General features: G+C 73.3%; 53 protein-coding genes and 1 pseudogene (1 of these 54 cut by a window edge). 34 read left to right on the top strand and 20 right to left on the bottom strand.

Features of this window, described 5'->3' with window-relative positions:
• A protein-coding gene (locus BMX97_RS02800; RefSeq protein WP_091745235.1) for a methyl-accepting chemotaxis protein crosses the window boundary here: on the top strand, window positions 1–924 show its 3' portion. It extends 753 nt beyond the left edge of the window; only the last 924 of its 1,677 coding nucleotides appear in the window; its start codon lies beyond the left edge, outside the window; the stop codon is at window positions 922–924.
• Between the two features lie 82 nt (window positions 925–1,006).
• Here BMX97_RS02800 and BMX97_RS02795 read toward each other — a convergent pair whose 3' ends face one another.
• Window positions 1,007–2,194 (bottom strand): phenylacetate--CoA ligase family protein, encoded by a 1,188-nt coding sequence (locus BMX97_RS02795; protein ID WP_091745233.1) that lies wholly within the window; start codon window positions 2,192–2,194, stop codon window positions 1,007–1,009.
• Window positions 2,195–2,617: 423 nt separating this feature from the next.
• Between BMX97_RS02795 and BMX97_RS33495 the strand changes: the two genes are divergently transcribed.
• Entirely contained in the window at window positions 2,618–2,782 is a 165-nt protein-coding gene (locus BMX97_RS33495) for a hypothetical protein (protein WP_244538251.1), read from the top strand.
• A 181-nt stretch (window positions 2,783–2,963) separates the two neighbouring features.
• Complete coding sequence (gene ycaC / locus BMX97_RS02785) at window positions 2,964–3,599, top strand: isochorismate family cysteine hydrolase YcaC (RefSeq protein WP_091745231.1); 636 nt, start codon at window positions 2,964–2,966, stop codon at window positions 3,597–3,599.
• A 58-nt stretch (window positions 3,600–3,657) separates the two neighbouring features.
• Here the strand turns inward: ycaC and BMX97_RS02780 are convergent, their stop codons facing one another.
• Window positions 3,658–4,596 (bottom strand): DMT family transporter, encoded by a 939-nt coding sequence (locus tag BMX97_RS02780; protein ID WP_091745229.1) that lies wholly within the window; start codon window positions 4,594–4,596, stop codon window positions 3,658–3,660.
• An 85-nt stretch (window positions 4,597–4,681) separates the two neighbouring features.
• Window positions 4,682–4,912: a DUF1127 domain-containing protein gene (locus tag BMX97_RS02775; protein ID WP_091745226.1), complete on the bottom strand. Its 231-nt coding sequence runs from the start codon at window positions 4,910–4,912 to the stop codon at window positions 4,682–4,684.
• Between the two features lie 123 nt (window positions 4,913–5,035).
• On the opposite strand from BMX97_RS02775, the gene gcvA reads away from it, so the two are divergent.
• Complete coding sequence (gene gcvA / locus BMX97_RS02770) at window positions 5,036–5,977, top strand: transcriptional regulator GcvA (protein ID WP_091745224.1); 942 nt, start codon at window positions 5,036–5,038, stop codon at window positions 5,975–5,977.
• Here gcvA and BMX97_RS32670 read toward each other — a convergent pair.
• Complete coding sequence (locus tag BMX97_RS32670; RefSeq protein WP_177202106.1) at window positions 5,946–6,119, bottom strand: hypothetical protein; 174 nt, start codon at window positions 6,117–6,119, stop codon at window positions 5,946–5,948. The two genes, gcvA and BMX97_RS32670, sit on opposite strands and share 32 nt — an antisense overlap.
• 141 nt (window positions 6,120–6,260) lie before the next feature.
• Window positions 6,261–7,157 (bottom strand): LysR substrate-binding domain-containing protein, encoded by an 897-nt coding sequence (locus BMX97_RS02765; protein WP_091745222.1) that lies wholly within the window; start codon window positions 7,155–7,157, stop codon window positions 6,261–6,263.
• Window positions 7,158–7,289: 132 nt separating this feature from the next.
• On the opposite strand from BMX97_RS02765, the gene BMX97_RS02760 reads away from it, so the two are divergent.
• The 3 genes from BMX97_RS02760 to BMX97_RS02750 all read left to right on the top strand — a co-directional run bounded on the left by BMX97_RS02760 (window position 7,290) and on the right by BMX97_RS02750 (window position 9,958).
• A complete protein-coding gene (locus tag BMX97_RS02760; protein WP_091745220.1) occupies window positions 7,290–8,084 on the top strand; it encodes an SDR family NAD(P)-dependent oxidoreductase in 795 nt (264 codons plus the stop codon).
• A 93-nt stretch (window positions 8,085–8,177) separates the two neighbouring features.
• Complete coding sequence (locus BMX97_RS02755; protein ID WP_091745218.1) at window positions 8,178–8,945, top strand: endonuclease/exonuclease/phosphatase family protein; 768 nt, start codon at window positions 8,178–8,180, stop codon at window positions 8,943–8,945.
• Window positions 8,942–9,958 (top strand): lysylphosphatidylglycerol synthase transmembrane domain-containing protein, encoded by a 1,017-nt coding sequence (locus BMX97_RS02750; RefSeq protein ID WP_091745217.1) that lies wholly within the window; start codon window positions 8,942–8,944, stop codon window positions 9,956–9,958. The genes BMX97_RS02755 and BMX97_RS02750 overlap by 4 nt, the downstream gene beginning before the upstream one ends.
• Here BMX97_RS02750 and BMX97_RS02745 read toward each other — a convergent pair.
• Window positions 9,912–11,381: a phospholipase D-like domain-containing protein gene (locus tag BMX97_RS02745; protein WP_091745215.1), complete on the bottom strand. Its 1,470-nt coding sequence runs from the start codon at window positions 11,379–11,381 to the stop codon at window positions 9,912–9,914. The genes BMX97_RS02750 and BMX97_RS02745 overlap by 47 nt on opposite strands.
• Before the next feature lie 188 nt (window positions 11,382–11,569).
• On the opposite strand from BMX97_RS02745, the gene BMX97_RS02740 reads away from it, so the two are divergent.
• Window positions 11,570–15,016, top strand: coding sequence for a DEAD/DEAH box helicase (locus tag BMX97_RS02740; RefSeq protein WP_091745213.1), 3,447 nt, complete (start codon window positions 11,570–11,572; stop codon window positions 15,014–15,016).
• Between the two features lie 3 nt (window positions 15,017–15,019).
• Here BMX97_RS02740 and BMX97_RS02735 read toward each other — a convergent pair whose 3' ends face one another.
• On the bottom strand, window positions 15,020–15,787 hold the full coding sequence (locus BMX97_RS02735) for an EAL domain-containing protein (RefSeq protein WP_091745210.1): 768 nt from the start codon (window positions 15,785–15,787) through the stop codon (window positions 15,020–15,022).
• A 373-nt stretch (window positions 15,788–16,160) separates the two neighbouring features.
• Window positions 16,161–16,685 carry a DedA family protein gene (locus BMX97_RS02730; RefSeq protein WP_091745208.1) on the bottom strand — a complete coding sequence of 175 codons (525 nt, stop codon included), beginning with the start codon at window positions 16,683–16,685 and terminating at the stop codon, window positions 16,161–16,163.
• A gap of 212 nt (window positions 16,686–16,897) precedes the next feature.
• Here BMX97_RS02730 and pdxY point away from each other — a divergent pair, with 212 nt between their 5' ends.
• Window positions 16,898–17,746: a pyridoxal kinase PdxY gene (gene pdxY / locus BMX97_RS02725; protein WP_091745206.1), complete on the top strand. Its 849-nt coding sequence runs from the start codon at window positions 16,898–16,900 to the stop codon at window positions 17,744–17,746.
• A gap of 4 nt (window positions 17,747–17,750) precedes the next feature.
• On the opposite strand, the gene BMX97_RS02720 is transcribed toward pdxY, so the two are convergent.
• Window positions 17,751–18,755, bottom strand: coding sequence for a DUF2891 domain-containing protein (locus BMX97_RS02720; protein WP_091745204.1), 1,005 nt, complete (start codon window positions 18,753–18,755; stop codon window positions 17,751–17,753).
• Window positions 18,756–18,856: 101 nt separating this feature from the next.
• Here BMX97_RS02720 and BMX97_RS02715 point away from each other — a divergent pair, with 101 nt between their 5' ends.
• The 12 genes from BMX97_RS02715 (at window position 18,857) to fhuF (ending at window position 31,885) form a co-directional block, all read left to right on the top strand.
• On the top strand, window positions 18,857–19,141 hold the full coding sequence (locus tag BMX97_RS02715) for a BrnT family toxin (RefSeq protein ID WP_091745202.1): 285 nt from the start codon (window positions 18,857–18,859) through the stop codon (window positions 19,139–19,141).
• Window positions 19,142–19,154: 13 nt separating this feature from the next.
• The gene (locus BMX97_RS02710; RefSeq protein WP_244538250.1) at window positions 19,155–19,469 is read left to right on the top strand and encodes a BrnA antitoxin family protein; all 315 of its coding nucleotides are present in this window, start codon (window positions 19,155–19,157) and stop codon (window positions 19,467–19,469) included.
• Window positions 19,470–19,668: 199 nt separating this feature from the next.
• Window positions 19,669–20,571, top strand: a complete 903-nt coding sequence (locus BMX97_RS02705) for a PhzF family phenazine biosynthesis protein (protein WP_091745198.1) — start codon at window positions 19,669–19,671, stop codon at window positions 20,569–20,571.
• Window positions 20,568–21,278, top strand: a complete 711-nt coding sequence (locus BMX97_RS02700; RefSeq protein WP_091745196.1) for an NUDIX hydrolase — start codon at window positions 20,568–20,570, stop codon at window positions 21,276–21,278. Before BMX97_RS02705 ends, BMX97_RS02700 begins: the two co-directional genes overlap by 4 nt.
• Window positions 21,279–21,382: 104 nt before the next feature.
• Window positions 21,383–23,350: an alpha/beta hydrolase domain-containing protein gene (locus BMX97_RS02695; RefSeq protein WP_091745194.1), complete on the top strand. Its 1,968-nt coding sequence runs from the start codon at window positions 21,383–21,385 to the stop codon at window positions 23,348–23,350.
• 61 nt (window positions 23,351–23,411) lie between these two features.
• Window positions 23,412–23,792, top strand: coding sequence for a hypothetical protein (locus BMX97_RS02690; RefSeq protein ID WP_091745193.1), 381 nt, complete (start codon window positions 23,412–23,414; stop codon window positions 23,790–23,792).
• 91 nt (window positions 23,793–23,883) lie between these two features.
• On the top strand, window positions 23,884–24,999 hold the full coding sequence (locus BMX97_RS02685; RefSeq protein WP_244538249.1) for a sensor histidine kinase: 1,116 nt from the start codon (window positions 23,884–23,886) through the stop codon (window positions 24,997–24,999).
• Entirely contained in the window at window positions 24,996–25,451 is a 456-nt protein-coding gene (locus BMX97_RS02680) for a response regulator (protein WP_091745189.1), read from the top strand. The genes BMX97_RS02685 and BMX97_RS02680 overlap by 4 nt, the downstream gene beginning before the upstream one ends.
• 618 nt (window positions 25,452–26,069) lie before the next feature.
• Complete coding sequence (locus BMX97_RS02675; protein WP_143074547.1) at window positions 26,070–27,065, top strand: TRAP transporter substrate-binding protein; 996 nt, start codon at window positions 26,070–26,072, stop codon at window positions 27,063–27,065.
• Window positions 27,066–27,283: 218 nt separating this feature from the next.
• The gene (locus tag BMX97_RS02670) at window positions 27,284–29,287 is read left to right on the top strand and encodes a methyl-accepting chemotaxis protein (RefSeq protein WP_244538248.1); all 2,004 of its coding nucleotides are present in this window, start codon (window positions 27,284–27,286) and stop codon (window positions 29,285–29,287) included.
• Between the two features lie 655 nt (window positions 29,288–29,942).
• Window positions 29,943–31,181, top strand: a complete 1,239-nt coding sequence (locus tag BMX97_RS02665; protein ID WP_091745185.1) for an MFS transporter — start codon at window positions 29,943–29,945, stop codon at window positions 31,179–31,181.
• The gene (fhuF, locus tag BMX97_RS02660; protein ID WP_091745183.1) at window positions 31,178–31,885 is read left to right on the top strand and encodes a siderophore-iron reductase FhuF; all 708 of its coding nucleotides are present in this window, start codon (window positions 31,178–31,180) and stop codon (window positions 31,883–31,885) included. Before BMX97_RS02665 ends, fhuF begins: the two co-directional genes overlap by 4 nt.
• Before the next feature lie 345 nt (window positions 31,886–32,230).
• On the opposite strand, the gene BMX97_RS02655 is transcribed toward fhuF, so the two are convergent.
• The 5 genes and pseudogenes from BMX97_RS02655 to BMX97_RS02635 form a co-directional block, all read right to left on the bottom strand.
• Window positions 32,231–33,397: a glutathionylspermidine synthase family protein gene (locus BMX97_RS02655; RefSeq protein ID WP_091745181.1), complete on the bottom strand. Its 1,167-nt coding sequence runs from the start codon at window positions 33,395–33,397 to the stop codon at window positions 32,231–32,233.
• Window positions 33,397–34,080 (bottom strand): DUF1190 domain-containing protein, encoded by a 684-nt coding sequence (locus BMX97_RS02650; RefSeq protein WP_091745179.1) that lies wholly within the window; start codon window positions 34,078–34,080, stop codon window positions 33,397–33,399. Before BMX97_RS02650 ends, BMX97_RS02655 begins: the two co-directional genes overlap by 1 nt.
• 8 nt (window positions 34,081–34,088) lie before the next feature.
• Window positions 34,089–34,487: a DUF350 domain-containing protein gene (locus BMX97_RS02645; protein WP_060850759.1), complete on the bottom strand. Its 399-nt coding sequence runs from the start codon at window positions 34,485–34,487 to the stop codon at window positions 34,089–34,091.
• A 313-nt stretch (window positions 34,488–34,800) separates the two neighbouring features.
• Window positions 34,801–35,133 (bottom strand): annotated as a pseudogene (locus tag BMX97_RS02640) (chemotaxis protein); the annotation flags it as partial.
• 61 nt (window positions 35,134–35,194) lie between these two features.
• Complete coding sequence (locus BMX97_RS02635; RefSeq protein WP_348273111.1) at window positions 35,195–36,100, bottom strand: LysR family transcriptional regulator; 906 nt, start codon at window positions 36,098–36,100, stop codon at window positions 35,195–35,197.
• Window positions 36,101–36,375: 275 nt separating this feature from the next.
• Between BMX97_RS02635 and BMX97_RS02630 the strand changes: the two genes are divergently transcribed.
• The 6 genes from BMX97_RS02630 to rlmJ all read left to right on the top strand — a co-directional run bounded on the left by BMX97_RS02630 (window position 36,376) and on the right by rlmJ (window position 44,045).
• Window positions 36,376–37,896, top strand: a complete 1,521-nt coding sequence (locus BMX97_RS02630) for an ABC transporter substrate-binding protein (RefSeq protein WP_244538276.1) — start codon at window positions 36,376–36,378, stop codon at window positions 37,894–37,896.
• A gap of 13 nt (window positions 37,897–37,909) precedes the next feature.
• Window positions 37,910–38,824, top strand: a complete 915-nt coding sequence (locus BMX97_RS02625) for an ABC transporter permease (RefSeq protein ID WP_091745177.1) — start codon at window positions 37,910–37,912, stop codon at window positions 38,822–38,824.
• The gene (locus BMX97_RS02620) at window positions 38,821–39,738 is read left to right on the top strand and encodes an ABC transporter permease (RefSeq protein WP_091745175.1); all 918 of its coding nucleotides are present in this window, start codon (window positions 38,821–38,823) and stop codon (window positions 39,736–39,738) included. The genes BMX97_RS02625 and BMX97_RS02620 overlap by 4 nt, the downstream gene beginning before the upstream one ends.
• A 262-nt stretch (window positions 39,739–40,000) precedes the next feature.
• Window positions 40,001–41,416 carry a M20 family metallopeptidase gene (locus BMX97_RS02615; protein ID WP_091745173.1) on the top strand — a complete coding sequence of 472 codons (1,416 nt, stop codon included), beginning with the start codon at window positions 40,001–40,003 and terminating at the stop codon, window positions 41,414–41,416.
• Between the two features lie 86 nt (window positions 41,417–41,502).
• On the top strand, window positions 41,503–43,116 hold the full coding sequence (locus BMX97_RS02610; protein ID WP_091745171.1) for an ABC transporter ATP-binding protein: 1,614 nt from the start codon (window positions 41,503–41,505) through the stop codon (window positions 43,114–43,116).
• Between the two features lie 83 nt (window positions 43,117–43,199).
• Window positions 43,200–44,045, top strand: a complete 846-nt coding sequence (gene rlmJ, locus BMX97_RS02605; protein WP_091745169.1) for a 23S rRNA (adenine(2030)-N(6))-methyltransferase RlmJ — start codon at window positions 43,200–43,202, stop codon at window positions 44,043–44,045.
• Window positions 44,046–44,058: 13 nt separating this feature from the next.
• Here rlmJ and BMX97_RS02600 read toward each other — a convergent pair whose 3' ends face one another.
• Window positions 44,059–45,492 (bottom strand): FAD-linked oxidase C-terminal domain-containing protein, encoded by a 1,434-nt coding sequence (locus tag BMX97_RS02600; RefSeq protein ID WP_091745167.1) that lies wholly within the window; start codon window positions 45,490–45,492, stop codon window positions 44,059–44,061.
• Window positions 45,493–45,744: 252 nt separating this feature from the next.
• Here BMX97_RS02600 and BMX97_RS02595 point away from each other — a divergent pair, with 252 nt between their 5' ends.
• Entirely contained in the window at window positions 45,745–46,101 is a 357-nt protein-coding gene (locus tag BMX97_RS02595; protein WP_060850765.1) for a c-type cytochrome, read from the top strand.
• Between the two features lie 42 nt (window positions 46,102–46,143).
• On the opposite strand, the gene BMX97_RS02590 is transcribed toward BMX97_RS02595, so the two are convergent.
• Complete coding sequence (locus tag BMX97_RS02590; RefSeq protein WP_348273110.1) at window positions 46,144–46,617, bottom strand: PaaI family thioesterase; 474 nt, start codon at window positions 46,615–46,617, stop codon at window positions 46,144–46,146.
• 91 nt (window positions 46,618–46,708) lie between these two features.
• Between BMX97_RS02590 and BMX97_RS02585 the strand changes: the two genes are divergently transcribed.
• Window positions 46,709–47,140: a PaaI family thioesterase gene (locus BMX97_RS02585; protein WP_091745165.1), complete on the top strand. Its 432-nt coding sequence runs from the start codon at window positions 46,709–46,711 to the stop codon at window positions 47,138–47,140.
• 24 nt (window positions 47,141–47,164) lie between these two features.
• Here BMX97_RS02585 and BMX97_RS02580 read toward each other — a convergent pair whose 3' ends face one another.
• Window positions 47,165–48,571 (bottom strand): pilus assembly protein TadG-related protein, encoded by a 1,407-nt coding sequence (locus tag BMX97_RS02580; protein WP_244538247.1) that lies wholly within the window; start codon window positions 48,569–48,571, stop codon window positions 47,165–47,167.
• Between the two features lie 342 nt (window positions 48,572–48,913).
• Here BMX97_RS02580 and BMX97_RS02575 point away from each other — a divergent pair, with 342 nt between their 5' ends.
• From BMX97_RS02575 to BMX97_RS02555, 5 genes are all read left to right on the top strand, one after another.
• Window positions 48,914–49,513, top strand: a complete 600-nt coding sequence (locus BMX97_RS02575) for a DUF1285 domain-containing protein (RefSeq protein WP_091745161.1) — start codon at window positions 48,914–48,916, stop codon at window positions 49,511–49,513.
• Window positions 49,510–50,169, top strand: a complete 660-nt coding sequence (locus tag BMX97_RS02570) for a CoA pyrophosphatase (RefSeq protein WP_091745159.1) — start codon at window positions 49,510–49,512, stop codon at window positions 50,167–50,169. Before BMX97_RS02575 ends, BMX97_RS02570 begins: the two co-directional genes overlap by 4 nt.
• 118 nt (window positions 50,170–50,287) lie before the next feature.
• On the top strand, window positions 50,288–50,545 hold the full coding sequence (locus BMX97_RS02565) for a DUF6111 family protein (protein WP_091745157.1): 258 nt from the start codon (window positions 50,288–50,290) through the stop codon (window positions 50,543–50,545).
• Window positions 50,542–51,846: a CCA tRNA nucleotidyltransferase gene (locus BMX97_RS02560; protein WP_091745155.1), complete on the top strand. Its 1,305-nt coding sequence runs from the start codon at window positions 50,542–50,544 to the stop codon at window positions 51,844–51,846. The genes BMX97_RS02565 and BMX97_RS02560 overlap by 4 nt, the downstream gene beginning before the upstream one ends.
• Window positions 51,847–52,307: 461 nt before the next feature.
• The gene (locus BMX97_RS02555) at window positions 52,308–53,081 is read left to right on the top strand and encodes a DUF4198 domain-containing protein (RefSeq protein ID WP_060850771.1); all 774 of its coding nucleotides are present in this window, start codon (window positions 52,308–52,310) and stop codon (window positions 53,079–53,081) included.
• 4 nt (window positions 53,082–53,085) lie between these two features.
• Here BMX97_RS02555 and BMX97_RS02550 read toward each other — a convergent pair whose 3' ends face one another.
• From BMX97_RS02550 to BMX97_RS02540, 3 genes are all read right to left on the bottom strand, one after another.
• Complete coding sequence (locus BMX97_RS02550) at window positions 53,086–53,562, bottom strand: ureidoglycolate lyase (protein ID WP_091745153.1); 477 nt, start codon at window positions 53,560–53,562, stop codon at window positions 53,086–53,088.
• Between the two features lie 43 nt (window positions 53,563–53,605).
• Window positions 53,606–55,201: a GMC family oxidoreductase gene (locus BMX97_RS02545; RefSeq protein ID WP_091745152.1), complete on the bottom strand. Its 1,596-nt coding sequence runs from the start codon at window positions 55,199–55,201 to the stop codon at window positions 53,606–53,608.
• A 108-nt stretch (window positions 55,202–55,309) separates the two neighbouring features.
• Window positions 55,310–55,639, bottom strand: a 330-nt coding sequence (locus tag BMX97_RS02540) for an ISAs1 family transposase (protein WP_143074546.1), incomplete at its 5' end; no start/stop codon positions are given.

Here is a 55,639-nt window from a genome sequence, read left to right as displayed (position 1 = left end):
GTCTTCCGCGACAACGCGATCGAGCGCGAGCGGCTGCGGGGCGAGAGCGACGCCGAGGAACTGCGGCGGATGCGCCGCGCCGCCGCGCTCGACGCGCTGATCCGGGGCTTCGAGGCCGCGATCACCGGCGTGGTCGGAACCGTGGCGACCGCCGTGCGGGACCTGCGCGGCACCGCCGAGACCATGACGGCGACCGCCCGCGAGACCGCCGTGCAATCCACCACCGCGGCGACCGCCGCCGAGCAGGCCTCGTCGAATGTCGGCACCGTGGCGGTGGCGGCCGAGGAACTCGGCGCCTCGGTTCAGGAGATCGGCCGCCAGGTCGACAGCTCGGCCCGGCTGGCGCAGTCGGCCGTCGCGGAGGCCGGGCAGACCGCCCACCAGGTCCGGGCGCTGACCGAGGCCACCGCCCGCATCGGCGACGTGGTCGGGCTGATCTCGTCGATCGCGGCGCAGACCAACCTGCTCGCGCTCAACGCCACCATCGAGGCCGCCCGCGCAGGGGCCGCCGGCCGCGGCTTTGCCGTGGTGGCGGCCGAGGTGAAGGAACTCGCCGGCCAGACGGCGCGCGCCACCGAGGAGATCACCTCGCAGATCGCCGCGATCCAGGCCTCGACCGGGCAGGCGGCCGGCGCGATCGGCACGATCACCGCGCGGATCGAGGAGATCTCCGGCGTCGCGACCTCGATCGCCGCGGCGGTCGAGGAGCAGGGCGCGGCGACCCAGGAGATCGTCCGCAACATCGCGCAGGCGGCGGACGGCACCGGCGAGGTCACCGGCAACATCGCCGGGGTGGCGGGCGCCGCCGAGGCGACGGGGGCGGCCGCCGCCCGGGTCCTCGCCTCGGCCTCCGATCTGTCGCGCCAGTCCGAGGCCATCTCGGCGGAGGTCGATCGCTTCCTGGCTCAGGTCCGGGCGGCCTGACGCCCCGGGCGAGCGGACGCCCGCCCAAGACCGGCGGACGCCCAAGCCCGGCGTCTGCCCAACCCCGGCGGCCGCCCCTCCCTCAGCCCACCGGCCGCTCGTCGGCGATGACCTTGCCGTCGTTCGGCAGGCTGCCGGGGGCCACGACCTCGACGGTGCCGCGCAGCTTCGTCACCGCCCGCAGGGTCTCGGACACCGCCTCGGCCAGGGCGGTGTCCGCGCTCCCGGCCTCGGCCCGCAGCGTCATGGCGTCGGCCTCGCCGGCCCGGGTCACCACCAGGCGCAGGCGGCCGAGCTCGGGGTGGCGGCGGGCGATCTCGGCGACCTGCTCGGGGCGCACGAACATGCCCTTCACCTTGGCGGCCTGGTCGGCCCGGCCCATCCAGCCGCGGATGCGGGCGCCGCCCGGCAGGGTCGCCGTGAGGTCGCCGAGCGCGTAGCGGATCAGCGGCCGGTCGAGGTCGAGCACCGTGACGACGATCTCGCCGACCTCGCCCTCCGGCACCGGATCGCCGGTGCCCGGCCGCACGATCTCGAGGATCAGCCCGTCGGCGACGAGGAGGCCCGGCTCCCCCGGCGTCTCGTAGGCGATGAAGCCGACATCCGCCGTGGCGTAGGCTTGGGCGGCGGCGATGCCGCGCCCCTTGAGTTCGGCCTGCAGCGAGGCCGGGAAGGCGGCGCCCGAGACCAGCGCCTTGGTGAGCGACGACACGTCCCGCCCGGCCGTCCCGCCTGAATCGAGCAGCACCTTGAGGAAGTCCGGCGTGCCGACATAGCCCGCCGGCCGGTAGGCCTCGATCAGGTCGAGCTGCTGCTCGGTGTTGCCGGGCCCGGCCGGGATGACCGCGCAGCCGAGCGCCCGGGCGGCGGTGTCGAAGATGAAACCGCCCGGCGTGAGGTGGTAGCCGAAGGTGTTGAGGACGACCTCGCCGGCCCGGAAGCCGGCGGCCCTGAGCGCCGGCGCGCCGCCCCACGGATCCTCGCCCGATCGCTGCGGCTCGAAGATCGGCCCCGGCGAGGTGAACAGGCGGGCAAACCCGCCGGCCGGCCCCGGCACGAAGCCGCCGAAGGGCAGCGCCTCGCGCTGGCGCGCCGGCATCTCGCCCTTGCGCAGCACCGGCAGGCGGGCGAGCGCGGCGCGGTCGGTGACCGCGGCGGGATCGATCCCGGCGAGGTGCGCGGCGTAGGCCGGGGCCGCCATGGCGGCCGCGAGGGCGGCGGGAAGGCGCGCGAGCAGCGCGGCGGGGTCCCGGGTCTCGGTATCGGGCATGAAGGGGCGTCCTCCCGGAGATGAGCCCGCGCGTTGGCCGCGCGGTGCGTCAGGATCGATGGGGCCAGGCCGTTTCGTCGGAGCGCGGGCATTCGCGCCGGGCGGGCCGCCGCGACGCGCGCGACGACGGCCGTCCCGGCCGCATCCTACGACAGCGTGGGCGATCTCGACAGTCGGTCTCGGGGGAACGCCCGCCGGGGCGCCGCCCGCAAGACCGGTCAGGACGGACGGGGCTCGGCTCCGGCATGGTGACCGGCATGGACCGACCGCCCGCCCCCGACCTCGTCGCCGACACCCTCGCCTGGATCGAGGGCCGGCTCGACGAGCGCCTGACGCTCGCGCGCCTCGCCGACCGGGCGGGGCTCTCGCCCTACCACTTCTCGCGCCTGTTCACCGCCCGGATGGGTCTCGCGCCGATGGCGCATGTCCGCGCGCGCCGCCTGGTGCGGGCGGCCCGGCGCCTCGCCGCCGAGCCCGGCCTCGGGGCTCGCGGTGGCCGACAGCCCGGATTTCGAGCTCTACGACGGCCGCTTCGCCACCGACCGGCCGGGCACCGTCATCGACGTGCACGTGCTCGTCGTGGCGTGAGGCGGCACGCGACCGGCGCGGCGGCCCCTTCCAGCCCATGCCCTTCCCGCTATGCCCTTGCCGCCCATGGTCGATATCTTGGAAACGATCGGTTTCGATCGTTTCTATTTTCAAACAGAAACACCAGGGACACACTGCCTCCCTCGACACCGCGCCGCCGGGCGCCCCGATGGAGACGACCATGAGCAAGCCGTACAATCGCCTCGACCTCGACCAGGCCGTCGTCCTCCTGGTCGACCACCAGGCCGGCCTGATGTCGCTGGTGCGCGACATCGATCCCGACCGGTTCAAGAACAACGTGCTGGCGGTGGCCGACCTCGCCGCCTACTTCGAGCTCCCGACCATCCTCACCACCAGCTTCGAGGACGGCCCGAACGGCCCGATCATGCCGGAGCTGAAGGCGAAGTTCCCGGACGCGCCGTTCATCGCCCGCCCGGGCCAGATCAACGCCTGGGACAACCCCGATTTCGTCGCCGCCGTGAAGGCCACGGGGCGCAAGCAGCTCGTCATCGCGGGCGTCGTCACCGAGGTCTGCGTCGCCTTCGTGGCCCTGTCGGCGATCGCGGAGGGCTACGAGGTCTTCGCCGTCACGGATGCCTCCGGCACCTTCAACCCGCTGGTGCGCGACGGGGCGTGGAACCGGATGTCGGCGGCGGGCGTGCAGCTGGTGAACTGGTTCGCGGTCGCCTGCGAGCTGCACCGCGACTGGCGCCGGGACGTCGAGGGACTGGCGACGCTGCTCGGCGACCACATCCCGGACTACCGCAACCTGATGACGAGCTACGCCGCCCTGCGGCCGCAGGCCCCCGGCGCCTGATCCGACGCTCGGCCGGGCCCGCCCGCCGACGGCGGGCCCGCGTCCGGCGGAGCCGAGGTCACGACCTCCCGGGCACGGCCTCCGCCTTCCGCCGGTGCAGCAACCGCCCGTCGATCGCCACCAGCCCGGCGCCGATCAGCGCCATGCCGAGGAGCTGGCGTCCCACCACCGGCTCGCCCAGAACCAGGGCACCGAGGATGAGCGCCGAGACCGGGATCAGGAAGGTGACGAGCATCAGGTTCGTCGCCCCGGCGCTCGCCAGCAGGCGGAAGAAGATCACGTAGGCCAAGGCGGTCGAGAGCGCGGCGAGGCCGACGACCGCCGCGACCACCGGGACCGGGGGCAGCGACAGGGTCCAGGGCCGGTCGACCACGAGGGCGACGGGCAGCAGCAGGGCGGTCGCGGCCGTGACCTGGCCGGCGGCGGCCGCGAGCGGCGGGACGCCCATGCGCTTGAACCGCCGGCCGTAGATCCCCGCGAAGGCGTAGGAGAGGGCCGCGAGCAGGATCGCGCCCTGCGCCAGGAACTCCGCGCCGAGGCCGGCGAGCAGCGAGGGCCCGATCATCACGGCGACGCCCGCGAGACCTGCCAGCACGCCGGCGAGGCGGTGGGCCGTCAGGCGCTCGTCGGTGGTGAGGAGGTGCGCCACCACCACGCCGAAGAGCGGCGTCGTGGCGTTGAGGATCGCCGCGAGGCCCGAGGCGATGTGGGTCTGGCCCCAGGCGATGAGGCAGAACGGCACCGCGTTGTTGAGGAAGGCCGCCCCCAGGAAGGCGCGCCAGGTCGCAGCACCCCGCGGCATCGGCAGGCCCCGCAGCCGCAGCACCGCGGCGAGGATCGCGGCCGCGAGGCCGACGCGCAGGACCACCAGGGTGAGGGGCGGCAGCGCCGACAGGGCGACCCCGACGAAGAAGAACGAGCCGCCCCACAGGACCGAGAGGCAGAGGAGCAGGCCCCATTCGGCGGGGGTCATCGGGCGGTTGGCAGCGGGCTGCATCAGATTCTCCCGTGAGGACGCCGCAGCTTGGCGCACGGGATGCCCCCGCGGCATCCCGGTCCTTGCGGTGCAATCCGCCCGGCGCTCAATCGCGCCAGAACGGCTTGTCCGCCTCGCGCATCGCGTCGGCCCGCGACAGACCGACATCCTTGAGGAGCCCGTCGGGGCAGGTCATCAGGGCGCGCCGCTCCCGGCGGCGGTCGGCCCAGAGCTCGAGCCGCTCGAGAAGCGCGACGGGGTCGCGCCGGCGCGCGGGCGCGAGGCGGAGGGTAGGAACGAGGCGCAGGTTTCCTCGGCCAGCGACGAGGCTCGTCATGGCTCTCTCCAGGTCGGACGATCGGGTTCGTGAGGGAGAGATTGCCTTTCGGGCACCGCGCGCGCAAACCAGATCGCCTCGTCCTTCGCCTCAGGAAATCTGGGCCAGCGGGAGATCTGCACCATGGCTCTCGATCTCGGACCCCGCCGCCGCCTGCCGCCGCTCAACGCCGTGCGGGCCTTCGAGGCCGCCTCGCGCCACGCGACCTTCCACGAGGCCGGGGACGAGCTCGGGGTCAGCGCCGGCGCGGTGGCCCAGCAGGTGAAGATCCTGGAGGGCTGGTTCGGCCTTCCCCTGTTCCGCCGCCTGCCGAGCCGCGGCGTCGCCCTGACGCCGGCCGGCCAGCGCTTCGCGGCCGCCGCCGGCGAGGTTCTGGACCAGCTCGCCGAGGCGAGCGCCCGGCTGCAGCGCCTGGGCCGGGACCACGTGCTCACGGTGAGCACCACCCATTCCTTCGCCAGCCTGTGGCTGATCCCGCGCATCGGCAGCTTCCGCGCGCGGCATCCCGACCTCGACGTGCGGGTGGTCGCCAACAACCGCCTGGTCGATTTCGCCCGCGACGACGCGGACCTGGCGATCCGGCACGGGCGCGGCCGCTATCCGGGCCTGCGCTCCGACCTCCTGATGCACGACGTGGTGTTTCCGGTCTGCAGCCCGCATCTTCGCGACGGCACGCCGCCGCTGCGCACGCCCGGGGACCTGGCGCGCCACACCCTGCTGCACGACGACGACCCGATCGACCTCGAGGCGGTGGGCTGGCCGCAATGGCTCGCCGCCGCCGGGGTTCCCGGCATCGACGCCTCGCGCGGCCCCCGCTTCACCCACACCTTCATGGTGCTGCAATGCGCCACCGCTGGCGGCGGGGTCGGCCTCGCCACGCGGGTGCTCGGGGGCGACCTCGTCGCCGGCATCGGGCAGGGCGCGACCGGCCTGGTGCGGCCCTTCCCCGACGAGGTGGCGAGCCCCTACGGCTTCTTCCTCGTCACCCCGACCGAGACCGACGCCCCGAAGGTGGCCTCGTTCCGCGCATGGATCACCGCGCAGGCGGAGGAGTGGGGCCGGTGAGGGCGGGCGCCTCCGCGTCGCCCGACCACGAGACGCCGCGCCCGTCGCCGAGCAGGATCCAGGTGCCGGGATCGGGCTGCGGCCGGCCGGGCAGCAGGCCGCGCAGGGCGGCGGCGAGACGAGAGAACCAGAACGACATCATCGAACGCGACTCCGCAGCGGCAAGGCAGGAGCAGGGGGGCGGTCCCCCGGATGGAGCAAGCGTTGTGCCGCGCTAGCCCGAGCGGTTCCATGATCGGGCGTCCCGATTCCTTGACCCTGCGTCCGCGGCGGTCGCTGCCGGTCAGTCCCGCAGGGCCGCGTGCGCGGCGAGGAAATCGACGAAGCAGCGGATGCGCCGGGACAGCCGCTCCTGCCCGGCATAGAGCGCGTGGATGTCCTCGGCGTCGCCGGGGCTGAAGGCCTCCAGCACCGGCACGAGGCGGCCGGCCAGGAGATCGTCCTCGACGTGGAAGCGGGCGAGGCGGGCGAGCCCCGCCCCGCCGAGCGCCATCCGCCGCACCACCTCGCCGGAATTGCCCAGGAAGTTGCCGCGCACCGGCCGCTGCGACACCGCCCCGTCGACGAGGAACGGCCAGGTGTCGAGGGAGCGGCGGAAGCTGAAGGCGAGGCAGTTGTGGTCGGCGAGGGCGTCCGGGTGGGCGGGCGTGCCGGCCCGCGCGAGATAGGCCGGCGAGGCCACCACCGCGAGGCGGCTGCGGCCGAGGCGCCTGGCCCGCAGGCTCGTGTCGCGCAAGGGGCCGATGCGGATCGCCACGTCGGCCCGGGCCTCGACGAGATCGACCACGTCGTCGGTGAGGGCGAGGTCGACCCGCATCCTGGGATGCTCGGCGAGGAAGCGCGGCAGCACCGGCAGGATCACCTTCGTGCCGAACGGCACCGAGGCGTTGACCCGCAGGAGGCCGCTCGGCACCGCGGCCTCGCGGCCGAACCCGTCCTCGATCGCGGCGAACTCGGCGATCAGCTCGGCGGCCCGGCGCAGGTAGAGCTCGCCCTCCGGCGTCAGGGTCATCGACCGGGTGGTGCGCCGGATCAGGGCGACGCCGAGGCGCGCCTCCAGCCGCGCCACCGCCCGGCTCACCGCCGAGGGCGTGCGCCGCAGCGCCTTGGCGGCGGCCGCGAAGCTGGCGCGCCGCGCCACCTCGACGAAGGCTTCCATCTCGCCCAGGCGGTTGTCCATGGCCGGTCCATTGGTGCGTCCGATGCACGAGTATCGTGCCGGCCCGCGCGCTGGTCATCAATCGCCGGCATCGTCATCTCGGGGTCTCACGACCGGAGACCCCCGGGGTCTCCCTGCACGGAGAACACAGCCATGGACCTCAGGATCGGCGGCCGGACCGCCCTCGTCACCGGTGCCACCGCGGGCATCGGGCTCGCCATCGCCCGCCGCCTGGCGGCGGAGGGCGCCACGGTGGTGCTGCCCGGCCGCAACCGGGAGAAGCTCGACGCGGCGGCGCGATCGATCGCGGCCGAGCCCGGCGCGACGCCGCCCCGCACGGTGCTGGCCGACCCGGCGACCGCCGAGGGCGCGGCGGCGCTGATCGCGGCGGTGCCGGAGGTGGACATCCTCGTCAACAACCTCGGCATCTACGAATCGAAGGCCTTCGAGGCGATCACCGACGCGGACTGGCACCGCCTGTTCGAGGTCAACGTGGTCTCGGGGGCGCGGCTCGCCCAGGCCTACTTCCCCGGCATGCTGGCGCGGAACTCCGGGCGGATCGTGTTCGTGTCGAGCGAATCCGGCCTCGTGCCGCCGCCTGACATGCTGCACTACGCGGTGTCGAAGACCGCCCAGCTCACCATCGCGCGGGGCCTGGCGCAGCGCACCCGGGGCACCGGCGTGACGGTGAATTCCGTGCTGCCCGGCCCGACCCGCTCGGAGGGCATCGTCGACTTCTTGAAGAGCGTCGCCTCCGATCCGGACGCCCCGGCGGCGGCGCTCGAAGAGGAATTCTTCCGGGTCCACCGCCCGCTCTCGCTGCTCGCCCGGATGATCGAGCCCGACGAGATCGCCGGCCTCGTCGCCTATCTGGCGAGCCCGCTCGCCGCCGCCACCAACGGCGCGAGCCTCAGGGTCGAGGGCGGGATCGTGCCTACCATCGCCTGAGCGCGCCCGCAGCGTAAAGCGTGGCCGTACCGGCGAAACCGGGTGCAGGCTCGGCCGTTGAGGGGAATGCCCGCTACGGAAGGCCCCGCCCGGTTGCTCCGCGTCCTCACCTACAACGTCCGCCGCTGCCTGGGCGGCGACGGCCGCCTCGACCCGGCACGCATCGCCGCGGTGATCGCGGCCTGCCGGGCCGACGTGGTGGCGCTCCAGGAGCTCGATGTCGGGCGCGCCCGCTCCGGCGGGATCGACCAGGCGGAGGCGATCGCCGCCCGGCTCGGGATGCGCTCGCACTTCCACCCGGCGCTGCGGGTGATGGAGGAGCTCTACGGCGACGCGATCCTGACCGCCCTCCCCTGCCGGCTGGTGCGGGCGGAGGGGCTGCCGGAACGGGCCGGCCGCGAGCCGCGCGGCGCGCTCTGGGCGGCCATCACCGTCGGCGACGCCGAGGTCCAGGTCGTCACGACCCATCTCGGCCTCGGCCGGCACGAGCGGGCGGCGCAGGCTGAAGCGCTCCTCGGCCCCCGCTTCCTCGGCGATCCGGCCTGCCGCGATCCCGTGGTGCTGCTCGGCGACTTCAACGCCCTGCCGGGCTCCGCCGTCCACCGCCGCCTCTCGGCGCGCCTGCCGGACGCGGAGGGAAGCGCCCGCCGGGCCTGGGCCCGGCCGACCTTCCCGGCCCGCCTGCCGCTCCTGCGCATCGACCACGTCTTCGTCAGCCGCGGCGTCGCGGTGCGGGAGGTGCGCCGGGTCCAGGGCCGGCTCGCCCGGACCGCCTCCGACCACCTGCCCCTCGTCGCCGACCTCGACCTCGCGCCCGCCGTCGCGCCCCGCCACACCGCGCTCCGGGAGGAACCCGCGTGACGACCCCACACGACCAGGATAAGCGCGAAACGACCTCCGGGCGGCGCCGGTTCTGGACCATCCTCGCCACGCTCGTCAGCGTCGTGCTCGGCGGCTACCTGCTCTACCGCACGCTGTCCGGCTACAGCCCGGGCCAGCTCGTCGATGCGGTGCGGGCCGTGCCGGCGCGCCGGCTCCTCGCGGCCGGAGGCTTTGCCGCCGCGAGCTATCTCTGTCTCACCGGCATCGACTGGCTGGCCTTGCGCGCCGCCGGCACGCCCCTGCCCTACCGGCGGGTGGCCCTCGCCGCCTTCATCAGCCTCTCGCTCGGCCACAGCATCGGGTTCGCGGGCCTGAGCAGCGGAGCGATCCGCTACCGCTTCTACACCCGCTGGGGGCTCGGCACCGCGGACGTCGCCAAGGCGGTCCTGTTCTGCGGCGTCACCGTGGCGGTCGGCCTGATGGCGCTCGGCGCCGTCGCGGTGCTGGTCCATCCGGGCCTCGCCCGGGAGGTGACGGGGCTCGGCACCGGCTCCGTCCTGGCGGCGGGGCTGGCCTGCGCGGCTTTCGTCGCGGGCTATCTCGCCCTCGCCGCCTGGTGGCGCAAGCCGCTGACCTTCCGGCGCTGGTCGATCGAGATGCCGCCGCTGCCGCTCGCCGCCGCGCAGGTGGCGCTGGGCGCCGTCAACTTCGCCCTGGTCTCGGCCTGCCTGCACCAGGTGCTCATGGCGGTCTCCGACGTCGGCTACCTCGCCGTCGCCTCGGTCTTCGTCATCGCCAACGCGGCGGTGCTCATCACCCACGTCCCCGGCGGCGTCGGGGTGATCGAGAGCGTGGTCGTGCACCTGCTGCCGAAGACCGACGTCATCGGCCCGCTGATCGCCTTCCGGTGCATCTACTTCCTGATCCCGCTGGCGCTCGGCCTCGTCGCCTTCGCGGCGACCGAGGCGGTGTTCCGGTGGCGGGATGCGGGGAGGGCGGGCGCCGCTACCCCGTCCCGAACGGCCGCTCCGGGTCGAGCAGCTCGGAGCTGACCAGGGGGTCGAGCAGGCCCTCCTCCTCCGGCACCTCGCAGACCCGCAGGCTGCGGGGACCGCCCATGTGGCGCCGGATCGCCGCGATCAGGCCGTCCCGCTCGGCGGCCTCCGCCAGCACCTCGGGGGCCACGCCCAGATGCTCGGCCGCCAGGCGGTCGCGCAGGGCCCGGATCGCCCGGCGCTCCTCGGGGGTCCGGGCCTCGACCGCGAGGTCGCACTCGGTGTCGAGGGCGACCGAGCGGTTGTTGAGGTTCGAGGAGCCGATGCGCAGGAACCCGTCGTCGACGATGACGAGCTTGGCGTGGACCTCGATCTCGCAATCCCCGGCCTCGTCGGTCTCGTCGGCGCCCTGCGCGCCCGGCACCACCGGGTAGGCGACGAGCAGGCGCCCGAAGCGGTCGACGGCGCGCAGGCGGCGCAGCACCCGGTCGCGCGGCGTACCCATGGCGACGCGCTCGGTGAAGTTGTGCGAGCGGCGCGTGATCACCACGACGATCTCGGGTCCGTCCTCCGCCGTGAGGTGGGCGGCGAGCGCGTCGGCGACGAAGTCGGCGGTGAGGTACTGCGCCTCGAGGTAGAGGGTCTTGCGGGCCGCGGCGAGCGACGCGGCGGTGAGCGCCGCCACCTCCTCGACCGACGGCTCGTCGCCCTGGAGCGGCATGGTGCGGGCGACGGCGACGGGCATGTCGGTGAAGAGCGGCGCCAGGTCCGGCGGCCAGACCGGCGCGGCGCCGCGCACGGGCTCCAGCACCTCACCGGTCGCGGCGCGCCAGCGCTCGCGGGCGATCTCGCCGAGCCGCGCCGCGGCCTCGCCGTCCACCGCCATCTGCAGGTCGTGGACCGGCGGATAGAGTTCCCCGTCGGGGTTGGTGCGCAAGGGGTCGCCGGCTTCGTGGGCCGGGGTGTCCCAGCGCCCGACCGTCAGGTCGATGCCGCCCGCAAACGCGATGCGGTCGTCGATGCAGACGAGCTTCTGGTGGTGGGCGGCGTAGAGCGGGTGATGGGTGTCGAGACGCAGCTCGACCCGCGGATGGGATTCCCACTCGGCCCCGAACAGGAGCGGCAGAGCCGCGCCCGGCCCGTGCAGGGTGGCGACGCTCCAGACCAGCACCCGCACCTGGAGGTCCGGCCGCCGCGCCGCGAGGTCGCGCAGGAGCGGACCGAGCGGGGGCGATTCCTCCGGGGATGCGTCGTGGCGCAGGCGGATGCGCCCGTCGAAGTCCCAGCCGACGATCAGGATCGAGGATTGCGCCTGGCGCAGGGCCTCCTCCAGCCGGGCGAAGTACTCGGCGGAATCGACCATCACGGCGACCCGCTCGGCCCGCGCCACGCACCAGCAGGTGCGGCCGGGCTGAAACAGGGTCTCGCGCGCGGGCGCGAGGGCCGCGGGTTCGCCGGTCACGGGGTGCTCGTCGCTCATCGGGCCTGTCCGGTCATGAGACGCTCGTTCCCTCCTGCACGCCTAACGGTGTCGAGTGCCGGAACGGCAAGCGGAGCCATCCGTTCCGCATGCCGGCCGTCCACGGCCGATTCCGCCGGCCCCCGGTTCCCAGCGCCGGCCCGCCTCCCTACCTTGCCGTCGGCAGGCCGGAGGCGATCACCGTTTCGATGGGCAGGACGCTCTCATTCACCGAACGCGACATCCTGCGCAACTGCGGGCATGCCTCCTTCCACGACGGCGCGAGCGACCTGGCGAACGGCCAGGTGCTCGATGTCGAGACGGACGGGGACGGCTACCTCGAGGGCGACGTCGAGAGCCGCAGCGGAAAGACGGTGTACAGCGTCTCGATCGAGGTCGAGAGGGCGGGCCGCGATACCGTCATCCTCGGGCTCTGCACCTGCCGGGACCGCACCAATTGCCGGCACGTCGCGGCGGTGCTGCTCGGGGCGTTCCGGGGCACCGCCCTGCGCCCTGCGCCCCCGCCGACCCCCGAGACGCGGGCGGCCCGGCTGCTCCAGCTCCGGGACGCCGCCGGCCCCGAGGCCCTGCCGGAGGAGCTGGAACGCTGGATCCAGAGCCTCGACCGCGCCCGCAGGACCGGCGGCGAGGCGTTTCCGCCCGAGATCGACCGGCGCCTGATCTACGTCCTCCTGGCCCTGCCCGGCCGCGGCGGCACGGCGTCCCGCCTCGGCGTCGCACCGATGCAGGCCCGGATCCTGAAGAGCGGGGCGATGTCCGCCAAGGCCCGCCCGGTCGAGCCCTACGGTGTCGTCCACGCGGCGACCCCGGGCGCCTACCTGCGCCCGTCGGACCTGCGCATCCTCAAGGCTCTCGCCGGGCGGGAGCGCGAGGCCGAGGGCGAGGCGCCGCCGGCCTATCCGCTGCTCGACCAGACGGGCGCCGAGATCCTGGAGCAGGTTCTGGCGACCGGCCGGGCCCGGTTCGGGACCGTGCTGGGACCGGCCCTGGCGGCGGGTCCGTCCCGGCCCGGCCGGATCGACTGGGTCGAGGGCGAGGAGACCCTGGCGCCCCACCCGCGCCTCGCGGACGGGGACGGCACGGGCCGAGGGATAGGCCGGGAGACCTGCGAAGGGACTTGCGAAGCGACGGACGGCGCGCCGGTCCTGGCGCTCGCCGCCCAGCCGCCGGCCTATCTCGACCCGGAGGCCGGGCTCGTCGGGCCGATCGAGGTCGGGATGCCGCCCCACCTCGCCGCCGCCCTCCTGGCGGCGCCGGCCGTGCCCGCGGCCTCGGCGCAGGCGCTCAACGCGGCGCTGGCCGCGGCGGTGCCCGGCCTCGCCCTGCGCCTGCCGGAGCCGCCGCGGGAGCGGATCGTCGACACGCCGCCGGTGCCGGTGCTGCGCCTGTTCCAGATCGAGGTGCCGGCACCCTACGTCTACGGCCGGCCGCCGGTGCCGGTGCGCCTCGCGGCGCTCGCGTTCCGCTACGGTCCGGTGGCGGTGCCGTTCGGCGACCCGCGGCAGCGGCCGAGCAAGCTCGCCGGCGGCCGGCTCCAAGTCGTGGAGCGCGATGGGCGGGCCGAGCAGCGGGCGGTGGCGCGGCTCCTCGCCCACGGCCTGTCGCCGCTCCAGGAGCGCCGCACGCCCCTGGCCCTCGGCCACGCCCAGCACCAAGCCCATGCCCGGGACTTCCTGCCCGATGCCGGCGAGGAGGCCTGGACCGCGATCCAGGCCGAGGCGCTGCCGGTCCTCGCGGCGGAGGGGTTCGAGATCGTCACCGATCGCAGCTTCCGCGGCCGGGTGCTGCGCCCGGACGCGGCGGTCGAGTTCGCGATCCACGAGAGCACCGGGATCGACTGGCTCGAACTCGATCTGGGGATCGAGGTCGAGGGCGAGCGCATCCCCCTCGCCGAGCCGGTGGCCGCGCTGCTGGCCCGGCCCGGCTTCTCGATCGAGGCGCTCGACGAGGCCTCGCCCGAGCCCGTGATGGTGCCGCTGCCCGACGGGCGGGCGCTGGCGCTGCCGGCGGCCCGGCTCAAGCCGATCCTGCTCGCCCTGCGCGAACTGAGCCTCGGCGGCTCCGGCGAGGGCGGGCGCCTGAGGCTCGGCCTCGTCGACGCCGCCACGCTCGCGGCGCTCGAGCGGGCGAGCCGGGCCGCGATGGTGGCCTGGCGCGGCGGCGAGGCCCTGCGCGCCATGGGCCGGCGGCTGCTCGCCGAGGGCGGCATCCCGCCGGTCGCCCCGCCGGAGGGTTTTCGCGCGCAGCTGCGGCCCTACCAGGCCGAGGGGCTGTCCTGGCTCGCCTTCCTGCGCGAGGCCGGCCTCGGCGGGATCCTCGCCGACGACATGGGGCTGGGCAAGACCGTCCAGGCGCTGGCGCTGATCGCCCGCGAGAAGGCCGAGGGGCGCCTCGACCGTCCGGCCCTCGTGGTCGCGCCGACGAGCCTGATGGCGAACTGGCGCCGGGAGGCGGAGCGCTTCGCCCCCGGCCTCGCGGTGCTGGTCCTGCACGGGCTCGGCCGCCGGGAGCATTTCGACGCGATTCCCCGGCACGACCTCGTGCTCACCACCTACCCGCTCGTCGCCCGCGACCAGGCGGTGCTCGGGGCGCAGGAGTGGCACCTCCTGGTCCTCGACGAGGCCCAGACGATCAAGAACCCGGACGCGGCGACGACCCAGATCATCCGCTCGCTCGCCGCCCGGCACCGGTTCTGCCTCTCGGGCACGCCGCTCGAGAACAACCTGGCGGAGCTCTGGTCGCTGTTCTCCTTCGCCTGTCCGGGGCTCCTCGGCGAGCGCCGGACCTTCGCGCGGGACTGGCGCACGCCGATCGAGAAGCACGGCGACGCCGAGCGCGGCCGGCTGCTGGCGCGGCGGATCCGGCCGTTCCTGCTGCGCCGGACCAAGGAGGAGGTCGCCCGCGACCTGCCGGCCAAGACCGAGATCACCGAGGAGGTCGAGATGGGCGAGGCCCAGCGCGCCCTCTACGAATCGATCCGCCTGGCGATGCACGCCCGGGTGCGCGAGGCGATCGCCGCCAAGGGCTGGGAGCGCAGCCGGATCGTCGTCCTCGACGCCCTGCTCAAGCTGCGCCAGGCCTGCTGCGACCCGCGCCTGCTGAAGCTCGACCACGCGGCCGAGGCCGGCTCGGCCAAGCTCGAACGGCTGGAGGAGCTGCTCGAGGCGCTGCTCGCCGAGGGGCGCCGGGTGCTGGTGTTCTCGCAGTTCACCGCGATGCTCGACCTGATCAAGCCGCGCCTGGTGCAGGCCGGCATCGCCCATGCCGAGCTGACCGGGCGCACCCGCAACCGCGAGGCGGTGCTCGCCCGCTTCGAGGCCGGCGAGGTCCCGGTCTTCCTGATCAGCCTCAAGGCCGGCGGCACCGGCCTCAACCTCACCGGCGCCGACACGGTGATCCTGTACGACCCGTGGTGGAACCCGGCGGTGGAGGCCCAGGCGATCGACCGCGCCCACCGCATCGGCCAGGACAAGCCGGTCTTCGTCCACCGGCTCGTCGCGGCGCGCAGCATCGAGGAGAAGATGGAAGCGCTCAAGGCCCGCAAGAGCGCGCTCGCCGAGGCCTTGTTCGACCACGACGGCACCCCGACGCGCGCGCTGACGCCGGCCGACATCGACGCGCTCCTGGAGGCGTGATCCTCACGCCGCCTGTCGCATCCCCGCCGGGCTCAGCTCCGGCAGGGCCGCCACCGCGGGGCGGGCGAACAGGTAGCCCTGGAACAGGGTGATGCCGGCCTCCCGCAGGGCGGAAAGCTCGTCCTGCGTCTCGATCCCCTCGGCGATCACCGCGACGCCGAGCGTCCGGGCGATGCCGATCACGCCCGACACGATCGCGCGGCGGGCCGGGGAATCGGCGATGCCGCGGATCAGCTCCATGTCGAGCTTGATCAGGTCGGGCTGGAACCGGGCCAGCAGGCCGAGGCCCGCATAGCCGGCGCCGAAATCGTCGAGCGCGGTGAGGAAGCCGCGCTGGCGGTAATCGGCGACGATGCGCTGGACGTGGGCGACGTCGGTCATGCGCTCGTTCTCGGTGAACTCGAACATGATCCGCCGGTGCGAGAACCCGATCCGCCGCGCCGCCTCGAGCGTCGCCCGGATGCAGGCCGCCGGCTCGTAGACGGCGTTCGGCAGGAAGTTGATCGACAGCCGCACGTCGCCGGCCGGAAACAGCCCGCCGGCCAGCTCGATCGCCTTGGTGCGGCAGGCCTGGTCGAAGCGGTAGCGGTTGTCGTCGTTGACCTGGCCGAGGATGTAGCCGGCGCCCTGACCCTCGGTGCCGCGCACCAGCGCCTCGTAGCCCCAGATTTCGTTCTTCTCGATGTCGACGATGGGGTGAAAGGCCATCGTGAAGGCGAAGGGAAGCGGTTCACCGCTCCGGCATTGCCCACATCCGCTCCGCTCGGTCATCGTACTGCTCCGGACCCGCCGACCGATACCCTCCCAGGGTTACCTTCATGTAAGGTAAAACCGGTGGCTCCCGGGCGGGATTCGACGATCTGTTTCGTGAGGAACCGAGGCGAGGTCGTGCGACGCGGGCTCCGGCACGTCGAGGCCCGGATCCCCCGGCCGGCGCGGCCACGAAGATCCCGGCGACGGGCGGGGCGGCGTCGGACCGTACATCTCCGGTCGCCGGGACGTCTCTCTCGCTCATCCTCGGACGCAGCTTGGGCGATGTCTCCTAAGAATCGATGTGGCGATCCGCATGCCCCGAGTCATCGTCCGGACGATCGGCAAGGTCGTTGCAAGCGGGATCCATCCTCCGGTGTCGCCGTCTCCTGCGTCAGGCGCGCCGCAGCCAGTCGATCAGCCCGGCGCCCGGGGCGAGCCAGACGAAGGCCCACAGGAAGGCCGAGGAGACGTTGGCGAGCCAGAACGGCAGCCGCGGCAGCAGGGCCACGCCGGCGATGAGCGGCACCACCGCCCGGGCCGGGCCGATGAAGCGGCCGACGACGATCGCCCAGGCGCCCCAACGCTGGCAGAACGCTTCGCCCTTCTGCACCATCTCGGGGTAGCGGCTGAGCGGCCACATCCGCTTGGCGCCGTCCTTGTAGTAGCGGCCGACCTCGTAGGAGACCCAGTCCCCCAGGATCGCCCCGATCGCCGCGCCCACCATCACCGGCAGGAACGGGATCGCGCCCGAGCCGATCAGCGCCCCGATGCCGATCAGGATCACGGTCGCCGGCACCAGGAGCGAGAGCACCGCCAGGGATTCGCAGAAGGCGATGATCCCGGTGATCACCGGCGCCCAGGCCTGGTGGTCGCGCACGAAATCGAGCACCGTGGTGCGCAAGCTCTCGAAGTCCATCGTGAACCTTGACCTTGGGGTGGCGGGCAGCGGGGACAAGTCGCGAGTCCACGAGGACGTTCCGCCCCGCGGGGCCGTATCGATCCGGCGCGGTGAGCGCCGGGTAAATCCCCCCGCTCGGGGCGGTTGCCAGGAGGGCCCGATCCGGGGATCGTGCGGGCCTCGCGCCCCGGCCCCGGCCGAGGGCGCCCCTGCGAGGATCCCGCGTCGCGATGAACGTCCTGTCGATCCAGTCCCACGTCGCCTACGGCCATGTCGGCAACGCCTCGGCGGTCTTCCCGATGCAGCGCCTCGGGGTCGAGGTCTGGGCCGTGCACACGGTGCAGTTCTCCAACCACACCGGCTACGGCGCCTGGCGCGGCCGGGTGTTCGACGGGCCGGCGATCGAGGAGCTGGTCGAGGGCATCGCCGAGCGCGGGGTGCTGCCGACCTGCGACGGCGTGCTGTCGGGCTACATGGGCTCGGCCGATATCGGCACGGCGATCCTCCGGGCGGTCGAGCGGGTGCGGGCGGCCAACCCCGCGGCCCTCTATTGCTGCGACCCGGTGATCGGCGATGTCGGCCGCGGCGTGTTCGTGCGGCCCGGCATCCCGGAATTCATGCGCGACCACGCCGTGCCGGCGGCCGACATCATCACCCCCAACCAGTTCGAGCTCGACTACCTCAGCGGCATCGAGACCCGGACGCTGGCCGACGCGAAGGCCGCCGTCGCCGCCGTGCAGGCGAGCGGCCCCAAGGTGGTGCTGGTGACCTCGCTCCACACCGAGGAGACGCCCGGGGACAGCATCGACATGCTGGCCGGCGAGGGCGGACGGTTCTGGCGCCTGCGCACCCCGCGGCTCTCGCTCGGCGTCAACGGCGCGGGCGACGCCACCGCGGCCCTGTTCCTGGTGCACTACGCCCGCACCCGCTCGGCCGGCGAGGCGCTCGGCGCCTCCGCCGCTTCGATCTTCGGCCTCCTGCGGCGCACCGAGGAGGCCGGCGCCCGCGAGATCCTGACGGTGGCGGCGCAGGAGGAGTTCGTGGCCCCGAGCCGCACCTTCCCGGTCGAGGCGGTGTGAGCGATCACGCCTCCAGCGCCAGGAGCGCGAAGCTCGCGAGCCAGTGCTCGCCCATGTAGTCGTCGGCGAGGTGCGGCAGCGCCGCGGCGAGGTGCCCCTCGGCCGCCTCGCGCAGGACTGGGCCCCGCGGATCCCCGTCGGTGAGCGCGCCGGCGAGCGCCCGCAGGCACCAGGCCCGGCTGAGGTTGAGCCCGTCGAGATGGGCGATCTTGCCGTCGCTGCGGTCGGTGACGGTGGCCGGCCGAAACAGGGTCTCGGGCCGGCGCTCGGCGAGGTTCGGCAGGAAGCGGTCGAACCACGGCCCGAACGCGTCGGCCGGCAGCAGGCGGCGCAGGCACTCGGCCTCGATCAGTGCGGAGGACAGGAAGTCGTCGCCGCTCGGCTCGCCCCAGGCCGGGCAGTCGGCATCCTCGCCGTACCAGCGCAGGGCGGTGGCGCGCAGGAGGTCGGTCAGCGCCGTGTCCCCGGTCCCGTCCGCGTAATCCGCCGCCATGCGCAGCCCGAAGGCGGTGTTGAAATGGGTGCCGACCCGCACCGGGTAGGGCGAGAGCGGCAGGAAGTCCCGGAAGCGCCGGGCGACGATCTCCGCCATCGGGGCGAGCGCCCGCGCCCAGCGCGGATCGGGCAGGCGCGCCAGCTCGTCGGCGAGCTTCAGCGCCCAGGCCCAGCCGTAGGGCCGCTTGAAGCCCCGCGCGGTCGGGGCCTCCAGGTAGGCGCACTCGCCCGCGACCTTCTCGGGCGTCAGCTGCCGGTCGAACAGGGCGCGGATCGCGGGGGCCTGCGGTCCCTCGGGGAAGAGCCGCAGCACCCGGGCGAGCAGCCAGTAGCCGTGGACGCAGGAATGCCAGTCGAAGCTGCCGTGGAACACCGGGTGCAGGGCGGCGGGCGTGCGCGCGTCCTCGGGACCCGCCAGGGTGTGGTCGGGCTTGTTGGGGTATTCCCGGGTGACGTGGCCGAGGGTGAGCGCGGCGAAGCGGGCGCCGGTCTCGGGGGTGAGGGCGTGGGGCATGGTAGGGCGCTCCGGCGGATCGTCCCGCACGCCTACACCATCCGGGGGCGGCGTTTCACCTTGCCACCTTTATTTTCGAGAGTTACAAAAAATAGGTGAGAATGGTCTGGGACGAACCAAAGCGAGAGAGGAACCGCCAGGCTCCTCCTGCCGGCCACGGACTCGATTTCGCCGATGCGCGCGATCGTTTCGAGTGGGACACCGCGGCGATCAGCGAGAGCTACAGCGGCAGATCCGGCGGCGCTCGATACATCGCGACCGGCTATCTCGACGGCAAGCTCGTGACGCTCGCCTTCTCGCTCCTCGGTACGGAAGCCATCTCAGCCATCAGCCTGCGGACCGCCAGCAACCGCGAGAGGAGAGCCTATGCCGCACAAGCCGGGTAAGCGAACGGTCCCGATGCTGAGCGACGCCGAGGAGGCAGAGCTGCAAGCCCGCATGAAAGCGGATCCGGATGCCCGCGAGATGACGGACGAGGAACTCGGTCGCCTGCGGCCCGCCCACGAGGTGTTGCCGCCCGACGTGTTCGCCGCGCTCATGAAGCGCGGGCGGCCCAAATCGCCGGGCCGGCTCGTGCAGGTCACGCTGCGGCTCGACCCCGACGCCCTCGCGGCCTTCAGGGCCACCGGCCCGGGCTGGCAGACCCGGATCAACGAGACGGTCAAGCGCGCGGCGAAACGGCTTGGGCAAGACCCTTTTGGGCAAGACCCTTGAACCGTCTCCCGAGGAAGGACCGGCCGGCACCTCGGCGCCCCCGGGTGAAACGCCCGCACCGATCGCCGGGCGCCCCGGCGGAAGATCGCTACGACGGATTCGCGAAACTGCCGTAAACCTCCTCTCGGGTCCCGGCCCTTGCGCCCTCCCCCCGATCCGTGCTGCCTCGCGCCATGCCGCCCGACGGATGGATGGTCCAATGCCCGCACGCCGCTACGCCACCCTGGACGTGTTCACCGAGACCGCGCTCGCCGGCAACCCGCTCGCCGTGGTGCTCGACGCCGAGGGGCTGGACGAGGCCGCGATGCAGGCCATCGCCCGGGAGTTCAACCTGTCGGAGACGGTGTTCGTGATGCCGCCGGCCGAGAGCCGGCACCGGGCGCGGTTGCGGATCTTCACGCCCACCCAGGAACTCGCCTTCGCCGGCCACCCGACCGTCGGGACCGCGGTGCTGCTCGCCCTCGGTGACACGCGGGCGGAGGTCGCCGACGCGGTGGCGTTCGGGCTCGAGGAAGAGGTCGGGGTGGTGCCCTGCGTGGTCGAGGCCGGCGAGGGCCGCGGCCGGGCGCGCTTCCGCCTGCCGCGCCTGCCGGAGAGCTGGGGCGAGGAGCCGGACGCCACGGCGCTCGCCGGGGCGCTCGGCCTGTCGCCCGCCGAGATCGGATTCGCCCGCCACCGGCCGAGCCGCTACAGCGCCGGTACGCCGTTCCACCTCGTGCCGGTGCAGAACCTCGACGCCCTCGGGCGGGCGCGGGCGAGCGCCGCCTCCCTGACCGAGGCCCTCGGGCCCGGCGCCAAGGTGTTTCTCTATACCGGCGAGACCGGGGATCCCGCCCACAGCTTCCGGGCCCGGATGTTCGCGCCCGCCGCCGGCATCGTCGAGGACCCGGCGACCGGCGGGGCGGTGGCGGCCTTCGCCGGCGCCCTGATGCAGTTCGAGCCCCTGGGGAGCGGCACGCACGACCTCCGCATCGCGCAAGGGGTCGAGATGGGCCGGCCGAGCGAGATCCTGCTCCAGCTCACGATCGAGGACGGCGCCCTGCGGGCGGCGGAGATCGGCGGCGGCGCCGTCCTGGTCTCCGAGGGCGTGCTGCACCTGTGACCGGCGTCACGCTCACGCCGGCCCGCGCGGTCGCGGCCCGGGTGGTCGCGCACGACTGGGCCTGGGCCCGCGACAACCGGGCGGCCATCGCGGCGCATTGGGAGCACCGCCGGGCGGCCCGCCCGGCGATGTTCAACGGCACCGTGCTGCTGCTGCGCCGCTGGACGCTCGCCGACGGGGTTCTGGACCTCGACCTGTTCGAGGCCGAGTTCGCCGCCCTCCTGGCCCTCAAGGACTGGGGGTTCCCGGACGGGGACGTCCTCAACGTCTTCGCGGCGGCGGTGCCGCGCACCCGGGACGGCGCCTTCCTGCTCGGCGAGATGGGCCCGCACACCGCCGCCGCCGGGCGGGTCTACTTCCCCTGCGGCACCCCGGACCCGACCGACATCGCCCCCGACGGCCGGGTCGACCTCGCGGCGAGCGCGCTGCGCGAATTGCGGGAGGAGACCGGCCTCGTCGCCCCGGAGGGGCCGGATCCGGGCTGGATCGTGGTGCGCGATGGCGGCCTGATGGCGCTCCTGCGCCCGGTGCCGCTCGCCGAGGACGAGGCGCCGGTGCGGGCGCGGATCGCCGCCCACCTCGCCGCCGAGGCGGAGCCGGAACTGTCGGGCATCGTCGCCGTGCGCAGGAAAGCGGATCTCGATCCCGCCCGGATGCCGGGCTTCGCGCGGCACTACCTCGAGGCCGTGCTGGCGGGGACCGCCTGAACGCGCCGCGGGAGCAAGCCCTGACACGGTTCACAGCGGCGCCTCCCGCCGCTACGCTCGCCGGGCAGGCGCCCGGGACGAGGCGCCGCGAGGGGGAGACCGTGATGACGGGGATCAAGCGCGCCGCGACCGTGGCGCTTCTCGGGGGCGGCCTCGCCGCCGGCCCGGCCGCCGCCGAGGTGACGCGGTTCGAGACCGTCGCCACCGAGGCGCCGGCCTTCCAGGGCCGCGCCTTCGGCGAGCGCGGCCAGGCCCGGAAGATCACCGGGCGGGCGACCATCGCGCTCGATCCCGCCGACCCGCACAACGCGGTCATCGCCGACATCGCGCTCGCGCCCCGCAACCCGGACGGCAAGGTCGAGGCGACCGCCGACGTGGTGCTGCTGCGGCCCGAGCGGCCGAACGGTCTGCTCCTCGTCGAGATCCCCAATCGCGGCCGCAAGCTGATCGGCCCGCTGGTCGAGGGCACCTCGACCGAGGCGTCGGGCCGGCTCGACCGGGCGGAGGATGCCGGCCGGGGCTTCCTGCTGTCGCGGGGCTACACCCTGGCCTGGATCGGCTGGCAGGGCGACATCGCGCCCGGGAACGGCGAGGCGGGCGCTCCCATGGGCATCCGCCTGCCGGTGCTGGCCGGGGTCACCGGGCCGTCCCGCGAGGAGTGGAGCTTCGAGAACACGACCTCGCCGGTCGAGGCGCCGCTGACCTGGCCGGCCGCCGACCTCGACCCGTCGAAGGCGCGCCTCACCGTGCGGGCGCGGCCCGAGGACCCGCGCGCGACGCCCCCCGGCCTGTCGTTCCGGTTCGTCGGCCCGACCCGCATCGCGATCACCCGGCCCGAGGGCTTCGACGGGAGCGCCCTCTACGAGCTGATCTACACCGCCCGCGACCCGGCGGTGACGGGCCTCGGCCTCGCGGCGATCCGGGACGTCGCGACCTTCCTGCACCACGACGCGAGCGACCGGAACCCGCTCGCCGCGGACGGGCGCAGCACCGTCGACCGGGCGGTCGGCTTCGGCATCTCGCAATCGGGCCGGGTGCTGCGCGACCTGCTCTATCTCGGCATGAACGAGGACGAGAGCGGCCGGATGGTGTTCGACGGGATGATGCCGCACATCGCCGGCAGCCGGCGCAGCTTCACCAATGCCCGCTTCGCCCAGCCCGGCCGCAACCCCGGGCCGCATCTCGACCGCTACTACCCGGCCGACCAGTTCCCCTTCGCCTACGCGACGACGACCGACGCGCTGACGGGCCGGCGCGACGGCCTGTTCCTGCGCTGCCGGATCACCAGCACCTGCCCGCGCCTGATGCATGTCGACAGCGAGTACGAGCTGTGGGGCTCCCGCGGGGCGCTGGTGACCACCGACACGCGCGGCGCCGACCTCGCCCAGCCGTCGGAGGTCCGGGTCTACATGGTCACCGGCGCGCCGCACTTCGCCGCGCCCGACGCGAAGACCGCGAGCGACCCGGGCTGCGCCCTGCCGGTGAGCCCGGTCCATGCCGGGGCGGCGTCGCGGGCGCTCCTCGTCGCCCTCGAATCCTGGATCGCCGACGGGGTGGCGCCACCGGCGAGCCGCTACCCCTCGCGGGCCGACGGCACGCTCGGCGCCCCGGGGCATCTCTACCCGCCGATCCCCGGCCTGCCCTATACCGGCCTCTACAATCCGGCCCAGTGGGTCGAGCCCGGGGCGGGCCCCGGCGACCCGCCGGTGGTGCGCGCCACCTACCCGCTGCTGCTGCCGAAGGTCGACCCGGACGGCAACACCCTGGCGGGCATCCGGCTGCCGCTGATCGAGGCGCCGCGGGCGACCTACACCGCCTGGAACCCGACCCGCGGCAGCGCCGCCGCGACCCTGTGCAACCAGAAGGGCGGCGTGCTGCCCTTCGCGGCGACGAAGGCCGCGCGAGCCCCCGACGACCCGCGGCCGTCCCTGGAGGAGCGCTACCCGGAGGCGGGCGCCTACGCGGCGGCCGTGCGGGCGGCCGCCGCCCGCATGGTGGCGGAGCGCACGCTGCTGCCGGCCGATGCCGAGGCGATGGCGAAGGCCGCGGCCGAGGGGCAGCTGGCGCGGTAGGGGCGGACCCGCGGGCCCGCTCGCGGGTTTCCGCTTCGCCACGCCTGTCAACGGAGCCGCCATGGCCGCCACGCTCGTCGCACTCGTCCGGGAGGCCGCCGCCGGCGCGCGCGCCATCGCCCGGGCCTATCCGGAGGGCTGCAGCGCCGAGGCGCTGCCCTGGGCGGTGGTCAAGCGCTTCGACGAGGACGTGCGCGGCCATGTCGAGCGCGATCCGCGCATCGAAGACGGCCGCGACCGGGTGCTGATCGCCGCCGTGACCCTCGCCGAGGCCGCCTTCGGCAAGGCCGCCCCGGATGAAGCGGACGCGCCCGCGCGCGAGGCACTGGTCAAGGCGATCAACGACCTCGAATGGGTGACCGTGAGCCGCGGCATCGCCAACCGGGCGGCGGCGGCGCTCGGCTACGGCGAGGCCGGCACGCGGCTGCGGGATGCCGGGTGACGGCCGCCGACGAATTGCCGCGGGCCGGGGCTGCCCTAGCTTCAGGGCCGTTGCCGGGTTTCCCCGGCCGGCGCGACGAGGGGTGGGGCTTGTGACGGATGCGCGCCAGCCGCTGCGATCGCCGGCCGCCGCGGCGGCAGCGCTGCCGAGCCTGCGGCGCAGCGGCCAGCTGTTCGAGACCGAGCGCCGCCTCAACGCCGTGCTCGACAACGCCTCGGTGTCGATCTTCCTGATGGATGACCGCCAGCACTGCGTCTACATGAACCGTGCGGCCGAGCAGCTGACCGGCTGGACCCTCGCCGAGGTGCTGGCGCGGGACTGCCCGCTGCACGACATCGTGCACCACACCTACCCGGACGGGCGCCCCTTCCCGCTGCACGAATGCGCCATCGACCGCGCCTTCCCGGAGAACAACCAGGAGCGCGGCGAGGAGGTCTTCGTCCACCGCGACGGTCGTTTCTATCCCGTCGGCTTCACCGCGAGCCCGATCCGGGACGACGCCGCCCAGGTCATCGGCACCATCATCGAGGTGCGCGACATCAGCGAGGAGAAGGCCGCGGCGGAGCGCCAGCGCCTGCTCATCGACGAACTGAACCACCGGGTGAAGAACACGCTCGCCACCGTGCAGTCGATCGCCGCGCAGACCTTTCGCGGTCGCGCCGAGGGTGCGGCCCGCGACCTGTTCGAGGCGCGGCTCTCCGCGCTCTCCACCGCCCACGACGTGCTGGTGGCGGACAACTGGGAGAGCGCCAGCCTGCGCGGCGTGATCGAGCGGGTGCTCGGCCCGCTGCCCGCCGACCGGCTCCACCTCGACGGGCCCGACGCCCGCCTGCACCCGAAGGTCGCGGTGAGCCTCGGCATGGCGCTGCACGAGCTGGCCGCCAACGCCCTGCAGCATGGGGCCCTGTCGGTCCCGGAGGGCCGCGTCGTCGTGGGCTGGGCGCTCGCCGACGGCGAGGACGGGCGCCAGCGCCTCGATCTCGACTGGCGCGAGGCCGGCGGCCCCGCGGTCGCGCCGCCGGCCCGCCGGGGCTTCGGCTCGCGGCTGGTCGAGCGCCAGGTGCCGCTGGAATTCGGCGGCAGCACCGAGATCGCCTACGCGCCCGGGGGCGTCATCTGCCGCATGCGGATCCCGCTGACGCCCCCGGGCTGGGACGGCCAGGCCCTCGTCCGGGGACGCGACCCGGCGGGCGGGGCGTTGCGATGAGCGGGCTGCCCGGCTGCCGGGTCCTGCTGGTGGAGGACGAGAGCCTCGTCGCCATGATGGCCGAGGACATGCTGCTCGACCTCGGCTGCGAGGTGGTGGTGGCGATGCGCCTCGAGCAGGCCCTCGCCCAGGCCCGGACCCAGCCCTTCGACCTCGCGGTGCTCGACGTCAACCTCGGCGAGGCCCGCAGCTACCCGGTCGCCGACCTGTTGCGCCAGACCGGCGTGCCGTTCCTGTTCGCCACCGGCTACGGCCGCCGGGGCGTCGACCCGGCCTACCAGGCCGCCCCGGTGATGCAGAAGCCCTACCGGATGGCGGAACTGGAGGCGCTGCTCGCCGGGCTTCTCGCCGACGGCGCGACGGACCCCGCCACGACGGCGGGCCGGACGGCCTGCCGCTGCCGGGAACCCGACGACGGGGCGTCGCGGTTCCGGGCCGATCCGGCGCCGTGACGCGGCGGGGCAAGTCCCGTCTTCAAAGTCCCGTCTTCAAGTCCCGTCTTGTCGAGGCGGCCGGCGCGCTCGCGCAGCGGGCCATCCCACCGGCCGATCCAGCCTAACGTCCGTGCCTGGGGTCGGCTCGTCCATCGCTCGCCGGCTGGCCGAGCGCGGCGCTTCGGTCGCAGTGACGGACCCGGACGACGCAGGCTTCATTACCGGAGCGACGATCGAGGTCGACGGCGGCTTCATGCGCCGCCGCGCGACTCCGGACGGCGCGACATGTGCAGCGCATGGCATGAATTGCGCGCGGCCAAGCATTTATTCAATCTAAACAAGCATTTATTCAATTTAAAATTGCGTCGCACCATCAGTCATGACTGCTTGTCGAAACGTGGGGTCGGCACCCGACATGTCCGAAGCAGGCGACATGAGGCGCCGTCGAGAAGTTTCGCGGCCGTGCCGGATCGATGGCGGCGCACCGAACAGCTCCGAGACTTGCAAAAACTGGTCCGATCCGACCTGAGATTGGCAGAGGCCGCGCCCTCAAGTGTTTTTTTACTAACCTTGCGTTAGCGTCACAAGTGTCGGCTCGGTGGCCGAGATCCGAAGCCACGCTGGGGGAAGTTGAACGTGATCAACCGCAGGCATGTCCTCGCCGGCTGCGGCGCAGCCCTGTCGACACTCGGCCTGCCGAAGCCGGCTCGGGCCACCGGGCGAGCCAAGGTCATGCGGCTCGTCATCACCAACGCCCTCGCCTCGCAGACGGGTCAGGGCGCCACGGTCTTCGCCGAGCGGGTCGCGGCCTCGTCCGGCGGCCGCCTGCGGGTCGAGATCTATCCGGCGGGCGTTTCCGGAGGCGAGCTGGAGACGACGCAGGACGTCGCGAAGAACGCCCTGGAGCTCTCCATCGTGTCGAGCGTCGGCTTCGCGATGGTCGCCCCGAAGCTCGGCGCGTTCGACATCCCCTTCCTGTTCCGCGACGTCGCCCACGCGCGGGCGGTCCTCGACGGCCCGGTCGGGCAGAAGGCCCTCACGGAAGTCGAGTCCGGCGGCCTCGTCGGCCTCGCCTGGAGCGAGAACGGCCTGCGCCACCTGACGACCGCATCGGTTCCCGTCCGGTCCCCGAAGGATCTCGCCGGCCTGAAGATCCGCGTCCCCCAGTCCGTCGCGATGATCACCGGATTCAAGGCGCTCGGCGCCGATGCGAAACCTCTGCCGTTCCCGGATCTCTATGGCGCGCTCAGCGCGGGCGAGTTCCAGGGCCAGGAGAATCCCCTCGGCAACATCGCGGGCGCCAATTTCGATCGGGTGCAGCGCTATCTCAGCCTGACCGGCCACATCTACTCGGCCGCGATGCTGATCATGTCGCGACAGGCCTACGACCTGCTCTCGGAGGACGGGCGGACGATGGTTCGCGCCGCGGCCCGCGCCGCGACCCAGGCCGCCCGGGAGACGGGCGACCGCAACGAGGCGCGCCTGACCGCCGAGCTGGGCAAGCGCGGCATGACGGTAATCGCCGACATCGACCGCGCCGCTTTCACGACGGCGATCCGGGGCGCCGACGCCCAGTTCGAGACCGAATACGGCAAGCCGTTGCTCGAGGCGATTCGCGCCGTCCGCAGCTAGAGCGTTTTCCATCGACGACCCGGATGCCGGTTCGTCGATGGAAAACGCGGCAAGACCAAAGACCTAGAGCAGCGCTCGGGGTCGTCGGAGCCCACCCCCGTCCGGGTCGCCCGGCGCTCTCCCGGCGAGGGGGCGCCCCGCTGCGCATCCAACCGTGTCCGTCCGGTGCGACGGACCATGCCCGATCAGCCCCTCTCCGACCATCGGAATATCCCGCCATGCCCTCCCTCCTCGCCCGCGTGGCCGACAGGCCCATCGGAAGCCGCATCAACCTCGGCTTCGGCCTCGTCCTGCTGCTGCTGTGCGGAATCACCGCCTTCAACGGCCTCGGCCTGCACCGCCTCGGCGGTGCCGTGTCGGAGGTCGCGTCTGCAGCCGGGGCGTCGGATGCCCTGTCCGAGTTCGCCAACGGCGTCGCCGATGTCGAGCTGCAGGCAACCCGCTACCTGCGCGCGCCCGGCGGCGCCGAGCTCGTGGCGGCGCGCGGCGCCTACAAGGCCCTGGGCGAGCGCGTCGAGCGCGTCGAGGCGCTGATCGGCGGCGACGCCGCGGCGCTGAAGCGCGAGATCGCCTCCCTCGAGACGAGCTTCAACGAGATCGTCTCCAGCACGCGCCAACGGGAAGCCGGCCTGGGGGGCCTGACCGCGGCGACGGCCCGGCTGACCAACTTCACCAACACCCTGACGACCCAGATGGCCGCCGCCGCCGATCCGTCGAGCGACGTCGCCCTGCGGCTCCAGCAGGCGGTGCAGTCGCTCGCGGCCTCGGCCCGCCGCTACGCTCAGCGGCCCAATGCCGGAGAGGCCGATATCCTGGCCGCCGAGCAGGAGCGCGTCCGGCGCGGCATGGCGGAGCTCAAGGCCGGTCCGCCGGCCGGGGCGACGGCACGGGATCTGGCGTCGGGTCTCCCGGCCGCGGTCGAGCGGCTGCTGACGACGAGCGACGCCGCCGCGACCGCCGCCCAGGCCTTCGACCGGAACGTGGCGACGTGGATCCGGGCGGCCGGCGAGGCCAGCACGGCAGCGGCGCGCCTGCGCACCCGGATGCTCGAGCAGCGCAACGGCCAGATCCAGTCCGCGCAGCAGGCGGTGGCGCAGAGCCAGACCGTGGGCGCGCTCGTCTCGGTCCTCGCCCTCGCCCTCGGCGTGGCCGCGGCCCTGTGGCTCGGCCGCTCGATCAGCCGGCCGCTGCTGACGCTCGACCGCTCCGTCCAGGCGATCGCCGCCGGAGATCTCGCCGTCGCGGTCGAGGGCCGCGAGCGCCGGGACGAGATCGGCGCCCTGGCGCGGGCCCTCGACGTGTTCAAGGCCAACGCGCTGGCCCGCCGCGAGCTCGAGAGCCAGAACGTCGCCGAGCAATCGGCGCGTCAGCGCCGGGCCGATCGGGTGGACGGACTGGTGCGCGACTTCCAGCGCAAGGTCGCTCAATCGCTCGAGATCGTGACCTCCGCCGCGACCGAGCTCGACTCGACGGCCCGGGTGATGACGCAGGTCGCCGACGGCACCAACGGGCAGGCCCTCGCCTCGAGCGCCGCGGCGGAGGAGACCTCCGTCAACGTCCAGACGGTCGCGGCCGCCGCCGAGGAGATGGTCGCGTCCCTCCGGGAGATCGAGCGTCAGGTGCTGCGCTCCAACGAGGTCGCCGCCCACGCCGCCCACGAGGCGGAGGCGACCGGCGGAGCGATGGCGGCGCTGGGCGAGGCCGCGGACCAGATCGGGGCGGCGGTGACGACGATCGCGTCGATCGCGGGCCAGACCAACCTGCTCGCGCTCAACGCCACGATCGAGGCGGCGCGGGCCGGGGAGGCGGGACGCGGCTTCGCCGTGGTGGCCGCCGAGGTGAAGACGCTGGCCGGCCAGACCGCTCGGGCGACCGAGGAGATCTCCGGGCAGATCGCGGCGATCCAGGGCGCGAGCGCCCGGGCGGCGGAAGCGATCCGGCGGATCGGGACGACGATCGGGGCGATTCACGAAATCTCCGGCACGATCGCCACGACGGTCACCCAGCAGACAGCGGCGACGACCGAGATCTCGCGCAATGCCGGCGAGGCGGCGCGCGGAACCCAGGACGTGTCGGCCAATGTCGCCCGGGTGCTGGCCTCCTCCGGCGAGACCGGCAGCGCGGCCGCCCAGGTGCTCGCGGCAGCCGCCGAGCTCGCCGTTCAGTCGCTCACCGTCAAGCAGGAGGTCGACACCTTCCTGGGCAACATCCAGGCGGCGTGAGCCGGCCGGTGCGGCGGAGGGCCGGACCCGGGGGATTACCCCGGATCGGGCTCCCGCCCACCCTACGCGGATGCCGGCGGATCACATCGGATCGGCGATGGCCCGATCCGTCCGCCCCGTCTCCCGCTCGGTGCCGTCGATCGCGGGTCCTGCGTCGCCCTCGGGGGTGGGGACCGCGTCCTCTCAAGCCCTCCGGCCTGCGGGTACCCACCGTCGAGCGGCAATCCGAACGATGACCCCATGCGGTCGCCGTGCGGGGCGCCGGTAGCCCCGGCGCCAACTCGATCGTCGGCGGCACGGGCGGCATCGCCCTCACGCTGAGCGGCCGCAGGCACACCCGCGCACCTGGGCGGGCCCCCGCTCGTCACGGCGGTGGCCCGCCGCTCCGATTTCAGGATCGCCCAGAACGAGCGCCTCCCGGACTTCGGCCAAAGCACCCTTCGGGATCCGACCGTCCGGGGGGTCGAACGGCGCCGGCCCCGCCTCCGATGCGGCGCGCCGCGCCCCGGCCGGTCCGCGGCACCGCGCCCGGTTCGGCCGCCCTTGCGGCGCAGGACGCACGCCCGTAAGCTGCAAGTCACTGCAACCAAATAAGAATTAGTGTGATTCCAAAGTACGGCCGCACCGGGACCGCGCGCATCGTGGCCGTCCTCCGGTGACGCACTCCCTCGCGGTCCGCGAGGCCCGGGGCACCCTCGCGGCCCTGCGCCCGCTCGCCCCGTTCTTCTGCCTGTACGTGACCTTCGGGGCCACGCTCGGCTTCCTGTCGGGCGGGGCGCCGCTGATCCTGCGGGCGCGCGGGCTCGACCTCGCGGGTGTCGGGCTCCTGCAGCTCATCAACCTGCCGGTCGGGCTGACCTTCCTGTGGGCGGTCCTGCTCGACCGGGTGCGGCTGCCGTTCCTCGGCCGGCGCCTCGGCTGGATCGTGGCGGCGCAAGGGCTCACGGTGGGTCTGCTGGCGGCCTTGAGCCTCGGCGAGCACTGGCCGCTCGGGGTGCTGCTGGCGCTCGCGGTCGCGGCCTGCGCCTGCGTCGCCACCATGGACATCGCCCTGGAGGCCCTCGTCGTCGAGACGGTGCCGGCGGAGCGGCGGGCCTTCGTCGCCTCGGCCAAGCTCTGCGGCGCGTCGCTGGGCGGCATCCTCGGGGTCGGCGTGCTGGTCGGCTCCTACGACGTCCTCGGCTGGCGGGCGGCGGTGCTGGCCTGCGCGCTCCTCGACGCGCTCTGCCTCCTGCCGATCCTCGCCTATCCGGAAGCGCGGCTGCAGGGTGCCGGCGGCAGCCGGGAGCGGCACGCGGGGTCGCTCGCGCGCCTGCGGGCGCTCGCCGGGCGGATCGCGGCGCTCGGCGCCTATTTCGCGGCGGCCTACCTCATCGGGGGGCCGAACACCCTCGCGCTCCTCGATCTCGGGGTGCCGCTCACCCGGGTCGGCCTCCTCACCGGCACCGTCCTGCCGGCGGTCAACCTCGTGATGGCGCTGATGGCCGGGGGCCTCGCGGCCCGGTTCGGCACCGTGCGGCTGGTCGTCCTCGGCGGCGCCGGGGTGCTGGCGGCCGGCGGGCTGATGGCGGCGGCCTGCCTCCTGCGCTCCGAGGGGCTGGCGGTGGCCGCCACGATCCTCAACTTCGTCTTCGGCGGCTTCCTCGGGGTGCCGGTGTTCAACATGATCTACCGCTGGTCGGAGGGGCCGCGGCCGGCCACCGACTACGCGCTCTTGTTCGGCGCCGCCTTCTTCGCGGCGATGCCCCTGCGCGTCGCCGCCCCGGCGCTCGCCGGCTGGGCCGGCTGGCCGGGCTACTTCGCCGCCACGCTGCCGCTCTACGCCGCGGCCCTCGCCTGGCTCGCCATGACCATCGCCCGCACCCTGCGGGCCGACCGGGAGCGGATCCGATGATCGGCGAGGTCGCGCCGCACGTGCCCGCCTCCCTGGAGACCTATCGCGGGGGCGTGGCCGACGGCACCGGGGGGACGCCGCTCACCGCGCTCCACGATCCCGCAGTGTTTAACGCGACGCTGTCGGCCTTCGAGGCCGGGCTCGGGGTCGCGCCCGGCACGACCGACCGGCGGGCGCTGGTCTCGTACTGGAGCCAGTTCTACCTCGCGCCGCTCGCGACCCCGGTGCTGACTGCCCTGGTGCGCCTGCGCCGGCCGCTGCCGCTCGCCTTCGCGACGACGAACCTCGAGCTCGACGCGGCCGGCCGCCCGGCCCGCTTCCTGGTCCGGCCCGGCCCGGCGCCGTGCTGCGCCGGCGGGCTCGCCGGCCTGGTCGAGGACCACCTGCGGCCCTTCGTCGAGCTGTGCCGGGCGCAATGCGGCATCGCCCCCCGGGTGATCTGGGGCAACGCCGCGGTGATCCTCGACCACGTCGCGCGCGAGCTCGGCGAGCCCGAGACGATGGCCTGCCCCGAGGTCGCGACCTGCCTCGGCTGGTGCGGGACGCCGTGCCCGCGCCTCCACCCTCTCGCCCAGGCCCTGTGCGGGGCGCCAGGGGGACGGCGGCGGCGCACCTGCTGCCTGCGCCAGCGCCTGCCGGGCGTGCCGTCCTGCGGCGCGCTCTGCCCGGCCGAGGGGTGCGGGAGCTGCGGCTGCGGGCCGTGACCTGGAGCACGTCACGATCGCGCTGCGACATGGTCCACGACACGGGCGTGAAGCTTTTGGGCATTAAGGCTTTTCCACCCGCAACCTCATCCTGAGGTGCGAACGCAGTGAGCCTCGAAGGAGGGCTCCAGAAATCGCCGCGATTTCTGGAGCCCTCCTTCGAGGTCAGTCGATCTTTGATCGACTAACACCTCAGGATGAGGTTGCGAGTGGGAGAGACAATCATCGCGGGTTCACGTCAGTGTCGTGTACCCAGGCGCTGCGATCGCGAAGCTCTCCAAGCCTCTGATTTTGCCGCGTTTTCTGCAACGAACCGGCATCCACTTCGTCGGAAAATGCTCTGGGTCACGGATCGATGACGTGCGGCACGAAGCGGGCGCGGTCGGTGGTGATGAGCCCGTCGGCCTCGCGCAGGCACAGGCCGGCGGGTTCGTCGCCGACGATCCAGCTGCCGACGAGGACGTGGCGCCCCTCGAAGCGCGGCAGGGGCGCGAGGCCCTGGCGAACGAAGCCCTCGGCTCCGTAGGGCCCCTCGGCCCGGGCCGCCACCGCGCTGTCGCGCACGATCAGCACGTTGGCGCCCTCCCGGGCGTAGAGCGGCTTCTTCACGAAGCTCGCGCCGAGGGCGGCCTTGTCCGGGTCCTCCTCGAAATAGGCCGGCAGCAGGTTCGGGTGGCCCGGCGCCATCGCCCAGAGATGGGCGAGGAGCCCCTTGTTCGAGAGCACCGCCTTCCAGGGCGGCTCGACGAAGCGCGTCGGCGCGGCGCCGACCGCCCGGCCGAACGGATCGGCGAAGATCCATTCCCACGGATAGAGCTTGAACAGGGCGTCGATCGGGCCCCCGGCCTCGTCGACGAACCGGCGCCCGTCGAGCCCGATCGCCTCGACCGGCAGGAACGGGGCGGCGAGGCCCGCCTGGAGGGCGCAATCCTGCAGGTAGGCCACCGTGCCGCGATCCTCGGGCGCGTCGGCGAAGCACGTGAAGGCGAGGCTCGACGTGCCGAGCCGGCGCCCGATGGCGGCGAGCCGCGCGACCAGCCGCTCGTGCAGGGCGTTGAACTGGTCGGACCCCACCGGCAGGCGGCCGCGGGCGAGCCCGTCCTCGAGCCAGAGCCACTGGAACACCGCGCTCTCGTAGAGGGCGGTCGGCGTGTCGGCGTTGTATTCGAGGAGCTTGGCCGGCCCGGTGCCGCCGTAGGAGAGGTCGAGCCGGCCGTAGAGTGCCGGATCGCCCCGGCGCCAGCTCGCCCGGATCGCGTCCCAGGCATGCCCGGGGATCCGCAGCGAGGCGAGGATCCGCTCGTCCTCGACCGCGCGGGCCGCGAAGGCGAGGCAGAGGTCGTGCAGGGCCCGGCTCGGCGCCTCGATCTCCTCCTCGATCTCGGCGAGGCCGAAGGCGTAGTAGGCGCTTTCGTCCCAGTAGGGCGCGCCGTCGAAGGAGTGGAAGTGGAAGCCGGCACGCGCCGCGTGCGCGCGCCAGTCGGGCCGCTCGGGCGTCGCCACGCGGCGCATCAGCCGCCGGATCCGCCGGCGTGGCCGGTCCCATGCCCGCCCGCGGCGGCCACCGCCCGCCCGGTGCCGCCGAAGCCGCCGCGGGCGATCAGCCGCGGGGTCGTCGCCGGGGCGCGGGCGACCGTCGTCGGGACGTGGACCCGCGAGGAGCCGGAGACCGGCACGATCCGGGCACCCGTGCCGGTGCAGTAGCCGAACCCGTGCCCGCCATGGGCGCCACCCTGCGCCTCCCGCTCCTCCTCGGGGGCGTGGGCGTAGAGCGGCTGGGCCGGCAGGTCCTGCCCCTCCGGTCCCAGCATGAAGCCGGCCATCGCCGGCAGGGAGCGATCCTGCGCCTCCGCTGTCACCGTCGCGCCCGGCACGCAGCCGCCGGGTCCGTGGTGGCGCTCGCAATCGGCCAGGGTCTCGTAGCGCGGCGCGGTCGCCGCGTAGGCCCGGCGCGCCGCCGCCTCGGCGGCGGTGCAATCCTCGGGCTTGCGCAGGCCCTCGGCGATGCAGGCACCGACATTACCGTAAACCAGCGCGTCCTCCTCGCGCTGCGAGGAATCGAGGCGGGCGAGCCCGAAGGCCGCCGCCCCCGCCCCGGCGACCAGCACCAGGGAGATCGTCGCCGAGCGCTTCATGCGCCGGACGGACTCGGCCTCGGCGTCCTTGCCGGGATCCCGGCCGGGGGCGTCGCCCATCGCGCGCCTCAATAGGTCATCGAGGCGGCGTTCACGACGCCGCCGGCCAGCGAGGCCGCGCCGAGCAGCACCGCCGCGGCCATCCGGTCCTCCTCGATCCGCCGCGACAGGTCCGGCAGGGCGAGGCGGACCAGCCAGTAGATCCCGACCTGCACCACCAGGGCGACGAGGCCCCAGACCAGGCAGTCGAGGACCGAGCGGGCGTTGTAGATCGCCACCGCCAGCGGCAGGGCGAAGCCGACGAGGCTGCCCCCGAGGGAGACGGAGGCCGCGGTCACGTCCCGCCGGATCAGCGCCAATTCGTTATGCGCCGTGGCGAAGGTGTAGACGACGAGGTAGAGGCCGGTCAGGAGCGCGGCCGTGCCGAGATAGACGAGGAAATCGGGCAGCCCGGCGATCGAGGTCATCGGGGCGCGATCGTCCGTGCGGCGCGCCTCTCGTCGAACGGATGGGAAACCAAGCGAAACCCCGTCGATCGCGCCGGGCGGAAACCGTCCGCCCAGTCGAGCCCGGCACGCGGCGCCGGTTCGCCGGGCGCATCGCCAGCATCCCGGCGGCCCGTGGCCCCGATCATCGTCAAGCGGGTGGGGCACGTCAACTCCGCCGCGGCGGAGATGCCGTCGCCGGGCCGACGACGACATCGCGCACGACTTGCCCGCGCCCGAGACGTCTTTGCGGCATCGCCGCCGTCGCGCTCCGCGCCGAGGCCGGCCATCCGGCTCAGGCCGCCCGGACGGTGGCGAGGAAGCGCGCCACCTCGGCCGAGAGGTGCTCGGACTGGCGCGACAAGGCCGAGGCCGAGGCGAGGACCTGGGAGGCCGCCGCCCCCGTCTCCTCGGCGGCGCCCGCCACGCCCGCGATGGTGCCGGTGACCTCGCCGGCGCCGGCCGCCGCCTGGCTCATATTGCGGACGATCTCCTGGGTCGCCGCGCCCTGCTCGTCCACGGCGGCCGCGATCGAGGTGGCGACCCCCGCGATCTCCTCGATCCGCGCGGTGATGCCGCCGATCGCCTCGGCCGCCTTGCCGGTCGCGATGCGGAGATCGGCATCGCGCGAGCGCGGGGCGTCGGCGGCTCCCCCGCGCGGGCTGGTGAGACGGGCTCGGGAATCCGCATCACTCCCCGACAGGCGGCAACGCCGCCACCAGCGCGGTCAGGAAGGCCTGCGCGGCCCGCGGCAGGCGGCGGTCGCGCATGGTCTGGACCTCGATGCCGCGGGCGAGGCTGCGGCGGGATCGGATCGGCAGCACCCGGAACTCGCCGCGCCCGACCTGGCCCTGGAGGGCGATCGACGACATCAGGGTCAGCCCGCGGGTGCGGCGCACGAAGGGCAGGATGGCCGCGAGGACGTTGCAGGCGAAGGCCGGCTCGATGACGATCCCCTCCGCCGCGCAGGCCGCGTCGAGGACGGTGCGCAGGGTGGTGTCCCGGGGCAGGAGCGCCACCGGATAGGCGGCGAGGTCGGCGAGCCCGATCGCCGGCTGCCCGGCGAGCGGATGGTCGGGGGCGCACAGCGCCACCATGTCGAGGCTGTTGCGGTAGGCCACCGCGGGGCCGATGGAGGGCTCCAGGCTGAAGGTCAGCCCGAGATCGACCTCGCCCTGGATCACCCGGTGGGTGACCTGGCCCGGCGGCAGCGCGCTCAGCTCGAAACGGATGCCCGGATACCGGGCGTGGAACGCCGCGATCACACCCGGCACGAGATCGATGGCGAAGGCCTCGGTGGTGGCGATGCGCACCAGGCCGCGCTGCAGGCCGTCCAGCTCCTTGATCTCGGTGACGACCTGCTCGGCGCTCGCCAGCACCTGATGGGCGTGGCGGGCGAGCAGCTCGCCCGCCTGGCTCAGCACCATGCCGCGGGGCCGCCGCTCGAACAGGGGGCAGTCGAGCTCGGCCTCCAGGTTGGCGATCTGCCGGCTGATCGCCGAGGGGGCGACGTTGAGCCGGGCGGAGGCCGCCGCGATCGTGCCGTCGCGGGCCACGGCCAGGAAGTAGCGCAACGCCGTGGTCTGCATCGCCATGCCTGCCGCCCCGTGCCTTGCCACACCCTGCCTTGCCACACATTGCCTTGCCGTTTCGGCAACGATGCTATCGCCAAATTCGTCTTGTTGCGATCGGATCTGCGCAACATTCTGGCATGGTGCAATTTGCGGCAGCGCAACAAGACGGGCGGACGGGCCCGCGCTGCCCTCGACCAGGCGGAGCCGACATGCCGGTACGGATGATCGAAGCGGGCCGAGTGCGGGCGGGTGGGGTGCGGGCGGGCGTCGCGAGAGCGGGCTTGGCGAGGGTAGGCCTGGCGAGGGCGAGCCTGGCGCTCGCGGGCCTCGTCCTCGCCGGGATCGCCGGCCCGGCATTCGCCGGCAAGGCCAACGACACCCTGGTCTACGCCTCCGACAGCGAGCCGGAGAACCTGAGCCCGTACCACAACAACCTGCGCGAGGGCGTGATCCTGGCCCGGAACGTCTGGGACACGCTGATCGACCGCGACCCGAAGACGGGCGAGCACCGGCCGATGCTCGCCACTGCCTGGACCTGGGTCGATCCGGTGACGCTCGACCTGACGATCCGCGACGGCGTCACCTTCCACAACGGCGATCCCCTCACCCCCGAGGACGTCGCCTTCACGTTCAACTACGTGCTGACGCCCGAGGCGAAGATCGTCACCAAGGGCAACGTCGACTGGATGAAGTCGACCGAGGTGACCGGGCCGCACAGCGTGCGCATCCACCTCAAGGCGCCGTTCCCGGCCGCCCTCGAATACCTCTCGGGCCCGACCCCGATCCTGCCCGCCGCCTACTTCAAAACGGTCGGCCTCGACGGCTTCAGCAAGGCGCCGGTCGGCACCGGCCCCTACCGCATCGTCTCGGTCGAGAGCGGCAAGCGCGTCAGGATGGTGCGCAACGACACGTACTGGCCGGGCAGCCCGATCGGCAAGGCGACGATCGGCAAGCTCGAGTTCCGCATCATCCCGGATGCCGACAGCCGCATGGCCGAATTGATGACCGGCGGCGTCGACTGGATCTGGCGCGTGCCGACCGACCAGGCCGAGCAGCTGAAGACGGATCCGACCCTGACCGTGGTCTCCGCCGAGACGATGCGGGTCGGCTACCTGCAATTCGACGTGCAGGGCCGCGCGATGGCGAACTCGCCGCTCAAGGACGTGCGGGTGCGCCGGGCGATCGCCCACGCCATCGACCGCAAGGCGATGGTCGACAACCTGGCGCGCGGCGGTGCCCGGGTGATGAACGCGGTCTGCTTCATCGAGCAGTTCGGCTGCACCGAGGAGGGCGTGCCGACCTACGCCTACGACCCGGCGAAGGCGAGGGCGCTCCTCAAGGAGGCCGGCTACGGCAACGGCTTCGAGATCGACCTCTCGGCCTATCGCGAGCGCGACTACGCCGAGGCGGTGATCGGCTACCTGCGCGCCGTCGGCATCCGGGCCAAGCTCAACTACCTGCGCTACGCCGCCTTCCGGGACGCCTTGCGCGCCGGCAAGACCTCGATCGGCTACCAGACCTGGGGCTCGTTCTCGATCAACGACGTCTCGGCCTTCACCGGGATCTACTTCCGCGGCGGCGAGGAGGACCTGGCCCGCGATCCCGCCGTGATCGCCGACCTCCAGGCCGGCGACACCGGCACCGATCCGGCTCTGCGCAAGGCGAAGTACCGCCAAGCCCTCACGCGCATCGCGGCGGAGGCCTACGCCCTGCCGATGTTCTCCTACCCGTCGAACTACGCCTTCAGCGCCGACCTCGCCTTCACGGCGCAGACCGACGAGGTGCCGCGCTTCTACGCCGCCTCCTGGAAGAAGTAGGAGAGGGAGCGCCATGCTGGGCTTCGCGGTTCGCCGCATCCTCGTCGCGGCAGGGGTCGCGCTGACCGTCTCGGTCGCGAGCTTCCTGCTCCTGCACCTCTCAGGCGACCTCGCCACGACGATCGCCGGCCCGGAGGCGACGGGCGAGCAGATCGCCGCGATCCGCGCCCAGCACGGGCTCGACCAGCCGCTGGTGGTCCAGTTCGGCACCTGGGCCTGGCACGCGCTCCACCTCGATTTCGGGCGCTCGTTCTACTTCCCCGAGCAGGTGACCGATCTCGTCGCCGCGCGGCTGCCGGTGACCCTGACGCTCGGGATCATCGCGCTGGCGGTCGCGCTGCTGGTGGCGATCCCGCTCGGGGTCGTGGCGGCCTTCCACCGCGACACCTGGATCGACCGCACCGCGCTCGCCGTCTCGGTGCTGGGCCAGGCGATGCCGAGCTTCTGGTTCGGGCTGACGCTGATCCTGATCTTCTCGGTCAACCTGCGCTGGCTGCCGGTCTCCGGCAACGCGACCTGGAAGCACTTCGTCCTGCCGGCGGTGGCGCTCGGCTACTACGCCATGCCGGCGGTGATGCGGCTCACCCGCAACGGCATGCTGGAGGTCCTGTCCTCCGACTACGTCCGCACCGCCCGGGCCAAGGGGCTGCCGCCGCGCAAGATCCTGATCCGGCACGCGCTGCGCAACGCCGTGATCCCGGTGATTGCGCTCGCCGCGGTGCAGTTCGGCTTCATGCTCGGCGGCTCGATCGTGATCGAGGCGGTGTTCTCGCTCCAGGGGCTGGGCCAGCTCGCCTGGGAATCGATCGCCCGCAACGACTTCCCCGTGGTCCAGGCGATCGTGCTGGTGCTGGCGATGATCTACATCGGCCTGACGCTCGCCGCCGACCTCCTCAACGCCCTCCTCGATCCGCGGCTGCGCTCATGACCGTCCGGCCCGCCTCCCTCCCCTCGGCCCAGGCCGAGATCGCCCTCCCTCCGGCCCGCTCGCCCGCGGCGATCGCGCTCAGGCGCGGCCTGTCCCACGGCGGCTTCCTGATCGGGGCCGGCATCGTCGGGCTCGTCGTGCTGACGGCGCTCGCCGCCCCCCTCGTCGCCCCGCACGATCCCTACGCCCAGGACGTGTCGCGCCGGCTGATCCCGCCGATCTGGCACGCCAAGGGCAGCGTCGAGCATCTCCTCGGCACCGACAAGCTCGGGCGGGATTATCTCAGCCGCCTGATCTACGGCAGCCAGATCTCGCTGCTGATCGGGCTCTCCGCCGCCCTGATCTCGGGGGCGATCGGCACCACGCTGGGCGTGCTCGCCGGCTATTACGGCGGCCGGGTCGACGCGGTGGTGAGCTACGTCGTCACCACGCGCCTGGCGCTGCCGGTGGTGCTGGTGGCACTCGCCATGGCCTCGCTGGTCGGCGGCTCGCTCAAGGTCGTGGTGCTGGTGCTCGGCTTCCTGCTCTGGGACCGTTTCGCGGTGGTGACCCGCGCGGCGACCCGGCAGGTGCGGGCCCAGGACTTCGTCGCCGCCGCCAAGGCCGCGGGCTTCTCCCCGGTGCGGATCCTCGCCCAGGAGATCCTGCCCAACATCCTCAACGCGCTGATCGTCGTCGCGACCCTGGAGATGGCCCACGCCATCCTGCTCGAGGCCGCTCTGTCCTTCCTTGGGCTCGGCGTGCAGCCGCCGCTGCCGTCCTGGGGGCTGATGATCGCCGAGGGCAAGCAGTACATGTTCTTCCAGCCCTGGGTCATCACCATCCCGGGCGTGGCGCTCCTGATCCTGGTGCTCGGCGTCAACCTGCTTGGCGACGGCGTGCGCGACATCACCGCTCCCGAGGGGCGGCATTGAAACCATGCCCGTCGGCTTTCCTTTCGTCCCGCCCGCGACCTCATCCTGAGGTGTCAGTCCATCGGAGATGGACTGACCTCGAAGGAGGATTCCAGCCAGCCTAGAGTTCCCTGGAGCCCTCCTTCGAGGTCAGCCGATCTGCCATCGGCCAACACCTCAGGAAGAGGTCGCGGGAGGGATGGGCCGAGGCCGACCGGGCTTCCAACGTATGACGATTAAGATCTAACAATCCTCTTCTCACGCGCACGCAGAAAGTCTCCCCATGTCGCGACGCGACGCCATCGCGCTGGCCCACCGGCACTACGACGACGGCGGCTTCCTCGCCGTGCTCCGCCGGGCGGTCGCCCTGCCGACCGAGAGCCAGGCCCCGGACCAGGGGCCGGCGCTCGCCGCCTACCTCACGCAGTTCATGATCCCGGCGGTGACGCGGCTCGGCTTCGCGACCCGCCTCCTCGACAATCCGCAGGCGGGCCGCGGCCCGTTCCTGATCGCCACCCGGCACGAGGGCGACGATCTGCCGACGGTACTGACCTACGGCCACGGCGACACGGTGCGGAACTACCCCGAGCAGTGGCGCGCCGGCCTGCACCCGCTCGACGTCGTGGTCGAGGGCGAGCGCTGGTACGGGCGCGGCACCGCCGACAACAAGGGCCAGCACCTGATCAACCTCGCCGCCCTCGAGGCGGTGATGCAGGCCCGCGGCGGACAGCTCGGCTTCAACGTCACGCTGCTGGTCGAGATGGGCGAGGAGGCCGGCTCGCCGGGCCTGCACGCGGTCTGCCGCGCCGAGAAGGACGCGCTCGCCGCCGACCTCCTCATCGCCTCCGACGGGCCGCGGATCGAGGCCGAGCGGCCGACGCTGTTTCTCGGCTCGCGCGGCGGCGTCACCTTCGAGCTCGTCGCGGATCTGCGCGAGGGCGGCCACCATTCCGGCAACTGGGGCGGGCTGCTGCGCAACCCCGGCACCGTGCTGGCGAGCGCCATCGCGAGCCTCGTCGACGGGCGCGGACAAATCCTCCTCGACGCCCTGCGCCCGCCGCCGATCCCCGACGGCGTGCGCGCGGCGCTCGCCGACATCACCGTCGGGGGCGACCCGAACGCGCCGGCGATCGACGAGGGCTGGGGCGAGCCGGGCCTGAGCCCGGCCGAGCGGGTTTTTGGCTGGAACACCCTCGAAGTGCTGGCCTTCAAGTGTGGCGACCCCGACGGTCCGCAGAACGCCGTGCCGCCCTCGGCCAAGGCGACGCTGCAGCTGCGCTTCGTCGTCGGCACCGACTGGGAGGGCGTCGTTCCGGCGATCCGCCGGCACCTCGACGCGGCGGGCTTCCCCATGGTCGAGGTGCGGGCGACCCGCACCGAGGTGTTTCGCGCCACCCGGTTGCCCGTCGAGGACCCCTGGGTGGGCTGGGCGCTCGCCTCGATCGAGGCCAGCACGGGCAAGCGCCCGGCGCTGCTGCCGAATCTCGGCGGCTCGCTGCCGAACGACGCCTTCTCGGAGATCCTCGGCCTGCCGACCCTATGGGTGCCGCATTCCTACCCGGCCTGCTCGCAGCACGCTCCCGACGAGCACCTGCTGGGGCCCTCGACCCGCGAGGCGCTGGGGCTGATGGCCGGCCTGTTCTGGGACCTCGCCGAGACCGGGACGACGATCCGGGACGGGCGGAAGGCGGCGGGGTGATCTGAGTGCCACGACACATCCGACGGGCTCGAAATCGACGTGACGTGATGGACTTCGCCTGATCGGCGGGCGCGAAAGGAGCGACGATGAGCGAACCGGTCGTCCGGATCCGCAACCTGACCCTGGCCCTGCCGCGGGGGGCCGACCGGCCGCACGCGGTCGAGGATCTGAGCCTCGACCTGATGCCGGGACAAATCCTCTGCGTCGTCGGCGAATCGGGCTCGGGCAAGTCGATGAGCGCCTACGCGCTCACCGGCCTCCTGCCGCGCTCGCTGACTGTCGCCGGCGGCGAGATCCAGTTCGAGGGCCGGGATCTCCTGCGCCTCGACGAGCGCGACTGGCGGGCCCTGCGCGGCCGGCGGATCGCGATGATCTTCCAGGAGCCGATGACGGCGCTGAACCCGGTGATGCGCATCGGCGACCAGATCGCCGAGATGTTCGAAGCCCACGACCTCCTCACCCCCGGGGAGCGCCGCGCCCGCGCGGTGGCGCTCGCCGGCGAGGTCGGGTTGCCCGACCCCGCGCAGATCGTCCGGGCCTATCCGCACCAGCTCTCGGGTGGGCAGCGCCAGCGGGCGATGATCACCATGGCGCTGGCGCTCGAACCCGCCGTGCTGGTGGCCGACGAGCCGACGACGGCGCTGGACGTGACCACGCAAGCCCAGATCCTCAAGCTGATCCGCGACATCCAGCAGCGCCGCAACATGGCGGTCCTGTTCATCACCCACGATTTCGGCGTGGTGGCCGACATCGCCGACCACGTCGCGGTGCTCCAGCGCGGCCGGCTGGTCGAATCCGGCCCGGCCGATTCGGTGCTGCGCCACCCGCAGGCCCCCTACACCAAGGCGCTGCTCGCCGCGGTGCCGAGCCTGACCCCGCCGGCGCGCGAGCCGATCACCGCCGCTCCCGTCGCCCTCTCGGTCACGAACCTCGCCAAGACCTACGCGACGCGCTCAGGCCTCCTCGGCAAGCCCCGGGTGGTGGCGGCGGTCAAGGAGGTGAGCTTCGACCTGCGCCGGGGCGAGACGCTGGGCCTCGTCGGCGAATCGGGCTCCGGCAAGTCGACCACGGCGCGGCTGGCGATCCGGCTGATCGAGCCCGACCGGGGCAGCGTGCGGCTCGGCAGCCTCGATTTCACGGCGCTCGGGCCCACGGCGCTCCGCGACGAGCGCCGGCGGATCCAGATGATCTTCCAGGATCCCTTCGCCTCGCTCAACCCGCGCCGCACCGTCGAGCAGATCATCGCCGGCGGTCCCATCGCCCACGGCACCCCGGCCCGGCAGGCGCGGGCGCGGGCGCGGGAGCTCCTCGAACTCGTCGGCCTGCCGCCGACCGCCGCCGAGCGCTACCCGAACGCCTTCTCGGGCGGCCAGCGCCAGCGCATCGGCATCGCCCGGGCGCTCGCCATGGAGCCGGACGTGCTCGTCGCCGACGAGGCGGTCTCGGCGCTCGACGTCTCGGTCCAGGCCCAGGTGCTGGCGCTGCTGGAGGACCTGAAGCGGCGCCTCGGCATCGCGATGCTGTTCATCACCCACGACCTGCGCGTCGCCGCGACGATCTGCGACCGGATCGCCGTGATGCATCGCGGCGAGATCGTCGAGATGAACCGCACCGAGGCGCTGTTTCGGGCGCCCGAGCACCCCTACACCCGCGGCCTGCTGGCGGCGGTGCCCGGCGCGGGGCTCGCCGCACCGGCGTGAGGATCCCGCCCCCTCGCCCCGGGCCGGCGCGATGGGGTAAGGACCCTGGCCGCCGCGCAGGCGAGACCAAGGACCCGAGCGCCGTGAACTACCGCCACGCCTTCCACGCCGGCAACCACGCCGACGTGCTCAAGCACTGGGTGCTGACGCGGGTGTTGGCGCATCTCCAGCGCAAGGCGACCCCGTTCCGGGCGATCGACACCCATGCCGGCCTCGGCTTCTACGACCTGACCGCCGACGAGGCCGGCCGCACCGGCGAGTGGCACGACGGCATCGGCCGGCTCGACGCGCCCTTCCCCGACCCGGTCGAGGCCCTGCTCGCCCCCTACCGGGCGGCGGTGGCGGCGGTCCGGGCGCGCCACGGCGACACCATCTATCCCGGCTCGCCCGCGATCATCCGCGAGTTCCTGCGCCCGGGCGACCAGGGCGTGTTCGTCGAACTGCACCCGGCCGACGGCGCGGTGCTGCACGGGCGCTACAACCAGGACCCGCGCACCAAGGTGCTGGCCCTCGACGGCTGGACCGCGCTCCCCGCCCTGATCCCCCCGAAGGAGCGCCGCGGCCTCGTCCTGATCGACCCGCCCTACGAGGTGCCGGGCGAGATCGAGCGGCTGGGCCGCGATCTCCTCAAGGCGGTCGAAAAATGGGCGACCGGCACCTACCTCGCCTGGTACCCGATCAAGGACGTCGCCCCGGTCGACCGGATGGCCGCCGCCCTCGATGCCGCCCTGCCCCGTCCGGCCCTGCGCCTCGACCTCCTGATCCACCGGCCCGGCCCGACGCGGTTGAGCGGCAGCGGGCTGATCGTGGTCAACCCGCCCTGGACCCTGCGCGAGGAGGCCGACGCCGTCCTGCCGGCGCTGGCCGAGCGCCTGGCGCAAGCCGGCTACGGCGCCTTCCGTTGCGCCCCGCTCGGGCCGCCGGCCTGAGCGGCCTTTCGCGTCACGCGGCGATCCGCCCCTCCAGCGGAAACACCTTGGCGGGGTTCATCAGCCAGGCCGGATCGAACACCGCCCGCACCCGCATCTGCTGATGCAGGTCCTCGGGGTTGTACTGGTAGCTCATCAGGTCGCGCTTCTCGATGCCGACGCCGTGCTCGCCGGTGAGGCAGCCGCCGACCTCGACGCAGAGCTTCAGCATCTCCTCGCCGGCGGCCTCGGCCTTCTCCATCTCGCCGGGTGTGTTGATGTCGAACAGGATCAGGGGGTGCAGGTTGCCGTCGCCGGCGTGGAAGACGTTGGCGCAGCGCAGCCCGTAGGACTGGGTGATCTCGCCGATGCGCTCGAGCACGCGCGGCAATTGGCCGGTCGGGATGGTGCCGTCCATGCAGATGTAGTCGGAGATGCGGCCCGTCGCGCCGAAGGCCGACTTGCGGCCCTTCCAGATCGCGGCGCTCTCGGCCTCGGATTGCGAGACCTTGAGGCTCGTCGGGTTGAACGGCTTGGCGATCTCGACGATGCGGGCGAGCATCGCGTCGCACTCCTCCTTGCAGCCCTCGACCTCGATGATCAGCATCGCCTCGGCGTCGAGCGGGTAGCCGGCATGCGCGAAGGCCTCGCAGATCGTGATCGCCTCGCGGTCCATGTACTCGATCGCGACCGGGATGATGCCCGCCCCGATGATCGCCGCCGTGCAGGCGCCCGCATCCTCGACCGTGCCGAAGCCCATCAGGGCCGGGCGTGCGCCCTCGGCTGCGCGCAGGATCCTGACGCTCGCCTCGGTGACGATGCCGAGCTGGCCTTCCGAGCCGCAGACGAGGCCCAGGAGGTCGTAGCCGGCGGAATCGAGGTGGTCGCCGCCGATCTCCACCACCGTGCCGTCGACCATGACCAGGGTCACGCCCATCAGGTTGTTGGTGGTGACGCCGTATTTCAGGCAGTGGGCCCCGCCCGAGTTCATCGCGATGTTGCCCGCGATGGTGCAGGCGAGCTGGCTCGACGGGTCGGGGGCGTAGAAGAAGCCCTCGTGCGCGACCGCGGCGCTGATCGCGAGGTTGGTGATGCCGGCCTGGACCCGGGCGACGCGGTTCCCGAAATCGACGTCGAGCACCCGGGTCATCTTGGCGACGCCGAGGATCACCGCGTCCTCCTGCGCGATGGCGCCGCCGGCGAGCGAGGTGCCGGCGCCGCGCGGCACCACCTTCACGCCCTGCTCGTGGCAGTAGCGCATCACCGCCGAGACCTCCTCGGTCGTCGAGGGCAGCACCACGGCGAGCGGCATCTTGCGGTAGGCGGTGAGCCCGTCGGTCTCGAAGGCGCGGCGCTCGTCCTCGCTGGTCACCAGGGCCTCCGGCGCCACCAGGCCGCGCAGGCCGTCCACGATCGCGTCGCGGCGGGCGAGGATCGCGGGATCGGGGAGCGGGAAGGCGATGGTCATGGCGTGTCCTCTCGGCTCGGGTCGGCGCCTGTCTCGCGGGCCGTCATTCGCCGCCACCCTACCGGAGGGGCATCGCGACGCCCAGACGTCGTCATCCCTCGCACCTTGGTCCGATTGCGCTTTGCCGCGGCAGAGCTTCTTTTCGCCGCACGGGAGCCGAAGCGAAGGGCCGGCGTTTTTAACTGGTCCAAACAGCAGGCTGGGCCATATGCCCTAGGTCCGTCGCGAACGACGTCCGTTGGAGGGAACCTCATGCGTCAGCTCATCCTCGGTGCCGCCCTGGCGGTCCTCGTCCCCTTCGCCGCCCAGGCCCAGGACGCCGCGGCCGGCGAGAAGGTCTTTGCCACGTGCAAGGCCTGCCACGCCTTCGGCAAGAACGGCGTCGGCCCGGACCTCAAGGGCCTGATCGGCCGCAAGGCCGGCACCCACGAGGGCTACAACTATTCGGCCGCGATGAAGAATTCCGGCCTGACCTGGGATTCGGCCACCTTCATGGAATACATCAAGGACCCGAAGGCCAAGGTCCCCGGCAACAAGATGATCTTCGCCGGCGTCAAGGACGACAAGAAGATCAAGGACCTGGAAGCCTACCTCGAGACCCAGAAGTAAGGCTCGTTCTGGCCCCGGCGGCACTCGCCGGGGTCGTCCCGTTCAGTCGCCGATGCCGTCGCGGTCCTGCACGGCCATCAGGGTGGCGGTGAGCAGCGCGACGAGCTTCTCGCGCCCCGCGCTCTCGGAAAAGACCTCGGCCTGCGCCAGCGTCAGGGTGCGGCCGGCCTTGACCACCCGGCCCCGCGCCCGCAGGCGCTCCCCGGCGGCCGGGGCGAGCAGGTTGATCTTGAACTCCGCGGTCAGCACCCCGGCGCCGGGCGGCATCAGGGTCAGGCCTGCGTAGCCCGCCGCGCTGTCGGCGATGGCGCTCACCGCCCCCGCATGGACGAAGCCGTGCTGCTGCGACACCCCGGGACCGGGCGTCAGCGCGATCTCGACCGCGCCGGGCGAGACCGCCTCCAGCGTCGCCCCGAGGGTCCGCATCAGGCCCTGCCGGTCGAAGCTGGCGCGCACGCGGGCGGCGATCCCGTCCTGGTCGGCGCGCATGTCCGCCGTTGGCATCTGGTCCGTCACGGGCACTGGGCCTCCCCCCGGCTTGTTGTGTAGGGACGTTGAGGCACGGCCATGGCCGCGCTGTCCAGCGCCCTCGAGCCCCGAGACGTCCATGAACTCCCCCGATTCCGACCCGGCCGGCTGGCGCGCCTTCGACGATCCGGGCTTTATCGCCCTGGTCGGCCCGGTGCTCCTGCGCGAGGACGGCGAGGCCCTGCACTTCGCGTTCCGGGCCGAGCCGCGGCACGCCAACCTGATCGGCGTGGTCCAGGGCGGCATGACGATGACCTTCGCCGACCGGGCGCTGGGCTTCACCGCCATGCGGGCCGCGGGCGGGGCGAACTGCGTCACGGTGCAGTTCGAGATGCAGTTCGTCTCCGCCGCACGGATCGGCGAGACGATCACGATGACGCCCGAGGTGGTGCAGCGCACGCAGAGCCTGGTCTTCCTGCGCGGCGACGCGCGCTGCGAGGGCCGCATCGTCGCGACCGCCACCGGCGTGTGGAAGATCCTGCGGCGGCGGCCGCAGGCGGACGGGGCCTGATCGGCGCGCCCGTCCGGGGGCGGATCAGTTCGTGAGCGCCGGGCGGGCGCTCGTCGGGCCGACCCCTTGCGGCACCGGGACGGCGGTCGCGGAGTAGTTCGCGTTGACGACGAGGCGCGGCGCCTGCGACAGCACCAGCTTCTGCGCGATGATGGCGGTGTATTCCGAGCGGTCGGCGACCACTTGGTCGGCGGCGACCAGGAAGGTGCCGCGCGGCATGTAGATCGTGCCGACGAGGCGCCGCGCATTGTCGCTCAGCACCTCGAAGGAGCGGTTGGCCGCGGCGTTGCGGTCCTCGAAGAACAGCAGGCCGGCCATCGCTCCGCCCGTGGGTGCGCTGAGCGACACGCCGGAGCGCGGCAGCATCTGCAGGGGGCGGGCGACGTTGTCCTGCTCCGGGGCCACCGTCCCGGTGAAGTAGAACCCGACTTCGTCGCCGCTCAGCGACGCCGCCGGCAGCGAGGACGGGCCTGCGCACCCCATCATCGTCCGCATCAGGCGCGGCGTGTCCTTGTGGTAGCACAGGCATGGGGCGGGGACATGATGGCCCTGCACCGTCACCATGTCCGATCCGATCACCAGCGGTCCGTCCTTGATGACGTAGATCCCGGGATTGAGCTTGACCTGCGCCCCGGCGGTGAGGATCAGCCCGCCGCAATAGGTGCCGGGATCGAGGGTGCGGCTCTCGTTGCCGATCACCAGCGCCTGCTGGAACTTGCACGGCCCGACCGCGGGGGCGACGCGGCCGGCCAGCGGATCCTTGATCGCCGGGCAGCCGGTGATCGGAACGGGCTGGTAGCGCTGCGACGGGCCGGCATAGCCGCCGACCGAGCAGGATTTCAGCGCGTTCAGCTCCGAGGTGTCGCGGGCGTCGATCGCGGCGGCGGAGGCCGAGAGGGCGTAGACCGAGCAGCCGGTGGCCGACACCCGGGCCCGGTCCCGCAGATCGATGCCGCCGGTCGCATGCCCGTCGAGCGCGATGACGCAGACCTTGGAGATGCCGACCATCTCGGCGGTCGCCTGCACGGTAATGTCGGTCAGTTGCGGCTTGACGAGCGTGGTCATGATCGCGCGCTTGCGCTGCGACAGGCTCACCCGCACGCCCGACGGTGCCCGGTCGCGCTCGTCGGACGGCTCCTCCGTGAAGCCGCCGCCGGTCGCGCCCGGCCGCCGGTAGACCGGCTCGGCCTTGACCGTGATCGGGTCGCGGCCGAGGCGCTCGCCCGCCAGGCTCTTCACCTGGCTCTCCGCCACCGCCTGGATCCGGCGGCGGTCGTAGGCGCCGACCTGCATGTCGGCGACGACGGACAGCGCCGTGGCGTCGGCGATGGCCTGGAGCTGCTGCTTGCGCACCAGCCAGGTCGCGTAATCGACGGCCACCCCGACGCAGCCCAGCAGCACGGGCAAAACGATCGCGAAGACGACCACCACGCCGGCATCGGTGCTTCGCCAGAAGCATCGTGCCCGGACATGGCGCAAAGGCAGATAGGCGAAAATCTTCATTTCACCCCTTTTCTACATCGTACTCTGTAAAAAATAGGTTAATTTTATTAAATAAAGTGGAAACAGCGAGAAATAGATGGCGCGAACCTTTCGTCAGCATGCATGTCCGGACCGACTTGCGCGCGAACCTCGGGGCATCGCCAACACCATGACTTTATTCCTTCTACCGGCGAGGCCGGATCGCGGGTCGCATCCGCGGCGGCCGACGGACGCGCGGCGGACCGCCCGGGGCGCCTGCACAATCCGCCCCGGTCCGCTATATCGAGCGGGATGACGCACGATCCGAACGGCGCCCCGCCCGGCGGGGTCCTCGAACGACTGACCGCGGCGCTGGGCGCGGAAGCGGGCCGGCGCGGTCCGCCGCCGGTGGAGCGCTGGAACCCGGACTATTGCGGCGAGATCCCGCTGCGCATCGCCGCCGACGGGACCTGGCACTACAACGGCAGCCCGATCACCCGGCCGGCCCTGGTCAAGCTCTTCTCCACCATCCTGCGCCGCGACCCCGACGGGCGCACCGTGCTGGTGACGCCGGTCGAGCGGGTCGGGATCGAGGTCGAGGACGCGGCCTTCCTGGCGGTCGAGATGGCGGTGGAGGGCGAGGGCGAGGACCGGGTGATCGCGTTCCGCACCAACCTCGACGACGTCGTGCCCCTCGACGACGCCCACCCGCTGCGGGTCGAGCGCGACCGGGACGGCGGGTTCAAGCCCTACATCGCGGTGCGCCACGGCCTCTGGGCCCGGATCACGAGGGCGCTGGCCTACGACCTCGTCGACTTGTGCGAGGAGCGCGAGGAAGAGGGCGAGCGCTGGTTCGGTCTCGCCGCCGGCGGGCGCTTCCACCGGCTCTCCCCCGCGGCCGCGCTGTCGTGACCGACCTCGCCGCGCCGACCGCGCTGGACCATTTCCTCGACCGGGCCCGCGCCCGCCTGCGACCCGAGCCGCCGGGCCCGGAGGATTCGACCGCGAACCCGCGGGGGGACCACGACCTCGAGCCCGACGTGCTGGAGGCCGCCCTGTCGCGCCCGCCCCGGCGCGCCGCCGTGCTGGTGCCGGTGGTGCCGCGCGACGACGGCGTCTCGGTGCTGTTCACCCTGCGCTCGCCACACCTGCGCGACCATTCGGGCCAGATCGCGTTTCCCGGCGGCAAGATCGATCCCGCCGACCCCTCGCCCCTCGCCGCCGCCCTGCGGGAAGCGCAGGAGGAGGTCGGCCTCGACCCGGCGGCGGTGACGCCGCTCGGCTACCTCGACCCCTACCTGTCGGGCACCGGCTTCCTGGTGACGCCGGTGGTCGGGCTGGTGGCGCCGGACGCGCGCCTGACCCTCAACCCGCACGAGGTGGCGGAAGCCTTCGAGGTGCCGCTCGCCTTCCTGATGGACGTGGCCAACCACGCCCTGCACAGCCGGGAATGGCGCGGGCGCCAGCGGCGCTACTACGCGATTCCCTTCGGCGACCGCTACATCTGGGGCGTGACCGCCGGCATCGTACGCAACCTCTACGACCGGCTCCGCGACGGGGACGAGTGAGACCGCCGCACCGTCGAACGGCTCCGTTCGACGGCGCAAGGCAAGCCCGAACGGGCGTCGGCGCCGATGCGCCGGACGCCTCGGCATCGATGCCGAGGCGCGACAGCATGAGACATCCATGGCCCGCGCGCTGATCGACGACGTCCTCCTGTTCCTCCTGCCCTTCGCGGTCTTCGCCGGCTGGCTGGTGGTGAGCCGGCGCAACCCGCTGCTCTGGTCGCATTGGAGCGCGCAGGCGACGCGGCTCGCCATCGCGGGGGCCGCCTTCGTGATCCTGTCCTTCGTGGTGGTGGCGCTCACCGCCGAGCGGCACCGGGACGGCTTCGTGCCGACCCATATCGAGAACGGCCGGGTGGTGCCGGGACAGTTCCGGTGAGCCCTGCCCTCGACGAGGCCGCCCTGCGCGCCGTGCTGGCGCGGCCGCGCCTCACCCGGGTGCTCGCGGCGCTCGAGGCGCCCGGCGAGGAGACCCGCCTCGTCGGCGGCGCGGTGCGCGACGCGCTGCTCGGCCGAAGGGTCGAGGACATCGACCTCGCCACCACCCTGCGGCCCGAGGAGGTGGTGGCGCGCGCCCGCGCGGCCGGCCTCAAGCCCGTGCCGACCGGCATCGCGCACGGCACCGTGACCGTGGTGGCGGAGGGCGAGCCGTTCGAGGTCACGACCCTGCGCGAGGACATCGAGACCGACGGGCGCCACGCCGTGGTGCGCTTCGGCCGCGACTTCGCGCAGGATGCCGCCCGGCGCGACTTCACCATCAACGCCCTCTCGGCGACGCCGGACGGGCGGATCCACGACACGGTCGGGGGGCTCGCCGACCTCGCGGCCGGCCGGGTGCGCTTCATCGGCGAGGCGCGCCAGCGCATCCGCGAGGATTACCTGCGGACCTTACGCTTCTTCCGTTTCCACGCCCGCTACGGCGCCGGCGCCCCGGACCCGGAGGGGCTGTCGGCCGCGATCGCGGCCCGGGACGGGCTGGCGCTCCTCTCGCGCGAGCGGGTGCGGGGGGAACTCCTGAAGCTCCTCGTCGCCCGCGGCGCGCCCGCCGTCGTCGCCGTCCTGTCGGGGACGGGCCTGCTGCAGCGCCTGACCGGCGGGGTCGGCGATCTCGGCCGCCTCGCGCGGCTTGCCGCGGCGGAGCCCGCGCCCGACCCGGTGCGCCGCCTCGCCGCCCTGGCGGTGCGCTCGGCCGCCGATGCCGAGCGGCTGCGGGAGACGTTTCGCCTGTCGAAGGCCGAGCACGCCCGCCTCGTCCTCTATGCCGGGGCCGAGGCCGCGCTGCACGGGGCTCTCGCTCCCCTGGCGGAGCCGGACATCCGCCGCCTGGTGGCGCTGCACGGGCCCGTCGCCACGGCCGATGCCGCCCTGGTGCTGGCGGGCGAGCCACGGCCGGTCCTGACCCCCGAGGCCGCCGGGCTCCTCGCCCGGTTCGCCGCCGGGGAGGAACGGGTGCCGGTCCTGCCCGTGACCGGGGCCGCCCTGGTGGCGGCCGGCGCGCCGCCCGGCCGCGGGCTCGGGCAGGGCCTCGCGGCCGCCCGCCACGCCTGGCTGACGGAAGGCTGCCCGACCGACGCGGCGGCACGCCGGCGGCTCACCGCGCTCGCCCTCGCGGCGGCCGGAGGAACGGCCCGGGGAACGAGCGACGATACCGCCCGCTCGCACAGCTCTCACGACAACTGATTCCGGGCTCGCCCGGACGGGAGGCGGGATGATGCGGGTCGCGGCGACGATGGCGGCGCACGCCGCCGGGGCGCCGGCCCTGTCCGGGCTGGCGGCACGACCGATGCGCGGCGCGACCGGCAGGCAGAGCCGACCTGAGACGGGCGACGGGACGGGACTCCGCCTGGAAGGGAATCCACCCCGAGGTCAACCTAAGCAGACTTGCGTTGGCAGGCCAACGCAAGTCTGCTTAGGTTCTTGTTTTGTCGCAGATTTTCGGCGCCGAACCGGTAACCACTTCGGCGAAATCTGCTTAGCCGGGGAGCCGTTTCGCGCCCGACGCGTTATGGTGCGTTGCGACGGCGTCGGCCTTGCATCCGACGCAGGGGCCCCACGGCCCTTGACGCATCCGAGGGCCGATGGCCCTTGGCGCCTTCGGGGGCCGATGGGCCCCGGCGCCGGCCCGAGGAGTTCGATCACCGATGCTGCCCCTGCTCCGCACCACCCTGGCCGCCGCCCTCGTCCTCGGGGGTCCGGCCCGCGCCGGGGCGCACGAGCTGTGGCTGACCCTGAGCACCATCGACTCGGTGCCGCAGGTGCGGGTCAATTACGGCCACGCCTCGAAGCGCCGGGCGCCGAGCCTGCCCAAGCTGATCGAACTCGTCGCCCTGACGCAGGACGGCGCCAACGGCCTGCGCGCCGGCCTCAAGCCCGCCCCCCCGGACGTGCCCCCGGCCCTGCTCGCCCCCCTCGGCACGAAGCCCGGCCGGACGCTGGTCGCGGCGACCTACGATTCCGGCTACTGGTCGACCCTGCGCGACGGCACCACCGTCAATTCCAGCCGGCGCCTGGTGGCGGAGGCCCGTGAGAGCCGCTGGTCGGTGAAATACGCCAAGGCCGCCTTCGGCCCCGGCGCGCCCTGGCTGCGGGTGGTCGGCCACACGCTCGAGATCGTGCCGGTGGAGGTGCCGGGCCCGACCGCCGGGGCGATCCGGGTGCGGGTGCTGTTTCGCGGCGCGCCGCTGCCGGGGGCCGACCTCTATTACGGCGACAGCGGCATGGAGCCGGAGCGGGCCGGGCTGCCGGCCTACGCCACCGACCAGGACGGCATCGCCACGGTGCCGATCCGCAAGGCCGGCAGCCAGGTGCTGACGGTGAGCCAGACGGTCAGCCCGTCCGCCACCCCGACCCTCGCCGACGAGGACGTCTACACGGCGACCTTCGCGTTCCGCCTCGACGAGCCGTCGGTGAACTGACGCCTCACGCCTCCGACAGGTCCACGCAGACGGGCTCGATCGGCGCGAACACGCAATCCTCCGGCCCGCCATCCTCGTGGACCAGCATCGCGAAGGTGCCGGGGGCGGCGAGCGTGGTCATGTGGGCGTGCCAGGCGCCGCTGCGATAGACGATGCCGGTCCCGGCCGGGACCCGGAAGGCGCGCAAGCCCGCCTCGTCCGGCCGCTCCCCGGCATCCGGCGCCACCACCACGAGGTAGTCGCCGACGGCGAGCGGCAGGAAGGCTTGCGCCGAGCGCGGATGCCGCTCGAGCCGGCGCAGCGGCATGGTCGCGGCGAAGGGCTCGCTCCGGATCAGCGCGAGGTTGAGCGGCACGCCGGGGCGCCCGTTCTCGACCTCGGCCGCCCGGTCCTGGCGCGGGCCGGCGGCGGGGCCGACCAGCAGGCTGCCGTAGGGCGCGAAGGCCTCCGGGGTGATCGGCGCGATCGGAAGGGTGCGCATGGCGGCGGCTCCTCGGGGAATGTCTCGTCCCGGGTGCCGTAGCTCAGCGGCGATCCTCGCGCACCATGTCGGCCCCCTTCTCGGCGATCATCATCACGGCGGCCTGGGTGTTGGCCGAAACCTCGGTCGGCATCACGGCGGCGTCGATCACCCGCAGGCCCTCGATGCCGCGGACCCGCAGGCGCTCGTCCACCACCGCCTCGGGCCCCCGGCCCATGCTGCAGGTGCCGACCGGGTGATAGATGGTCTGGCCGTTGCGCCGGGCGAAATCGAGCCACTCGTCGTCCGACTGCACGCCCGGACCGGGAGCGAGCTCGTGGGCGCGGTAGGGGTCCATGGCGGGCTGGTCGATCACCCGGCGGGCGATGCGCATGCCCTCGATCAGGGCCTCCTGGTCGCCACGCACGCTCAGGAAGTTCGGGCGGATCGCCGGGGGGCGCAAAGGGTCGCCCGAGACCGCGTGGATGGTGCCGCGGGATTCCGGGCGCAGCTGCGTCACGCCGATCGTCATGCCGGGCTCGCGGTCGAGGGTGCGGTCGGCGGCGTTGGCGTAGCTCGCATGCATGAAGAAGTACTGCACGTCGGGGCCCGCCAGTTCGGGCCGGGTGCGCACGAAGCCGTGAGCGAGGCCGGTGCCCAGCGTGAGGATGCCGCGGCGGGTGAGCGCGTATTGCGCGACCGCGAGGCCGAGGCGCCAGCCGCGGGTCGCCTCGTTGAGGGTGACGGGCAGCTTCACCCGCCAGTTCATCCGCGTGGCGTAGTGGTCGCGGTAGTTCTCGCCGACCCCCGGCAGGGCGTGGCGGACCGGGATGCCGGCCGCCGCCAGCACCTCCGGCCGGCCGATGCCCGAGAGTTCGAGGAGGTGGGGCGACTGCACGGCACCGGCCGCCAGGATCACCTCGGCCCGCGCCTCCACCCGCTCCTCGCGTCCCCCGCGCCGGTAGGTGACGCCGGTCGCGCGGGTGCCGTCGAGGTCGAGGCGCAGGACGTGGGCGTTCGTGCGCACCGTGAGGTTCGGGCGACGGCGGGCGGGCGTCAGGTAGGCGTCCCGGGCGCTCCAGCGCCGGCCGTTGCGCTGGTTGGCTTGATAGGTGCCGAAGCCCTCCTGCGAGGCGCCGTTATAGTCGGGGTTCTCGGGGTAGCCGGCCTCGGTGCCGGCCCGGATGAAGGCATCGGCGAGGGGATTTTTCACCCCGACCCGGGTGACGTGGAGCGGGCCGTCGCGCCCGCGCAGGGCGGGGTCGCCGCCCTCGAACCGTTCGAGCTTGCGGAAATAGGGCAGCACGTCGGACCAGCTCCAGCCGCGGTTGCCGCCCTGGGCCCAGGTGTCGAAATCCTGCGGCTGGCCGCGCACGAAGATCATGCCGTTGATCAGCGTCGAGCCGCCGAGCCCCTTGCCGCGGGGCACCACGATGGTCCGGTCGTGGGTGTTCGGCTCCGGCTCGGTGGCGAAGCGCCAGTTGAAGGCCGCGCCCGTGAGGAGCTTCGGGAACCCGGCCGGGATGCCGACCCAGAACCCCCTGCCCTCGCCGCCGGCCTCCAGCAGCAGCACGCGGTGGCGGCCGTCCTCGCTCAGGCGGTCGGCCAGCACGCAGCCCGCCGTGCCCCCGCCGACGATGACGAAGTCGAACGCGTCCATGCTCCCCCCGGGCTGTTCGTTCCCGTCGTTATAGGCCGGGCTCGGGCCGGCGGCGATCCCGCATCGGGACCCGGCCCGCGCGGCGCCTGCAGCCTCAGGGGAATCGCTTCAGCTTTTTGTCTGGTCTGCGGGGGAGTGTCGGAGAAGGGCTTCGAGGTAGTCGGGATTGAGATTGGCGAGCTTTCTGCGGGCCTTGAGGCTGTGGCGGTCGTGGGGTGCGTGCACGAGGTTGATGGCCATGTGGCGCACGATCGCCATGTTCTGCGGGCCTGATCCAGTCCGCAGCCGCACGAGGTCGTCGTGGAAGACGACGTCGAGCACCCAGTGCAGGCGGTTTTCGATCTGCCAGTGCGCCCGCACTGCGGCCGCGAAGGTTTTGGCGTCGAGCCTCGCTGAAGAGAGATAGTAGCGGCGCTCGTGTTCGATCCGACCGGCGCG

Origin of the sequence: Methylobacterium sp. ap11 (assembly GCF_900110515.1) — a bacterium.
Classification (GTDB): Bacteria; Pseudomonadota; Alphaproteobacteria; order Rhizobiales; family Beijerinckiaceae; genus Methylobacterium; species Methylobacterium ajmalii.
The sequence above is the reverse complement of the archived record's forward strand: the minus strand, read 5'-3'. Positions and strand labels throughout refer to the sequence as shown.

Excerpts from the sequence above, each read along its gene's own strand:
- BMX97_RS02635 (WP_348273111.1), bottom strand. The coding sequence starts at position 36,100 with ATGGCGATGCAGACCACGGCGTTGCGCTACTTCCTGGCCGTGGCCCGC.
- BMX97_RS32670 (WP_177202106.1), bottom strand. The coding sequence starts at position 6,119 with ATGATGTCGTTCTGGTTCTCTCGTCTCGCCGCCGCCCTGCGCGGCCTG.
- BMX97_RS02680 (WP_091745189.1), top strand. The coding sequence starts at position 24,996 with ATGAGCGGGCTGCCCGGCTGCCGGGTCCTGCTGGTGGAGGACGAGAGC.
- BMX97_RS02730 (WP_091745208.1), bottom strand. The coding sequence starts at position 16,685 with ATGGACTTCGAGAGCTTGCGCACCACGGTGCTCGATTTCGTGCGCGAC.
- BMX97_RS02695 (WP_091745194.1), top strand. The coding sequence starts at position 21,383 with ATGACGGGGATCAAGCGCGCCGCGACCGTGGCGCTTCTCGGGGGCGGC.
- BMX97_RS02740 (WP_091745213.1), top strand. The coding sequence starts at position 11,570 with ATGGGCAGGACGCTCTCATTCACCGAACGCGACATCCTGCGCAACTGC.
- BMX97_RS02615 (WP_091745173.1), top strand. The coding sequence starts at position 40,001 with ATGTCGCGACGCGACGCCATCGCGCTGGCCCACCGGCACTACGACGAC.
- pdxY (WP_091745206.1), top strand. The coding sequence starts at position 16,898 with ATGAACGTCCTGTCGATCCAGTCCCACGTCGCCTACGGCCATGTCGGC.
- BMX97_RS02715 (WP_091745202.1), top strand. The coding sequence starts at position 18,857 with ATGGTCTGGGACGAACCAAAGCGAGAGAGGAACCGCCAGGCTCCTCCT.
- BMX97_RS02600 (WP_091745167.1), bottom strand. The coding sequence starts at position 45,492 with ATGACCATCGCCTTCCCGCTCCCCGATCCCGCGATCCTCGCCCGCCGC.
- BMX97_RS02620 (WP_091745175.1), top strand. The coding sequence starts at position 38,821 with ATGACCGTCCGGCCCGCCTCCCTCCCCTCGGCCCAGGCCGAGATCGCC.
- BMX97_RS02720 (WP_091745204.1), bottom strand. The coding sequence starts at position 18,755 with ATGCCCCACGCCCTCACCCCCGAGACCGGCGCCCGCTTCGCCGCGCTC.
- BMX97_RS02760 (WP_091745220.1), top strand. The coding sequence starts at position 7,290 with ATGGACCTCAGGATCGGCGGCCGGACCGCCCTCGTCACCGGTGCCACC.
- BMX97_RS02595 (WP_060850765.1), top strand. The coding sequence starts at position 45,745 with ATGCGTCAGCTCATCCTCGGTGCCGCCCTGGCGGTCCTCGTCCCCTTC.
- BMX97_RS02555 (WP_060850771.1), top strand. The coding sequence starts at position 52,308 with ATGCTGCCCCTGCTCCGCACCACCCTGGCCGCCGCCCTCGTCCTCGGG.
- BMX97_RS02795 (WP_091745233.1), bottom strand. The coding sequence starts at position 2,194 with ATGCCCGATACCGAGACCCGGGACCCCGCCGCGCTGCTCGCGCGCCTT.
- BMX97_RS33495 (WP_244538251.1), top strand. The coding sequence starts at position 2,618 with ATGTCCGCGCGCGCCGCCTGGTGCGGGCGGCCCGGCGCCTCGCCGCCG.
- BMX97_RS02705 (WP_091745198.1), top strand. The coding sequence starts at position 19,669 with ATGCCCGCACGCCGCTACGCCACCCTGGACGTGTTCACCGAGACCGCG.
- BMX97_RS02650 (WP_091745179.1), bottom strand. The coding sequence starts at position 34,080 with ATGGGCGACGCCCCCGGCCGGGATCCCGGCAAGGACGCCGAGGCCGAG.
- BMX97_RS02745 (WP_091745215.1), bottom strand. The coding sequence starts at position 11,381 with ATGAGCGACGAGCACCCCGTGACCGGCGAACCCGCGGCCCTCGCGCCC.
- gcvA (WP_091745224.1), top strand. The coding sequence starts at position 5,036 with ATGGCTCTCGATCTCGGACCCCGCCGCCGCCTGCCGCCGCTCAACGCC.
- BMX97_RS02565 (WP_091745157.1), top strand. The coding sequence starts at position 50,288 with ATGGCCCGCGCGCTGATCGACGACGTCCTCCTGTTCCTCCTGCCCTTC.
- BMX97_RS02545 (WP_091745152.1), bottom strand. The coding sequence starts at position 55,201 with ATGGACGCGTTCGACTTCGTCATCGTCGGCGGGGGCACGGCGGGCTGC.
- BMX97_RS02775 (WP_091745226.1), bottom strand. The coding sequence starts at position 4,912 with ATGACGAGCCTCGTCGCTGGCCGAGGAAACCTGCGCCTCGTTCCTACC.
- BMX97_RS02735 (WP_091745210.1), bottom strand. The coding sequence starts at position 15,787 with ATGACCGAGCGGAGCGGATGTGGGCAATGCCGGAGCGGTGAACCGCTT.
- ycaC (WP_091745231.1), top strand. The coding sequence starts at position 2,964 with ATGAGCAAGCCGTACAATCGCCTCGACCTCGACCAGGCCGTCGTCCTC.
- BMX97_RS02690 (WP_091745193.1), top strand. The coding sequence starts at position 23,412 with ATGGCCGCCACGCTCGTCGCACTCGTCCGGGAGGCCGCCGCCGGCGCG.
- BMX97_RS02670 (WP_244538248.1), top strand. The coding sequence starts at position 27,284 with ATGCCCTCCCTCCTCGCCCGCGTGGCCGACAGGCCCATCGGAAGCCGC.
- fhuF (WP_091745183.1), top strand. The coding sequence starts at position 31,178 with ATGATCGGCGAGGTCGCGCCGCACGTGCCCGCCTCCCTGGAGACCTAT.
- BMX97_RS02575 (WP_091745161.1), top strand. The coding sequence starts at position 48,914 with ATGACGCACGATCCGAACGGCGCCCCGCCCGGCGGGGTCCTCGAACGA.
- BMX97_RS02645 (WP_060850759.1), bottom strand. The coding sequence starts at position 34,487 with ATGACCTCGATCGCCGGGCTGCCCGATTTCCTCGTCTATCTCGGCACG.
- BMX97_RS02610 (WP_091745171.1), top strand. The coding sequence starts at position 41,503 with ATGAGCGAACCGGTCGTCCGGATCCGCAACCTGACCCTGGCCCTGCCG.
- BMX97_RS02655 (WP_091745181.1), bottom strand. The coding sequence starts at position 33,397 with ATGCGCCGCGTGGCGACGCCCGAGCGGCCCGACTGGCGCGCGCACGCG.
- BMX97_RS02765 (WP_091745222.1), bottom strand. The coding sequence starts at position 7,157 with ATGGACAACCGCCTGGGCGAGATGGAAGCCTTCGTCGAGGTGGCGCGG.
- BMX97_RS02625 (WP_091745177.1), top strand. The coding sequence starts at position 37,910 with ATGCTGGGCTTCGCGGTTCGCCGCATCCTCGTCGCGGCAGGGGTCGCG.
- BMX97_RS02780 (WP_091745229.1), bottom strand. The coding sequence starts at position 4,596 with ATGCAGCCCGCTGCCAACCGCCCGATGACCCCCGCCGAATGGGGCCTG.
- BMX97_RS02710 (WP_244538250.1), top strand. The coding sequence starts at position 19,155 with ATGCTGAGCGACGCCGAGGAGGCAGAGCTGCAAGCCCGCATGAAAGCG.
- BMX97_RS02550 (WP_091745153.1), bottom strand. The coding sequence starts at position 53,562 with ATGCGCACCCTTCCGATCGCGCCGATCACCCCGGAGGCCTTCGCGCCC.
- BMX97_RS02585 (WP_091745165.1), top strand. The coding sequence starts at position 46,709 with ATGAACTCCCCCGATTCCGACCCGGCCGGCTGGCGCGCCTTCGACGAT.